At 67.4% G+C, this 54,994-nt stretch carries 55 protein-coding genes and 3 tRNA genes (1 of these 58 cut by a window edge); 34 read left to right on the top strand and 24 right to left on the bottom strand.

Annotated features, from left to right (window positions below; translation table 11 throughout):
* Together RKE40_RS04325 and RKE40_RS04320 are read right to left on the bottom strand one after the other, a co-directional pair.
* Positions 1-209 carry the beginning of a DMT family transporter gene (locus RKE40_RS04325; RefSeq protein WP_316017006.1) on the bottom strand. The gene continues 700 nt to the left of window position 1, outside the view, so the window shows 209 of its 909 coding nt (coding positions 1-209); it begins with the start codon at positions 207-209; the stop codon falls past the left edge of the window.
* Positions 210-512: 303 nt separating this feature from the next.
* Complete coding sequence (locus RKE40_RS04320; protein ID WP_316017005.1) at positions 513-1,571, bottom strand: serine hydrolase domain-containing protein; 1,059 nt, start codon at positions 1,569-1,571, stop codon at positions 513-515.
* Between the two features lie 317 nt (positions 1,572-1,888).
* On the opposite strand from RKE40_RS04320, the gene RKE40_RS04315 reads away from it, so the two are divergent.
* On the top strand, positions 1,889-3,388 hold the full coding sequence (locus tag RKE40_RS04315) for an AAA family ATPase (RefSeq protein WP_316017004.1): 1,500 nt from the start codon (positions 1,889-1,891) through the stop codon (positions 3,386-3,388).
* Positions 3,389-3,486: 98 nt separating this feature from the next.
* Here RKE40_RS04315 and RKE40_RS04310 read toward each other — a convergent pair whose 3' ends face one another.
* Together RKE40_RS04310 and RKE40_RS04305 are read right to left on the bottom strand one after the other, a co-directional pair.
* On the bottom strand, positions 3,487-4,248 hold the full coding sequence (locus RKE40_RS04310; protein ID WP_316017003.1) for an AAA family ATPase: 762 nt from the start codon (positions 4,246-4,248) through the stop codon (positions 3,487-3,489).
* A gap of 119 nt (positions 4,249-4,367) precedes the next feature.
* On the bottom strand, positions 4,368-5,018 hold the full coding sequence (locus RKE40_RS04305; protein WP_316017002.1) for a GDSL-type esterase/lipase family protein: 651 nt from the start codon (positions 5,016-5,018) through the stop codon (positions 4,368-4,370).
* 1,083 nt (positions 5,019-6,101) lie between these two features.
* Between RKE40_RS04305 and RKE40_RS04300 the strand changes: the two genes are divergently transcribed.
* On the top strand, positions 6,102-8,777 hold the full coding sequence (locus tag RKE40_RS04300; protein WP_316017117.1) for a phosphoenolpyruvate carboxylase: 2,676 nt from the start codon (positions 6,102-6,104) through the stop codon (positions 8,775-8,777).
* 137 nt (positions 8,778-8,914) lie between these two features.
* On the opposite strand, the gene RKE40_RS04295 is transcribed toward RKE40_RS04300, so the two are convergent.
* Positions 8,915-9,826, bottom strand: coding sequence for a cell wall hydrolase (locus tag RKE40_RS04295; RefSeq protein ID WP_316017001.1), 912 nt, complete (start codon positions 9,824-9,826; stop codon positions 8,915-8,917).
* 245 nt (positions 9,827-10,071) lie between these two features.
* Here RKE40_RS04295 and RKE40_RS04290 point away from each other — a divergent pair, with 245 nt between their 5' ends.
* Positions 10,072-10,722 carry a glutathione S-transferase family protein gene (locus tag RKE40_RS04290; RefSeq protein ID WP_316017000.1) on the top strand — a complete coding sequence of 217 codons (651 nt, stop codon included), beginning with the start codon at positions 10,072-10,074 and terminating at the stop codon, positions 10,720-10,722.
* 107 nt (positions 10,723-10,829) lie between these two features.
* Positions 10,830-11,363 (top strand): dihydrofolate reductase family protein, encoded by a 534-nt coding sequence (locus RKE40_RS04285; protein WP_316016999.1) that lies wholly within the window; start codon positions 10,830-10,832, stop codon positions 11,361-11,363.
* Between the two features lie 55 nt (positions 11,364-11,418).
* Here RKE40_RS04285 and RKE40_RS04280 read toward each other — a convergent pair whose 3' ends face one another.
* Together RKE40_RS04280 and RKE40_RS04275 are read right to left on the bottom strand one after the other, a co-directional pair.
* Entirely contained in the window at positions 11,419-12,282 is an 864-nt protein-coding gene (locus RKE40_RS04280; protein ID WP_316016998.1) for an alpha/beta fold hydrolase, read from the bottom strand.
* Positions 12,279-12,701: a helix-turn-helix domain-containing protein gene (locus RKE40_RS04275; RefSeq protein WP_316016997.1), complete on the bottom strand. Its 423-nt coding sequence runs from the start codon at positions 12,699-12,701 to the stop codon at positions 12,279-12,281. Before RKE40_RS04275 ends, RKE40_RS04280 begins: the two co-directional genes overlap by 4 nt.
* 90 nt (positions 12,702-12,791) lie before the next feature.
* On the opposite strand from RKE40_RS04275, the gene RKE40_RS04270 reads away from it, so the two are divergent.
* Positions 12,792-13,142 carry a hypothetical protein gene (locus RKE40_RS04270; protein ID WP_316016996.1) on the top strand — a complete coding sequence of 117 codons (351 nt, stop codon included), beginning with the start codon at positions 12,792-12,794 and terminating at the stop codon, positions 13,140-13,142.
* Positions 13,143-13,222: 80 nt separating this feature from the next.
* On the opposite strand, the gene RKE40_RS04265 is transcribed toward RKE40_RS04270, so the two are convergent.
* A complete protein-coding gene (locus tag RKE40_RS04265; RefSeq protein WP_316016995.1) occupies positions 13,223-13,747 on the bottom strand; it encodes a hypothetical protein in 525 nt (174 codons plus the stop codon).
* 423 nt (positions 13,748-14,170) lie between these two features.
* Here RKE40_RS04265 and RKE40_RS04260 point away from each other — a divergent pair, with 423 nt between their 5' ends.
* The 8 genes from RKE40_RS04260 (at position 14,171) to RKE40_RS04225 (ending at position 21,305) form a co-directional block, all read left to right on the top strand.
* On the top strand, positions 14,171-14,656 hold the full coding sequence (locus RKE40_RS04260) for a hypothetical protein (RefSeq protein ID WP_316016994.1): 486 nt from the start codon (positions 14,171-14,173) through the stop codon (positions 14,654-14,656).
* 22 nt (positions 14,657-14,678) lie between these two features.
* Positions 14,679-15,314 (top strand): L,D-transpeptidase, encoded by a 636-nt coding sequence (locus RKE40_RS04255; RefSeq protein WP_316016993.1) that lies wholly within the window; start codon positions 14,679-14,681, stop codon positions 15,312-15,314.
* Positions 15,315-15,362: 48 nt separating this feature from the next.
* Positions 15,363-16,394, top strand: a complete 1,032-nt coding sequence (locus tag RKE40_RS04250) for an amino acid ABC transporter substrate-binding protein (RefSeq protein WP_316016992.1) — start codon at positions 15,363-15,365, stop codon at positions 16,392-16,394.
* An 82-nt stretch (positions 16,395-16,476) separates the two neighbouring features.
* A complete protein-coding gene (locus tag RKE40_RS04245; RefSeq protein ID WP_316016991.1) occupies positions 16,477-18,057 on the top strand; it encodes an AMP-binding protein in 1,581 nt (526 codons plus the stop codon).
* A gap of 29 nt (positions 18,058-18,086) precedes the next feature.
* On the top strand, positions 18,087-18,734 hold the full coding sequence (locus RKE40_RS04240) for a DUF1190 domain-containing protein (protein ID WP_316016990.1): 648 nt from the start codon (positions 18,087-18,089) through the stop codon (positions 18,732-18,734).
* A 220-nt stretch (positions 18,735-18,954) separates the two neighbouring features.
* Positions 18,955-19,041: transfer RNA gene (locus RKE40_RS04235), tRNA-Leu, on the top strand.
* Positions 19,042-19,311: 270 nt separating this feature from the next.
* The gene (locus RKE40_RS04230; protein ID WP_316016989.1) at positions 19,312-20,217 is read left to right on the top strand and encodes an ABC transporter substrate-binding protein; all 906 of its coding nucleotides are present in this window, start codon (positions 19,312-19,314) and stop codon (positions 20,215-20,217) included.
* 314 nt (positions 20,218-20,531) lie between these two features.
* Positions 20,532-21,305 carry an HpcH/HpaI aldolase family protein gene (locus RKE40_RS04225; RefSeq protein ID WP_316016988.1) on the top strand — a complete coding sequence of 258 codons (774 nt, stop codon included), beginning with the start codon at positions 20,532-20,534 and terminating at the stop codon, positions 21,303-21,305.
* Between the two features lie 199 nt (positions 21,306-21,504).
* Here the strand turns inward: RKE40_RS04225 and RKE40_RS04220 are convergent, their stop codons facing one another.
* Positions 21,505-21,789 carry a hypothetical protein gene (locus RKE40_RS04220; protein ID WP_316016987.1) on the bottom strand — a complete coding sequence of 95 codons (285 nt, stop codon included), beginning with the start codon at positions 21,787-21,789 and terminating at the stop codon, positions 21,505-21,507.
* A gap of 423 nt (positions 21,790-22,212) precedes the next feature.
* Positions 22,213-22,287, bottom strand: a tRNA-Asn gene (locus tag RKE40_RS04215).
* A 190-nt stretch (positions 22,288-22,477) separates the two neighbouring features.
* Between RKE40_RS04215 and RKE40_RS04210 the strand changes: the two genes are divergently transcribed.
* The 5 genes from RKE40_RS04210 (at position 22,478) to RKE40_RS04190 (ending at position 26,330) form a co-directional block, all read left to right on the top strand.
* A tRNA-Cys gene (locus tag RKE40_RS04210) sits at positions 22,478-22,551 on the top strand.
* Positions 22,552-22,872: 321 nt separating this feature from the next.
* A complete protein-coding gene (locus tag RKE40_RS04205) occupies positions 22,873-23,010 on the top strand; it encodes a hypothetical protein (protein WP_316016986.1) in 138 nt (45 codons plus the stop codon).
* 198 nt (positions 23,011-23,208) lie between these two features.
* On the top strand, positions 23,209-23,850 hold the full coding sequence (locus tag RKE40_RS04200; protein ID WP_316016985.1) for a protein-L-isoaspartate O-methyltransferase family protein: 642 nt from the start codon (positions 23,209-23,211) through the stop codon (positions 23,848-23,850).
* A gap of 241 nt (positions 23,851-24,091) precedes the next feature.
* The gene (locus RKE40_RS04195; RefSeq protein WP_316016984.1) at positions 24,092-25,507 is read left to right on the top strand and encodes a TolC family outer membrane protein; all 1,416 of its coding nucleotides are present in this window, start codon (positions 24,092-24,094) and stop codon (positions 25,505-25,507) included.
* 256 nt (positions 25,508-25,763) lie between these two features.
* On the top strand, positions 25,764-26,330 hold the full coding sequence (locus RKE40_RS04190; RefSeq protein WP_316016983.1) for a PopZ family protein: 567 nt from the start codon (positions 25,764-25,766) through the stop codon (positions 26,328-26,330).
* A 28-nt stretch (positions 26,331-26,358) separates the two neighbouring features.
* Here RKE40_RS04190 and RKE40_RS04185 read toward each other — a convergent pair whose 3' ends face one another.
* Both RKE40_RS04185 and RKE40_RS04180 read right to left on the bottom strand, forming a co-directional pair.
* The gene (locus RKE40_RS04185; protein WP_316016982.1) at positions 26,359-26,595 is read right to left on the bottom strand and encodes a hypothetical protein; all 237 of its coding nucleotides are present in this window, start codon (positions 26,593-26,595) and stop codon (positions 26,359-26,361) included.
* A gap of 18 nt (positions 26,596-26,613) precedes the next feature.
* Positions 26,614-27,099 (bottom strand): pyridoxamine 5'-phosphate oxidase family protein, encoded by a 486-nt coding sequence (locus RKE40_RS04180; RefSeq protein WP_316016981.1) that lies wholly within the window; start codon positions 27,097-27,099, stop codon positions 26,614-26,616.
* 167 nt (positions 27,100-27,266) lie between these two features.
* Here RKE40_RS04180 and dps point away from each other — a divergent pair, with 167 nt between their 5' ends.
* The 5 genes from dps to RKE40_RS04155 all read left to right on the top strand — a co-directional run bounded on the left by dps (position 27,267) and on the right by RKE40_RS04155 (position 33,276).
* A complete protein-coding gene (gene dps / locus RKE40_RS04175; RefSeq protein WP_066467273.1) occupies positions 27,267-27,746 on the top strand; it encodes a DNA starvation/stationary phase protection protein Dps in 480 nt (159 codons plus the stop codon).
* Positions 27,747-27,894: 148 nt separating this feature from the next.
* Positions 27,895-30,723 carry a valine--tRNA ligase gene (locus RKE40_RS04170; protein WP_316016980.1) on the top strand — a complete coding sequence of 943 codons (2,829 nt, stop codon included), beginning with the start codon at positions 27,895-27,897 and terminating at the stop codon, positions 30,721-30,723.
* A 175-nt stretch (positions 30,724-30,898) separates the two neighbouring features.
* On the top strand, positions 30,899-31,480 hold the full coding sequence (locus RKE40_RS04165; RefSeq protein ID WP_066467276.1) for a YqaA family protein: 582 nt from the start codon (positions 30,899-30,901) through the stop codon (positions 31,478-31,480).
* A gap of 154 nt (positions 31,481-31,634) precedes the next feature.
* Entirely contained in the window at positions 31,635-32,585 is a 951-nt protein-coding gene (locus tag RKE40_RS04160; protein WP_066467277.1) for a hypothetical protein, read from the top strand.
* Entirely contained in the window at positions 32,572-33,276 is a 705-nt protein-coding gene (locus tag RKE40_RS04155; RefSeq protein WP_316016979.1) for an SH3 domain-containing protein, read from the top strand. The genes RKE40_RS04160 and RKE40_RS04155 overlap by 14 nt, the downstream gene beginning before the upstream one ends.
* Positions 33,277-33,287: 11 nt before the next feature.
* On the opposite strand, the gene RKE40_RS04150 is transcribed toward RKE40_RS04155, so the two are convergent.
* Positions 33,288-33,896: a DUF938 domain-containing protein gene (locus tag RKE40_RS04150; protein ID WP_316016978.1), complete on the bottom strand. Its 609-nt coding sequence runs from the start codon at positions 33,894-33,896 to the stop codon at positions 33,288-33,290.
* A 226-nt stretch (positions 33,897-34,122) separates the two neighbouring features.
* Between RKE40_RS04150 and RKE40_RS04145 the strand changes: the two genes are divergently transcribed.
* The 4 genes from RKE40_RS04145 (at position 34,123) to RKE40_RS04130 (ending at position 38,645) form a co-directional block, all read left to right on the top strand.
* Entirely contained in the window at positions 34,123-35,388 is a 1,266-nt protein-coding gene (locus RKE40_RS04145; protein WP_316017116.1) for a hemolysin family protein, read from the top strand.
* 307 nt (positions 35,389-35,695) lie between these two features.
* Complete coding sequence (locus RKE40_RS04140; RefSeq protein ID WP_316016977.1) at positions 35,696-36,526, top strand: sulfurtransferase/chromate resistance protein; 831 nt, start codon at positions 35,696-35,698, stop codon at positions 36,524-36,526.
* A complete protein-coding gene (gene chrA / locus RKE40_RS04135; protein ID WP_316016976.1) occupies positions 36,523-37,917 on the top strand; it encodes a chromate efflux transporter in 1,395 nt (464 codons plus the stop codon). The genes RKE40_RS04140 and chrA overlap by 4 nt, the downstream gene beginning before the upstream one ends.
* A 95-nt stretch (positions 37,918-38,012) precedes the next feature.
* Positions 38,013-38,645: a pyridoxamine 5'-phosphate oxidase family protein gene (locus RKE40_RS04130; protein ID WP_316016975.1), complete on the top strand. Its 633-nt coding sequence runs from the start codon at positions 38,013-38,015 to the stop codon at positions 38,643-38,645.
* Positions 38,646-38,648: 3 nt separating this feature from the next.
* Here RKE40_RS04130 and RKE40_RS04125 read toward each other — a convergent pair whose 3' ends face one another.
* The 4 genes from RKE40_RS04125 to RKE40_RS04110 form a co-directional block, all read right to left on the bottom strand.
* Positions 38,649-38,960 (bottom strand): hypothetical protein, encoded by a 312-nt coding sequence (locus tag RKE40_RS04125; RefSeq protein WP_316016974.1) that lies wholly within the window; start codon positions 38,958-38,960, stop codon positions 38,649-38,651.
* Between the two features lie 72 nt (positions 38,961-39,032).
* On the bottom strand, positions 39,033-40,223 hold the full coding sequence (locus tag RKE40_RS04120; RefSeq protein ID WP_316016973.1) for an FAD-dependent monooxygenase: 1,191 nt from the start codon (positions 40,221-40,223) through the stop codon (positions 39,033-39,035).
* 45 nt (positions 40,224-40,268) lie between these two features.
* Positions 40,269-40,520 (bottom strand): zinc-finger domain-containing protein, encoded by a 252-nt coding sequence (locus tag RKE40_RS04115; protein WP_066467298.1) that lies wholly within the window; start codon positions 40,518-40,520, stop codon positions 40,269-40,271.
* A 110-nt stretch (positions 40,521-40,630) separates the two neighbouring features.
* Positions 40,631-41,629 (bottom strand): acetyltransferase domain-containing protein, encoded by a 999-nt coding sequence (locus RKE40_RS04110; RefSeq protein WP_316016972.1) that lies wholly within the window; start codon positions 41,627-41,629, stop codon positions 40,631-40,633.
* 451 nt (positions 41,630-42,080) lie between these two features.
* Between RKE40_RS04110 and RKE40_RS04105 the strand changes: the two genes are divergently transcribed.
* Both RKE40_RS04105 and cysE read left to right on the top strand, forming a co-directional pair.
* Positions 42,081-42,851 carry an alpha/beta fold hydrolase gene (locus RKE40_RS04105; RefSeq protein WP_316016971.1) on the top strand — a complete coding sequence of 257 codons (771 nt, stop codon included), beginning with the start codon at positions 42,081-42,083 and terminating at the stop codon, positions 42,849-42,851.
* Positions 42,852-43,042: 191 nt separating this feature from the next.
* The gene (cysE, locus tag RKE40_RS04100) at positions 43,043-43,891 is read left to right on the top strand and encodes a serine O-acetyltransferase (protein ID WP_316016970.1); all 849 of its coding nucleotides are present in this window, start codon (positions 43,043-43,045) and stop codon (positions 43,889-43,891) included.
* A gap of 7 nt (positions 43,892-43,898) precedes the next feature.
* Here the strand turns inward: cysE and RKE40_RS04095 are convergent, their stop codons facing one another.
* Positions 43,899-44,780: a LysR substrate-binding domain-containing protein gene (locus tag RKE40_RS04095; protein ID WP_316016969.1), complete on the bottom strand. Its 882-nt coding sequence runs from the start codon at positions 44,778-44,780 to the stop codon at positions 43,899-43,901.
* A 267-nt stretch (positions 44,781-45,047) separates the two neighbouring features.
* On the opposite strand from RKE40_RS04095, the gene RKE40_RS04090 reads away from it, so the two are divergent.
* Positions 45,048-46,373, top strand: a complete 1,326-nt coding sequence (locus tag RKE40_RS04090) for a serine hydroxymethyltransferase (protein WP_316016968.1) — start codon at positions 45,048-45,050, stop codon at positions 46,371-46,373.
* A 185-nt stretch (positions 46,374-46,558) separates the two neighbouring features.
* On the opposite strand, the gene RKE40_RS04085 is transcribed toward RKE40_RS04090, so the two are convergent.
* The 4 genes from RKE40_RS04085 to dctP form a co-directional block, all read right to left on the bottom strand.
* The gene (locus RKE40_RS04085) at positions 46,559-46,993 is read right to left on the bottom strand and encodes a type II 3-dehydroquinate dehydratase (protein ID WP_066469784.1); all 435 of its coding nucleotides are present in this window, start codon (positions 46,991-46,993) and stop codon (positions 46,559-46,561) included.
* Between the two features lie 35 nt (positions 46,994-47,028).
* Entirely contained in the window at positions 47,029-48,321 is a 1,293-nt protein-coding gene (locus RKE40_RS04080) for a TRAP transporter large permease (RefSeq protein ID WP_184231754.1), read from the bottom strand.
* On the bottom strand, positions 48,318-48,836 hold the full coding sequence (locus RKE40_RS04075) for a TRAP transporter small permease (RefSeq protein WP_316016967.1): 519 nt from the start codon (positions 48,834-48,836) through the stop codon (positions 48,318-48,320). The genes RKE40_RS04080 and RKE40_RS04075 overlap by 4 nt, the downstream gene beginning before the upstream one ends.
* A 226-nt stretch (positions 48,837-49,062) precedes the next feature.
* On the bottom strand, positions 49,063-50,052 hold the full coding sequence (gene dctP / locus RKE40_RS04070; RefSeq protein ID WP_316016966.1) for a TRAP transporter substrate-binding protein DctP: 990 nt from the start codon (positions 50,050-50,052) through the stop codon (positions 49,063-49,065).
* A 219-nt stretch (positions 50,053-50,271) separates the two neighbouring features.
* On the opposite strand from dctP, the gene RKE40_RS04065 reads away from it, so the two are divergent.
* A complete protein-coding gene (locus RKE40_RS04065; RefSeq protein WP_316016965.1) occupies positions 50,272-50,943 on the top strand; it encodes a GntR family transcriptional regulator in 672 nt (223 codons plus the stop codon).
* Positions 50,944-51,130: 187 nt separating this feature from the next.
* Here RKE40_RS04065 and RKE40_RS04060 read toward each other — a convergent pair whose 3' ends face one another.
* Positions 51,131-52,504, bottom strand: a complete 1,374-nt coding sequence (locus tag RKE40_RS04060) for a serine hydrolase domain-containing protein (protein ID WP_316016964.1) — start codon at positions 52,502-52,504, stop codon at positions 51,131-51,133.
* A gap of 177 nt (positions 52,505-52,681) precedes the next feature.
* On the opposite strand from RKE40_RS04060, the gene RKE40_RS04055 reads away from it, so the two are divergent.
* Complete coding sequence (locus RKE40_RS04055; RefSeq protein WP_066469761.1) at positions 52,682-52,894, top strand: DUF3126 family protein; 213 nt, start codon at positions 52,682-52,684, stop codon at positions 52,892-52,894.
* A 175-nt stretch (positions 52,895-53,069) separates the two neighbouring features.
* On the opposite strand, the gene RKE40_RS04050 is transcribed toward RKE40_RS04055, so the two are convergent.
* Positions 53,070-53,795: a hypothetical protein gene (locus tag RKE40_RS04050; RefSeq protein ID WP_316016963.1), complete on the bottom strand. Its 726-nt coding sequence runs from the start codon at positions 53,793-53,795 to the stop codon at positions 53,070-53,072.
* A gap of 203 nt (positions 53,796-53,998) precedes the next feature.
* Between RKE40_RS04050 and RKE40_RS04045 the strand changes: the two genes are divergently transcribed.
* Both RKE40_RS04045 and RKE40_RS04040 read left to right on the top strand, forming a co-directional pair.
* Positions 53,999-54,328 (top strand): DUF6949 family protein, encoded by a 330-nt coding sequence (locus tag RKE40_RS04045; RefSeq protein WP_316016962.1) that lies wholly within the window; start codon positions 53,999-54,001, stop codon positions 54,326-54,328.
* Between the two features lie 54 nt (positions 54,329-54,382).
* Positions 54,383-54,913: a gamma carbonic anhydrase family protein gene (locus RKE40_RS04040; RefSeq protein WP_316016961.1), complete on the top strand. Its 531-nt coding sequence runs from the start codon at positions 54,383-54,385 to the stop codon at positions 54,911-54,913.
* Positions 54,914-54,994 lie beyond the last annotated feature (81 nt).

The following is a 54,994-nucleotide window of genomic DNA, read 5'->3' as shown; positions in this document are numbered from 1 at the left end:
ACCGGGAAGGGCTTCAGCCGCTTCAGCGCGAAGGGCAGCATCACCAGCGAGGCCGCGAGGAAGCGCAGGATGGTGACGTCCCCGGCCGAGAGCCCGTCGGCGACCGACTGGCGCGAGACCACCGATTGCACGCCCCAGATCACGGCGCAGAGCAGGCCGCAGGCGAGGCCGAAGGCGGGCCGCGAGGCGAGGGGGATGGTCTTGGTCACGCGGCGGCTTTCGGGCGAAGAATGCCGGCTCTATGCGCGGGGGCGGGGCGAGCGGCAAGGGCGGGCAGGCGAGGGCGCTGCTCGCTGAATGCATGGACGCAACGTCATGCTCCGCCGGCGGATCACGGGCGCGGGGAACCCTCTCCTGGAAGGAGAGGGCAGGGTGAGGTGTAGGCCATTGGACCAGTGATGCGAGCGCCGCCAGCGCGGTCGGGTTCAGGCCAACAATTCAGCTTCCGAACACCTCACCCCTGCCCCTCTCCTTGCGGGAGAGGGGTTCTGCGTCGAGGCTCCGCGGCCGTCTCACTCCACGGCCGCGACGAGCCGCTCCAGGAAGCCGTCGATCGCCGCCTTGTCGATCCAGCGCAGCACGGCGACGAGGTCGTGCTCGGGGTCGATCCAGATCAGGTTGTTGCCGGCGCCCTGCGCGCTGAAACTGCCCGCCGGCAGCTTCGGGTTGGCGTTGAGCCACCAGAGGAAGCCGTAATTCGCCAGGGTCGGCGAGGGCACGAGCGACTGTTCGAGCCAGGCGGAGGGGATCAGCTCGCGGCCGTCCCAGACGCCCTTCTGTGCGACGAGCTGGCCGAAGCGGGCATGGTCGCGAGCGCTGATGAACAGGCCGCCGCCCCAATGGCCGCCGCCGGGAACCGACTGCATGCGCTCACCGTCGATCTCGACCCAGGAGGTCTCATAGCCCTCCCAGCGCCAGCCCGTCGATGCGCCGATCGGGTCCATGATGCGCTCGCGCAGCACCTCAGGCAGCGGCCGGCCGAAGCGACGCAGCAGCGCATAGCCGAGCGCGTTCACCCGGACGTCGTTGTACTCGTAGAGGCTGCCGGGCGCGCCGAGTTCGCGGCGCTGGCCTTTCCGGCTGTTGTCGGCGCCGACGCCGATCTGCCGGAAATGGTCGACCTGGTCGGACTTGCCAAAAATCTCGCCCTGCCATTCGCTGTTCATGTTGAGCAGATGGCGCCAGGTGATTTTTGCATTGTGCGGGCTGGCGAAATGCGGCCCGTCGACGCTCTTGCCGACGGGCTCGTCGATATCGGCGATCAGCCCGTCGGCGACGGCGAGGCCGGCCAGCACCGAAAGATAGCTCTTGGCGATCGAGAAGGTCATGTCGGCGCGCTCGACATCGCCCCATTCGGCGGCGACCCTGCCGCCCTTCAGCACGATGCCGGCCGGCCCGCCGCGCGGCTCGACCGGGCCGACGATCTCGGTCCAGGGACCCTTCTCGTCCCATTCGCGATTCCCGACATAGGCGCCGTCCGGATAGAACATGCTGCGCGGCCAGGGCGAGTCATGCGCCTGCGCAAAGGCGACGGCGTCCTGAAGGCGGGCGGAGGAGAGGGAGCTGGGCAAGGCGGGGACTCGCGGGAGGTGGAGGCTGGTGAGGCGGTTTTAGCATTGCCGCGCGGGGGAGTCTGCGGTTGCAGGCGCTTGCTGTGTAGCACTTGAGAGAATGGAAAAAAGCCAAAGAATACTCCCGCGAACGGGCTGCGACGCGCGATCTGACCGCAAGAGGTCGCGGCAGTGCTGTTTCTTTTGTTGAACAATATGCGCTAGGCAAGCGAGCCGCGCCGGCAGTGTAGGAGCGAATCTGGCGGGTTGGACCGGTGCCCGGAAGAGGCACTGTACTCAATATATAACGGCATTGAAAAATCGGGGGAAGTCGCCAAATGCCTGGTATTATTAGAATTAATGATCTACGAAACATCAAAAAGTTGCATTTCGTGATACCGGATCGTGGCGTTTGGCTACTCACTGCAGGGAATGGGGCGGGCAAGACATCACTGCTAGCGTGCCTTCGCAGGATTGGGCACCCAAATGCGTTTCCGGTGCATTTTGCGTCGTCTCTTCGTTCGAGCCGTTTGGATAATCATTCTGAAGGTTCTGTAACCTACGAAATTAATGGCGCGGCAGTGGAATATGCCTATCGTGGGGAACGCTGGACGCCACGTCCGCGTAGCAATGCTAATCTTTTTGAAAGATTCGGTTATGCCTCTGTAATCTACATTGGTGCGAGCGCCGAAAGAATTACTCCTAGGCCCGAGGATTTTGATACTCGACATATTCGTTCTGCAAGCTCAGTTATTATTGATGCTGCGAATGATATATTTGATACAGAAAAATTTTCGATGCTTCGGACTATAAATCTTGCGCGTGGCACTGGAAATGAGGCTTTTGTGCTCTCTCTTGGTGGTTCTCCAATTGCGTATCATTCAGAGAAGCATTTTAGTCTTGGAGAATTGTGTGTATTAAAGCTGTTGCGTATTCTTTCTCAGGTTAGTAATAATAGTATGATTATTGTGGATGAATTGGAGATGGCTCTTCATCCTAGAGCGCAAGTGAAGTTGCTTCGGTATCTTGAGGCTCAAGCTCGATTGAAATCTCTTACAGTTATATTTTCAACGCATTCTGTTACTCTTCTAAAGACAATCAATCGTAGACAGATTATATATTTGGATAAGCAAGACGATGGAGAGACGAAGCCTATCGTAGGGTGCTACCCAACTTATGCAATTGGAAATATCGCTGCGGACGAAGAAACTCTTCCTGATATCATGTTGTATGTGGAAGATGTCTTTGCTCGTGACGTCCTGACCGCTTTTTTTGAAATGTTTGCCAACGAGCGCTTCCAAGATCCGACAGAGCGTCCAACAACCAAGATTATTCCAGTCGGTGGGTTTAAAGAAGTCGTTGCATTCCTCGACCGTAACCGGTCCGTTCTGCCCGATCGTGTCGTCCAAAAAGCTATCCTGGACGAGGATGTCTCAAGTGAAACCCTGCTGACTTGGCGGCAAGGAAACAATCACTCGCAATTAGCAAAATTCCAACGCCTAGAACATGATATCGCATTTCTCCCATTTACACCGGAAGTAGGGCTGATGAACTATATCTCCGGAAATCAAGCGGTCTTCGAGCAGAGGCTGCGCGAGCGATGCGCCGACAATCAGCTTCGAATTGGAAGCATCGCACGCCGGTACGATAGGACGCTACAAGGAAGCCGCCTGAGAGATGCCGCGAAGAATAGCAAGGATGAATTGCTCAGGTATATTGAACAGCGAACGCAGCGCAGTGAGGATGTAGCGAGAGAGATTTTGAGCGGAATATTTGCTCAGTTGGCTTGGCTTCAATATCGTTCTGATTTTATGCCACTCTTTGGCGCCATGGTGTAATCGAATGGTGGTTCTGATGTACATGGCCGACGGATGCAGTCGAGCAGCGGGCGTGGGGCCTCTGAAAGCGATCAGTCCAACTCACACGCGTTCGGCCCTCACTCCTCCATCATCGTCTCCACGAACGTCGCCGGGTCCGTGCAGAACTCGCGCATGATCCGGAAATGCTGGGTCTGTTCGATCGTCACGGGATCGAGCCCGTATTTGGTCAGGCCGAGCAGGCGGGCGCCGGGATAGGCCATCAGGATCGGGGCGTGCGTCGCCATGATCACCTGGCATTGGCCGAGCCGGTCCATGCGATCAAGCAGTTTCAGGAACTCGATCTGGCGGGCCGGGGAGAGCGCCGATTCCGGCTCGTCGAAGATGAAGATGCCGCGGCGCTGGCAGCGCTCCTCGAAGAAGCGCAGAAAGCCCTCGCCATGCGAATGGGAGAGGAAATCGGGCGGGGCATGGCCGGAACTGCGGGCGGCGCTGTCGAGATAGCGCGCCACCGAGAAGAAGCTCTCGGCCCGGAAGAACCAGCCATCGGTGACCTTCGGCAGCCAGCTCGCCTTCAGTGCGCCCGCGAGCCGGCCGCCCATCGCCTCGACGGCTTCGGCATGGTCGACCGGGCGATAGCCCTTGCCGCCGCCGGCCTCGTCATAGCCGGCAAGCGCCGCGATGCCTTCGAGGAGCGTCGATTTTCCGGTGCCGTTCTCGCCGACGATAATGGTGATCGCCCGGTCGAAGGACAGCTCGAAGTCCTCTCGCAAGAAGGGCAGGCACCAGGGATAGGCCTCAGGCTCCGGCACCGCTTCGCGGTCGAGCCAGATGCGCCGGAGATAGGGCGCGGGCAGGCGGGGCGGGCTGCTTCGTCTCATGGGGGCTCGGGCGTGGGCAGTCGGTGGGTTGTCCTTCCTGATGCAACCCGGGGGCATCCTGGACAAGCCGCGAAGCGGCGCCGATCCGGGATCCATGCCTGAGCCTTTCCGCAGGAGGTTCAGGCATGGGGCCCGGGTCTGCCTGCGGTCGCCCGGGACGACCGGCGGTCCTTGCTCAATCGTGCCTTGGTCAAACGTGTCTTGCGCAAGCGTGAGCCTGGCCGGTGCGCGATGCGTCCGGCCGGCTCCCGCTCGTCGCAGCCGTCAGGAGCAGGCTCCGGCCGCCACCACCTTCGGCAGCAGGAAGCTGGCGAAGGCGGTGTGGCCCTCGGCGCTGAAATGCAGGCCGTCCGCAATTGATAGGCGCGGGCGAGCTGGCCGGGGCGATCGAGCATCACCAGGGCGATCTTGCGGTCGGACAGAGTGCGCTCGATCTGCGCGATCGCATTGGCCCGGTCCGGGCCGCTGTCGTTGCCGCCCGGCTGCAGGATCACGACCCTGGTCTGCCTGGTCAGCAGCTTCGGCAGGCGAGCCGCCATGCCGGAGGGCGTGTCGCCGGCGACACCGGCATTGACGACGCGGACCTTGCAGCCCTGCTGGCTCAGCATCGACTGGAGCTGCGCCGGATAGGCCTGGGAGCGTTCGACGCCGCCATGGCCCGCTCCCTTGCCGCGCCCCAGCGTATTGCTGGCGCCGAGCGCGACGATGTCGGAAGCGAGCGTCGATGTGGGGAGGAGAGCCAAGAACAGGCAGAGGGCATAGGCGCGCAAGTTGCGATCCTTTACTGTAATTCCGCGATGTTCGCACCAAATTCCGGGGCCTGCAATAGGCATTCACAAGCATTCGCATGTCGTTGTGCCGCGTTCTGCATGATGCCGTGCCGCATGGTGGCTGGGATGCGAGATCTCTTTCGCATCCGGGCGAGGTCGCTTTCCGACGGCTTTCGTCCTGAGGGAGGAAGCGGACGAAGCTGCGCCTGCCTCGCCGGCTTCCACCGCGGGGGTCTGAGGGGAACGCCATCCGAGGGAGGGCGCGGGCCGGGCGGCGTCGCAGTCGACGGCTGCGTGCCGAATGTCGATGTCTTCTGTCGAAGCAGCGCCATTGGCCGCCTCCCGGTCCCGCGCCGCGGTTCTCTATGGTGTCTTCGTCGTCTGGTTACGTCCGGCAGGACTGGGAGGGCCTCTCCCATCGACGAAAACCCCTCCGCGGTGGAACGGGCAGGCCGGCCGCAAAGGTGGATCACACCTTTGCGGAGCGCGCTCGCTCGGGCTCGCAAGGCCCTTTCGCCACGAAGACCGCTCTCCCGCCCGGCCTCATGATGCCTCGCGAAGCCCCCTCGGTTCGGGCGGGACGGGGAGAAGCATAAGCGCGGTTTTCGGGGCGGGGATTGTTTGGCGGGTTGTCCCCGGTGGCGACCGCTGCGCGCGAGGGAGAGGCGCGGGGAACCCTCTCCTGGAAGGAGAGGGCGGGTGAGGTGTGCGAGGTTTGACCAGCCCGCGCTGCGCCCACCGCCTAGTCGGGGGCAGGCTCACGATATCCCTCCCGGACACCTCACCCCTGCCCCTCTCCTTCCAGGAGAGGGGTTTTGCGTCGAGGTTCCTGCGCCTCGCGGCAGCCGCTGCTGCGGTGCCGCAACGCTTTTCGCGGTTGCGGTAGAATTGGAATCCTGCTCACCTGCGAGCCGCCTCATCAAACGATTTAAAAAGACGGAGAGCGGCGTGGCTGCGGAGGAATTGTCGCCATCGGTACTGGCGAGCGAATTGTCGGCTGCGATCGTGCAGGCGCGCTCGGATGCGCGCGAGGACCCGTTCGGCAATCCGGTCTTACGCGTCACGCTCTGGCTGACCCGCAAGATGGATCGCGGCGAGGTGACGCTCGCCGACACCGCGGCGCTGATCCGCCAGCTCGGCCGCGCCGCGCTCGCCGACCGGGCGGCGCGCGTCGCCTCCTATGTCGGGCTGGAGCGTGAAGAGGCGGAAGCCTATGCGGCGCTGGCGCGGCGCGTCGGCGAGGAAGCGAGCGCTTCGGCCCAGCCCTTCGAGGCCTATGGCGCGGCGCTGGCCCGCGTGCGCTTCGCGGCCGTCTTTACCGCGCATCCGACCTTCGGCATGAGCCGGGCGGTGGCGCATGCGCTGGCCGAACTGGCCTCGAACGAAGGCGAGGCGGCTGTGCTGAGGTCGGCCGATCTCTCCTTCCGGCCGGATGCGGCGATCACCCTGCAGGACGAGTTCGAGCAGGCGCGCTTTGCGGTGCGCAACGCCCGCGACGCGATCGACCGGCTGAACGCCGCCTTCCTCGCCGAGGCCCGGGCGCGCTGGCCGCAGCGCTGGCGCGAGCTCAGGCCGCGCGCCCTGCAGCTCGCCTCCTGGGTCGGCTCAGACACCGACGGGCGCACCGATATCGGCTGGTGGGACACGCTGCGCTACCGGCTGGAATCGAAGCGCGGCCAGTTCTTCCGCCTGCTGGAGAAGCTGCCGGAAGCGCCGGCGGCCACCGAGGTGAGGGCGCTGGTCGAGGCTGCGCTCGCGGCGGTCGAGCGGCAGCTCGCGCTATGCCCGCCCCTGAATAGCAAGCCCGAGATCGCGGCCTTGCAGGCCTTCTCGCTGTCGCTGGTCGGCGAGCGCGAGGCGGCTTTGCCGGAATCATCAAAGCTGCTGGCGGCGCTCGACAAGGCGATCGTGCTGGCCGAGGACGAGCCGACGGCGGAAGCGCTGGTGCTGGCGCGGGCCGGCGTCATCGCCCATGGCGTCTCGATCGCGCTGCCGCATTTCCGGCTCAACGCCTCGCAGCTTCACAATGCGATGCGCGGCGTGATCCCGCTCGACGAGGACCCGGCCCAGCCGGCGCAAAGGCGCGCCTTCCTCGCCGCCGCGAACCAGGCGCTCGCCAGGGCGACGCCGACGCCGGTCGACTTCGGCGCGCTCGCGGTCGAGCGCGCCTCGGCGGCGCGGATGATGATGATGGTGGCGCAGATCGTGAAGCATGTCGACGGCTCGCGGCCGGTGCGCTTCCTGATCGCCGAGACCGAGACCGGCTATACGCTGCTCTCGGCGCTCTACCTGGCGAAGCGCTTCGGCATCGCCGATCTCGTCGAGATCTCGCCGCTGTTCGAGACCTCCGATGCGCTGGAGCAGGGGCCGCGCATCATCGACGAGGCGCTGCGCAGCCCGCATTGGCGCGATTATCTCAAGCGCCATGGCAGGCTCTGCGTCCAGTTCGGCTATTCCGATTCCGGCCGCTATATCGGCCAGGTCGCGGCGACCTTCTGGGTCGAGCGGCTGCGCAGCCGCATCCTCGAATTGCTGCAGCGCTATGGGCTCACCGAGATCAAGCTCGTCATCTTCGACACCCATGGCGAGTCGGCCGGGCGCGGCGCCCATCCCGACAGCCTCAAAGACCGGCTCGCCTATCTCGATCCGGAATGGCCGCGGCGGGCTTTTGCGAAAGCCGGCGTCAAGGTCACTCGCGAGACCAGCTTCCAGGGCAGCGACGGCTACCTGCTGTTCGGCACCACGGGGCTCGCCGGGGCGACGGTCGCGCGTATCGCCGAGGCGGTGTTCGCCGATCCGACGGCGGGCGACGACGATCCGATCTATGCCGAGCCGGATTTCGCCACCGAGTTCTTCCAGACCGTGCGCGAGGAGATGACCCATCTCGTCGACGATCCCGGCTATGCGGCGCTGATCGGCACCTTCGGTCCGTCCTTGCTCGACAAGACCGGCTCGCGCCCGGCGGCACGGCAGAGCGATGCCGGCGGGCCGACGCTGATCCGCCATCCGCGCGAGTTGCGGGCCATCCCGAACAACGCCATCCTGCAGCAACTCGGCTGGCTGGCGAACAGCGTGCACGGCATCGGCCAGGCGGCGGGGCGGGCGCCGGAGCTGTTCGCGAGCATGCGCGAGAGTTCCGAGCGCTTCGGCCGGGCCTATCGCCTTGCGGCCCATGCCATGGCGAACAGCGATCTCGACGTCCTGCGCGCCTATCTCGACACGCTCGATGCCGGTTCCTGGTTCGACCGGGCGCGGCGCACGGAGAGGGAGGGGCGGCGCGACGAGCTGCTCGCCGTCGCCGAGGCGCTGGCGCGGCTCGATCTCGCTCCGGCGCTGCGGCGGCTGTTCTGGCGCTTCGCCTCCGACCGGCTGAAGCTGAAGGAGGCGGCGGGCGAGCCGCCGGCGATGCCGGTGCGGCTGGTCGCGCTGCATACGCTGCGGCTCGCGCTATTGCACCGGATCTGGCTGTCGGCGACGCATATCCCGGATTTCCGGCCGCATGCCGGCGTGACGCGCGAGCTCCTGCTCGAACGCATCCTGCGACTCGACATGGCCGGGGCGCTCGTCCTGCTCGGCGAAATCTTCCCGCTCAATCCCGATCCGGCGCTCGGCCTCGATTTCGGTGAGCCTGCAGGCCCGCGCGAGGGCGGCGCCTATGCGGCGCTGCATCGCGACGTGATCGAGCCGATGCGAGCGTGCTTTGCGCTGCTGCGCGAGATCTCGGGCGCGATCCAGCACGAGATCGGAGCGTTCGGCTGAGATCGCCTACCCGTCATGCTCGCCCCCGTGGCGAGCATCGACCTGTCGACTACCGCGTTTCGCGAAGGACGAGGTGGATGGTCGGGCGAAGCCCGACCATGACGCGAAGGCTCAGCCCGCTAGCGGCTCTGCAGCCGTCAGTCCTGCGCGAGGGTGCCGCGCAGCGGGCGGGAGGGCGGCATCAACGCCGCGATGCGGGCGTCGCCCTTCGGCGGCGTGAGGAAGGCCTGCGCGGGCTTGCGGGACATGCCGAGATCGTAGGGACGGCTCGGCGGCAGCGTCGCATTGGCGACGACATAGGAGGCCGAGCTTGTGGCCAGGGCGATCGCGGGCGCCGGCGCGGCCGGGGCGAAGGCGAGCGGCGCGCTGGCGAAGGAGGTCGAGGCCGAGGAGGCGCTGGTGGCGAGCGGCGCGGGCTCGGAGAGCGCGGCGACCTGCGAGCTCGGCTCCTCGATGCGGCGGCGCTCCGGGCGCTCGCCCTTGACGTAGAAGGCGTTGCCGCCGGCCACCGTGACGTAATGCATGTTGGGGTAGGAGAAGCGCAGCCCCGCCATGTGGAAATGCTTGGCGTTGCCGACGGCCTCGTTGCGCTTGCCGGCAAGGATGGCTTCGGCGGCGGCCTCCGCCTTGGGAAGGTCGCGGGCCACCATCGGGCGGGTCAGAACGCCTGAGGCGAACTGCTTGGGGGCGCCGACGACGCCGCAGATCGTGTCATGATAGCGCGGCGCGCCGACCCGGTTCATCACCACCGTGCCGACGCCGAGCAGGCCGGATTCGCTCGAGCGGTTCGATTCGAAATACATCGCGCGGACGAGGCATTCCTTCTCGCGCGGATCGGCCTTGGCCAGCGCGATGGCGCGCTTGCGGATCTCGTGGCTCTGCTTCGGCCCGGTGCTCGGAGCCGTGGTCGACGCGGTTTCGACCGGCGTCATGCTGCAGGCACCGAGGACCGGAGCTGCCAGTGAAACCAGGAGCGGGATCGCCTTGCGACCGTGGCGGCTTTTGCCGGAGAGACGGGTAGCGTTTGCAGCGATCTCGGTCCGCTTCATGCGGCAACCTCCTGATTACGGGATCGGGGCTGCCTCAAGCGGCGGTCCGTCATCTCCGGCAAGGAATCCCCATCCTCTTACCAGAAGGTTAATTTCGGAAGGAAGAGGCAAAGTTGTGCGGCGCGAGATGACGGTGGCGCACGCTCGAAAAGCTGTGGCGGGTTGTCGGAAGCTGCCCCGGCCGTTCGTCCTGCGGCTGCGGGCGCCTCACCTGAAAGCACGAGGCAACAACCGGGAGCCTGTCGATGACCGCGATCATCACCGCCTTCGAACGTTCGCCCGACCGTGGCAGGGGGCTCGCCCGCGACATGCGCGTGCGCTGGGCACTGGAAGAGGTCGGTCAGCTCTATGAGGTCCGATTCCTGTCGTTCAGGGCGATGCGCGAGCCCCTGCATCTGTCGCTCCAGCCCTTCGGGCAGATCCCGACCTTCGAGGAGGGCGACCTTGCCCTGTTCGAGTCGGGGGCGATCGTGCTGCATATCGCCGAGCGCCATGGCGGGCTTCTGCCGGGCGACGCGAATGCCCGCTCGCGCGCGATCGCCTGGATGTTCGCGGCGCTCAACACGATGGAGCCGCAGATCTTCGACCGCTCTCTCGCGACGATCCTCGAGCGTGATCAGCCCTGGTACGAGCAGCGGCTGCAGGCCCTGGAGAGCATCATCCGCAAGCGGCTCGGCGACCTCTCCAGGCGGCTCGGCGAGGCGGACTGGCTCGACGGCGCCTTCAGCGCCGGCGACCTGCTGATGGTGACGGTGCTGCGCCGGCTGCACGGCTCGGGCCTGCTGGAGGAGCATCCGAACCTTGCCGCCTATGTCGCCCGCGGCGAGGCGAGGCCCGCATATCGGCGCGCCTTCGCGGCGCAGCTCGCGGTCTTCGCCGCCGCGTCGGCGGGCTGATCGTGGTGCTGCCGGGCACAGGCCGATGGCGCGGCAGGCGTTCCTGCGTCACTTTTGCGTGACCACGCCTCGCTCTACTCTGAACGCAACCAAGGGAGGCCAGCACCGTGGCGCAGCTCGTTTTCGGCATGAACCAGTCCCTGGACGGTTATGTCGACCTCCATCCGGAGATGCAGGTGGGCCCGGCGCTGTTTCGCCACTGGACCGAGCATGTGCGCCGCCTGGCCGCCAGCATCTACGGCCGCCGCATGTACGAGACGATGCGGTATTGGGACGAGGACGATCCTGCCTGGGATGCGGCGCGGCGCGACTTCGCAATGGCATGGCGGAAGCAGCCGAAATGGGTGGTCTCGCGCTCGCTGAAATCCGTGGGCCCGAATGCGACGCTCGTCGCGGGGGACCTCGCCGCGGTGGTCCGTGACCTGAAGGCGCGGTTTGCCGGGGAGATCGCCGTTTCAGGGCCGGAACTGGCGCAAGGCCTGACCGAGCTCGGCCTGATCGACGAGTACCGGCTCTATTTCCACCCGGCCGTGCTGGGGCGTGGCAAGCCGTTCTTTGCCGGGGCGCGGCCGCCGCTCCGTCTCGTGGCCAGCGAGCCGATGGGCGAGGACGTGGTCAGGCTGAGCTACGTTCCGGCCTGAGTGCGGTCCGCACGGTTCAGCGCGCGCTTTCGAGGCCTCGACGGTCCGCACATCCTCAGGAGGGCGAAAGAGCCCGCTCCAGAAATCCCATGACGCGTTCCGTCTGGTCGGGAAGGAAGTGATAGCCGTCCTCGATGAAGCAGATCTCGGCCTGCGCGGCGTTGCGCTGCAGCCGCTGCCGCGTGTCGCCGGAATCGAGCAGGGCATCCCGGCCGCCGATGATCGCCAGCACCGGCACACCGAGCCCGGCGAGTTCGGCGTCGCTCAGGCGGGGGATGGCGACGATGCGCGGCCGGACGACCCTGCCGATATGCTCCATGAACTCCGCGAGCGGCCGCACCGCTTCGGGCAGGACCTTCGGAAAAGGCCCGAGCACCAGCTCGCGCGCCTTGCGCTTGCCCCACCGACCCAGCAGCAGGAGCGGCAGCGCCTTCAGGAGGAAGTTCTTCTGACGGCCGATGCCGGCGGGGCAGATCAGCGCCAGCGCCTGCGCAAATCCCGGCCTCCTGCTGGCGTAGTCGAGCGCCAGCCAGCCGCCCAGCGACATGCCGACGAGCGCGGCCTGCGACAATCCCAGCTCCGCGAAGACATCGTCGAGCCAGAGAGCATGGGCATCCCCGGCCAGTTCCGGCCTGACCGGCGCGCTGAGGCCGGGCTCGCCGATCATGTCCACTGCGAAGAGCCGGAACTTCGTCGACCAGAGCGGGACGTCGAGCATCCAGGTCGCCGAATTGGCCTGGGAGCCATGGAGCAGCACGACCGGAGGCGCATCCTCCGGCCCGCAGGCGAGGACGAAGGTCGAGCCCTGGCGCGTCGCGACGTGCAGCTCGGTGACCGGCACGGGCCATTGGTCGAGAACCTGCCGGTAATGCGCCTGCACGGCCGCGGCGGTGTCGGCGTTCCGGTAGACGCCGCTCACGGCCGGCTCCCCATCTGCAGTTGCAGCATCTCCAGGATTCGGCCGACATCCGACGGATCGCCGATCAGCACCACCTTCAGCTTCGCGGTCTGCGGGTCGAACACGGTTTCGAGATGCAGGGGCGGCGTCTCGGCGTCTCCGGTCAGCGCCACGGCCTGCAGGAAGGTGGCGATTCGCTCCGCCCGCTCGAGGGCGATGTCGGGGATGTCGACGATGCAGGTCGCCCGCGCTTCGGCCGCGGCGCCCGGCCGGCCGTCGGCGATGCCGGCAAAGGCATCGAGCCTCGAGCGCGCGATTCGATAGGACTTGCCGACCCGGGTCGCGGGCAGGCGGCCTTCGCGGATGTAGCGAAGCACGGTCTTGGGATGGAGGTTCAGCTCCACCGCCGCCTGCTCGACGGTCACGAGACTTTCGGACATTGAATATTCCCTATTGGTCCCATAAAGCTATGCGTCAAGGAATCATATGGATCAATAGGGTGTGTTATGGCAACGGAAATTGAGCCTTTGGTGGATGCCGCACAGGCGATGAAGACCCGGCTGCTCGCCGATCTGCGCGCGGCCCTGAAGGAGCGCCGGGCTTGCGAGGCGAGAGTTGTCAGGACGCTCGTTGCCGCGATCGACAATGCCGAAGCGCCGCCTGCCCATGCGGGTCCCGGGCCGATGGCGTGGCATGAGTTCCGCAGCGGCGCGGCCGAGGTCGAGCGGCTCTTCCTGAGCTACGCGGATGTGCGCCGGACGCTGCAGGCCGAGATCGACGAGCGCGAAAGTGCGGCGGCGGAACTGGAGCGCCTGGGGCGGGCGGGCGAGGCGACAGCGCTGCGCAGCGAGGCCGACCTGGCCAGGCGCTATCTGGCGTGACGATCTCCACGCGCCGGGAACGGCGAGCGCATGATTCCGGGGCGTTGGCCGATAGCTCTCTATCGGCAGAAGGTTGCCGCTCAGCGCGCGCTTTCGGAGACCTCGACGGTCGTCATCGCGCCGTTGCTCTTCATGATTTCGGCCGGTTCCCAGATCGTGTGGTTGTCGATCGGGGTCGAGACCATGAGCTTGAGCTGCTTCTTGGAGCGTTCGGAGAGCAGCCGGCTCTCCTTGATCGAGAGGAAGCTGCTGTAGCTGCGCTCGCCGCCGTTGAAGACAACGACGCGGCCGTCGAGCACGATGATGTCGCCCTTCTTCAGCGTCGGGTCCTTGAGATACCAGTATGGGTCGCTGGCATATTCCATCGGCGCGACGCGCGGCGTCGGCGGCGCATCCTTGGCCGCGATGCCGGGCTTGCCGTCCCTCGGAGCCCGCGGGCGCACGGTCATGTGCAGCGGCTCGCGTTCGGGCACCGGCGCCACGACCTGCCGCGGCGCGATGCCGAACAAGGTTTCGAGGAAGTTCGCCTGCGCCGGAGCGGCACTGGTCAGGGAAGCCGCGGCGAGGACGATGAGGGCGGTGAGGCGGTTGCGATCGGCGGACAAGACGGCGTTTCCCAGCTCTGAGCATCAGGAGATAGCGAGCGGGCAGGGCGATCTCAACGTGCAAATCGGCAAGTGCTGAATCGCTTGTTGGCAATCTTCGCGGCGAGGTCCGCTTCAGTTCCCGAAAGAATTGGTTTTATTCGGGTTTTTGACGCTTTCTCGGTTAATTTTCCGGGGGCGGCGGACGGTGCATCGCGGCCATGCGCCGTTCGCCGGGCCGGGCCTGGAAAGGGACCATGCGACCGGGGCGCCGACGTCCTCATTCGGCCCGGCGAAAGCTTCGGAGCCGAACCGACCGTTGACCTCGGCGGAAAGCCGAGACCATGATAGGGCGCAGCGGGGGGCGAAGGCATGCGCAGAGCGTCGGCATATCCAGTGGCGGAGGCGTGCCTGTCGACAGACGGGGATTGCGCTGCAACTCATGTGAGGGCGCTCAGACGCAAGGCCGCGGCGGGCGCCTGCCTGTTCGGTGCTGCGCTGCTGCTCGCGGGCTGCGGCTCGACGAGCGAAGGGCCGGGCAGCGGCATTGCCGCTGCAGGCGCCGCGGGACCTGCCACCATTCCGCGCGAGCGGCTGATCGGCCGCTGGGGCATCGCCTCCTTCCATACCGAGAAGGACCGCAAGCGTACCGAGGCACAGGCCAAGGCCGGCTGCTCCCAGCCCTACACCATCTCCAAGGGGCCGACCGACGGCGTGATGATGCATGTCGCCGACGACCCGAAGCCCTATGAACTGCGGCTGAAGGGCGGGCCGGGCGGCCGGAACTTCCTCGGCTTCGAGGCGCCGGCCGGCGATCCGCAGGACCGCGAGATCCTCTCGGCGACCGATACGATGCTGACGATGCGCTTCGTCGATCCCGATGCGAACCGCCGCTACGGCACCTTCATCTACGTCCGCTGCGGCGCCTGAAACCAGCGAGGCTAGGCCCTGTATGAAAAAGCCCGGTACGACACGGATTCTCGGCGGCCTCAGCGCCGCGGCACTGCTGCTGGCGCTGGCCTTTCCGGCTGCCGTCCAGGCGCAGGGCAAGGGGATGACCCCGCCGGCCGAGACGATGGACATCGGCGACGAGCCGGGCCGGGTCTCGACCGAGGAGGTCACCATCACCGAAGGGCCCTATGCCCGGCAGATGGTGTTCTTCCGCTCTAACGAGGCGCCGGGCACGGTGGTGATCCACAGCGCCGAGCGCTTCCTCTATGTCGTGCAGCCCAACAACCGGGCGCTGCGCTACGGCATCGGTGTCGGCCGCGAGGGCTTCCAGTGGTCGGGCCTCGTCCAGGTCAGCCGCAAGGCGGAGTGGCCGGACTGGCGCCCGCCGCCGGAGATGCTGCAGCGCCAGCCCTATCTGCCGCGCTTCATGGCCGGCGGTCCGGGTAATCCGATGGGCGCGCGCGCGCTCTATCTCGGCTCGACGGTGTTCCGCGTCCACGGCACCAACCAGCCGGAGACCATCGGCCAGTCGATCTCGTCGGGCTGCTTCCGGCTCGCCAATGGCGACATCATCGACCTTTATTCGCGCGTTCCGCTCGGGACCAAGGTCGTGGTTCGGCACAAGGCGACGATCTGACCGGTCCTTAGGGCCGGACGCCATTCATCAATCAGGAGAGCGGTTCCCATGCCAGGCGCGTTCCGAATTCGTCTCCAGCCATCGGCGCTCGCCGTGCTCGCCGCGAGCCTCGTCACGCTGCCGGCCGCTGCCGGCACGCTCGACAAGGTGAAGCAGCGTGGCACGCTGGAATGCGGCGTCAGCGAGGGGCTGCGCGGCTTCTCCGAGAAGGATGCGCAGGGGCGCTGGGCCGGGTTCGACGTCGATTTCTGCCGGGCGGTCGCCGCGGCCGTGCTCGGCGATGCCGGCAAGGTCAACTTCACGCCGCTCTCGGCCGGCGAGCGCTTCGAGGCGCTGAAAGCCGGCAAGGTCGACCTGCTCTCGCGCAATTCGACCTGGACGCTCGGCCGCGAGGCCGAACTCGGCCTCGCCTTCGCCGGCGTGACCTATCATGACGGGCAGGGCTTCCTGGTGGCACGCTCGCTCGGCGTCGACGGCGCGCTTTCGCTCGACAAGGCCAAGGTCTGCGTCGAGGCGGGGACGACGACGCAGCTCAATCTCGGCGACTTCTTCCGCGCCAACTCGATGGATATCGAGGAGAAGGCCTTCCCGAGCGCCGCCGAGGCGCTCGCCGCCTTCCAGTCCGGCCAGTGCAATGTGCTGACCCGCGACCAGTCGGCGCTCTATGCCGAACGGCTCAAGCTGTCGAAGCCGGGCGATGCGGTGATCCTGCCCGACGTGATCTCGAAGGAGCCGCTCGGCCCGGTGACGCGCTCCGACGATTTCCCATGGTTCACCATCGTCAAATGGGTGAACTTCGCGCTGGTCAATGCCGAGGAACTCGGCGTCTCCTCGGCCAATGCCGACCAGGCGACCGCCTCGACCAAGCCCGATGTGCGCCGCCTCACCGGGGCGGAGGGCGGCTTCGGCAAGTCGCTCGGCCTCGACGATGCCTGGGCGATCCGCGCGGTGAAGGCGACCGGCAACTATTCCGAGATCTACGAGCGCAATCTCGGGGTCAACTCGCCGCTCGGCATTCCGCGCGGACTGAACCAGCTCTGGAACATGGGCGGCGTGCTCTACGCCCCGCCGATGCGCTGACCGGCGCCTGCGCCGTTCCCTCGCAAGCCATCCCGCCCTAGGGTGGCGGCCACGGGAAACGGAGCCTGGAGCAGGACGAGGCATGGCGGCTACGGAATTCGGGGCGCAGCCCTTCGACGTTGAAGGGGCGCGGACCACGCTGTTCTCGGCCCTGCTCGCCGCCGTCGCACGCCATGGCAGGGCAAAGATCGCGCTCGAAGATCCCGAGCGCCAGCCGATCAGCTTTGGCCGCCTGGTGCTCGGCGCCTTCGTGCTCGGCCGCAAGCTCGCGGCGCAGACGCAACCCGGCGAGAAGGTCGGCCTCCTCCTGCCGAACATGCAGGGCATGGCCGTCACCCTGTTCGGCCTGTCGGCCTATGGCCGGGTCCCGGCGCTGCTGAACTTTACCGCCGGCACCAAGAACCTGAAGGCAGCCTGCGAGGTCGCGCCGCTCTCGACCATCGTCACCTCGCGGCGCTTCATCGACCAGGCCAAGCTCGACGAGGCGATCGAGGCGATCGGCCAGGGCCGGCGGGTGATCTACCTCGAGGATGTCCGCAAGGAGCTGACCAGCCTCGACAAGGCGCTCGGCGCGCTCGCCTCGCTGGTGCCCGGCCTGATCCACCGGCGCTACGCCGCCGCCCCGGACGATCCAGCGGTCGTGCTGTTCACCTCCGGCACCGAGGGCAAGCCCAAGGGCGTGGTGCTGAGCCATGCCAATCTGGTCTCCAATGCGCGGCAGGTCTTCCAGCACGCGCAGGGCGCGATCTCCGAACGCGACATCTTCATGAACCCGCTGCCGGCCTTCCATTCCTTCGGGCTGACCGCCGGGATGCTGGTGCCGCTGCTGCACGGGATGAAGGTCGTGCTCTATCCGAGCCCGCTGCACTACAAGCAGGTGCCGCGGCTGATCGCCGAGACCGGAGCGACCTTCCTGCTCGCGACCGACACTTTCCTGCAAGGCTATGCCCGTGCCGCCGGCGAGGGGGATCTCAAGAGCGTGCGCTATGTCGTCGCCGGCGCGGAGCGTGTGAAGCCGGAGACGCGGGCGCTGTGGCAGCCCTATGGCACCACCATCCTCGAAGGCTATGGCTGCACCGAATGCGCGCCGGTGCTGGCGGTCAACACGCCGAGCGCGATGCGCGAAGGCACGGTCGGGCGGCTCCTGCCCGGCATCACCGCGCGGCTGGAGCCGGTAGAAGGCATCCAGGAGGGCGGGCGATTGATGGTGAAGGGGCCCAATGTGATGCTGGGCTATCTCAACGCCGACAGCCCCGGCACGCTCGCCCCGCCCGAGGGCGGCTGGCACGATACCGGCGACATCGTCGCGATCGGGGACGGCTTCGTCAGCATCCGGGGCAGGGCCCGCCGCTTCGCCAAGCTCGGCGGCGAGATGGTCTCGCTGGCGGCGGTCGAATCGATGATTTCGGGCTTGTGGCCGGGCTTCAACCACGTCGTCGTCGCCTTGCCGGATCTGCGCAAGGGCGAGCAGCTCGTGCTCGTCACCGAAAAGCCGGACGGCGACAAGAAGGCGCTGCAGGACGAGGCGAAGCTCCAGGGCTTCCCGGAATTGTGGATGCCGAAGGCGCTGCTCGTCACCCGCGCCATCCCGGTGCTCGGCAACGGCAAGATCGATTATGGCGCGACGCGCGAGCTCGCGATCACGATGCGGCCGCTGCTGTAACGCCACAATCGCATGATCTCAGAGGGGCCATGCTGCTGTTCCTTCCCGTCGCCATGATCAGGATGGCCTCGCTGTTCGCGTTCGGGCTGGCGCTTTCGCCGGCCGATCTCGCGGCGCAGGCTGTCGGGCAGACCTATGTGCGCCGCGACGAGTGCATCGAGGCCGGCAAGCTCTCGGCCGAGCAATGCGAGTTCGCCTATCGCAACGCCCGCGCCGAGTTCGAGCAGAAGGCGCCGCGCTACGCCTCGCGGGCGCTGTGCGAGCGCGCGCATAAGCGCTGCGGCGCCCAGGTCTCGACCACCGGCGGCTGGGACGCGCTGGCGCGCGGCGGCGGCGGGGCGACCTATGTGCCGCGCTTCGTCGGCATCCGCGTCAGCGGCGAAGGGGCGGCCAGCAAGGCGCTGCCGATCGTCGAGGGCTCGGCGAAGATCGCCTTCTCGGCCCGGCAGGTCGCGGCGCTCGACGACAAGGTCGCCGGGCGGCGCAGTGTCATCGGCGGCGGGGGCGATGGCTCGCGCGGCCACGCGCAGGCGAGCGGCCCTTATATCCGCCGCGGCGACCGCGACGACACGGTGCGCGTGCCGATGGAGGAGAAGAAGATCGGCTCCGATGTCGCACCCGGGCTCTATGTCGATCCCGACGGGGTCGAATGGTACAAGCCGAGCCGCCGGCGCTGACGCCGGTGATGTTCGCCAACGACACCCACAAGTGCTGTCATCCCGGGCGACCGCAGGGAGACCCGGGATCCATTCCGGAACCTCTTTCGGCAAGGCTCCGGAATGGATCCCGGATCGGCGCGGCTTCGCCGCTTGTCCGGGATGACGAAGCAGTTCCAAGCGTAAGCATGTAGCGCTCGCCCTTGTGGCCGCGCGCGCGGAAGGCTAACCGTGTCCCGGCGCGGACGTGGCGAAACTGGTAGACGCAAGGCACTTAAAATGCCTCGCCAGAGATGGTGTGCGGGTTCGACCCCCGCCGTCCGCACCAAGCTTGTATTCGAGTGCTTTGGCCGGAACGGGTTGCCCGGTCGTGACGATTGCCGCGCCTTCGCTGCGAAAAGCCCCGCGAGATGACCATCGCGATATCATCCGCAGCCCTAGACTGGACGAAGTCGTCTCTGGAGCCGCTGACCCGAGGAGAGTAGGGTCTTGGCCGGGCTGACCTGACCGCGGTGATCGCATGAGAAGGCGGGACGTCCTTGCTCTGCTCGCCGGTTTTCCGGCGATCCCAAGCAGCCTGGCGCAGACGAGGGGCAGGGTGCCCGTCGTCTGCTTTCTCGGCCTTGCCTCGGAGCCGGCCGACCGCCCCCTGCTCGCAGCCCTCAAGCAAGGTCTGGTAGAGCGAGGCCATGTCGTGGGGCAGACGATCGCGCTGGAAGCCCGCCATGCAGCAGGCGATCTGCATCTGGCGGCCCGGTTCATCGACGAAATGGTTCAGCGCCCGGTCGATGTCTTCGTCGCGCCCGGTCCGGCGGCGGCCCGGACCATACACCGCGCCACGAACATCCCGATCGTGGCCCTCGGCCTGCCGCCCGTCGCCGACGATCAGCGCCTGTTCGCGAGCCTCGCAAAGCCCGGAGGCAGCGTGACGGGGTTCTCGTATTTCGGGGAGGCGTTGTCGGCAAAGCGGATCGAGGTGCTGCGCGAGCTCCTGCCACGATCCGTCGTGCTCGGCATCCTGCACAATGTCGCCGATCCGGTGTTCCGCGCATGGGGGGAGCAGACGGAGACGGCGGCGCGGAAGCAGGGCTTTGAAACGGTGCGGCTTGGCCTCGGAACCAATACGCCGGGCGAGGTCGCCGAACATTTGCAAGCCTTGCGGAGTCGCGGCGGCGACGCGGTCATTGTGATCACCGACTTCCTGACGGTGAGCCTCAAGGACCAGATTCTCCGCACTGCGGCCGCTCTGAGGATCGCAGTGATCTCGGAATGGCCGACATTCGTCGAGGCCGGGGCTCTGATGTTCTATGGGGCGGACATTCCCGAGCTCTTCCGCCAGGCCGCTGGCTATGTCGACCGGATTATCCGTGGCGAGCGTGCCGGCGACCTGCCGATCCAGCTTGCGACCAAGTTTCGAATGAGCATCAACCTCAAGACGGCAAGGGCGCTCGATATCTCCGTCCCCCTGAGCCTGCTTGTCAGCACCGACGAGGTTCTCGAGTAGCCCCGCTGGGCGATCTTCCCGGATCGAGCCCGGTTTCAACGGCGCTCCTCCGCCCTACCGAGGGGCTGCACGCGCTGAAACAGGCCCCGGCCACCGCCCTGTGCAGAAGTGCCGCCTCTTGCTCGTGGAAGCGGCCACCGCCGATCGGATTTCCCGCGTTGGCGGTGGTGGTGTTCTGATAGCCGTGAGCCAGTCGCCGCGCGGCGAATCGCACCTTGCGCCCACGGCAGGCGTCCCCTGTCCGCCATGGCATTGCGAAGCCGGGCGCCGGATGCGCACAGATGGGCGCGTTCCATTGCAAGGGGAGGAATCGGATGAGCGGAGCAAGCGGGCTGAAGGCGCGTATCCAGTCGGGGGAACTGGTTGCGGGAACTATGGCCCTCGAATTCTTCGTGCCGGGTCTGCCGGCGATCGCGACGGCCGCAGGGGCGGAGTTCATCCTGCTCGACATGGAGCACGCCGCCACCAGCTTCGAGACGATGCGCGTGCTCTGCGCCGCCTGCCGGGGGCTCTCGATCGCGCCGATCATCCGGGTGCCGACCACCGAATACAGCCTGATCGCCCGGGCGCTCGATGTCGGCGCACATGGCGTCATGGTCCCGATGGTCAACACGGAGGAGCAGGCGCGGCTGATCGCCTCCTGCGCGCATTACCCGCCGAACGGGCATCGCGGCGCCGCTTTCGGGGTGGCGCATGACGACTATCTGCCAGGCTCGCCGATCGACAAGATCGCGAGGGCTGCCGCCCGCACGGTGATCATCGCGCAGATCGAGAGCCCGCAGGGTGTCGGGAATGCCGAGGCGATCGCGGCGGTGCCGGGAATCGACGTGCTCTGGGTCGGCCATTTCGATCTTTCGAACTTCATGGGCATTCCCGGCCAGTTCGACCATCCCGATTTCGAGGCGGCGCTCCGCCATGTCGGGCGCAGCGCCCGGGCCCATGGCAAGGCGGCCGGGCTGATGGCCGGCGATCTCGGCTGGTCGAAAAGGGTGCGCGAGCTCGGCTATTCGGTGATCGCGCAGGGCGTCGACGTCGCGCATTACCAGAACAGCGTCGCGGCCTCCCTGAAGACGCTGCGCACGCTCTAGCGTTGGTTGGATTCGCGCGGAATCACCGCGTCATCCGGGACAAGCCGTGAAGCGGCGCAGCTCCGGGATCCATCGTAAGGCTCGGTTCCCTTCGATGGATCCCGGCGCTCCGCTTCGCTGCGGCCGGGATGATGATGGACTTCTTGACCTGTAACAGCCCGGCTCCGGCTGAGAGCCGTCGCCGCGGGCGGGCGCGGCGTCAGGACAGCCGGCGATCGCGGATGTCGAGGATTCGCTCGAAGATCGCCTGATGGTCGGCGAGCAGCGCCTGGAGCGGACCGATCGGCCGGAAGGCGCGCATGTCCTGCTCGTCCTCGCCTGCTTCGACCCAGGCGGCGATGGCCTCGTCCGCGGCCGCCAGCTCGTCCTCGGTGGGCGAGGGGCGTGCCGGCGCGCCGTTCTCCGCCGCGATCTGCAGGGCGATTCTCCGTCGCAGATCCTGCTCGAGCGCGATGAGCGGCTCGAGTTCATCGGTATAGGCCATGAGCAGGCCCTCCCATTCGTGCCCGGCTCAGCCTCTGTCGGCGAGCGCTGGGCAGTGATTCCTTCGTCGCCAAGCAGCAGACTGCTCCACCGGCGCAGATTGCTTCCTTGGCGATGCATTCCGGGCTGATAGCGCATGGTCCCGCACAGCCCAAGCCGCAGGGCGCGATTCCCGTTCGCCGGAGCCTTCAGCTATTCGGATTCGCATCGCGGGTTCCGGCCCGGATCGGGGAAACGAGATTCGGCTGGCATGCGCCTGCGGCGGCTTGTCACGCCGGTTCCCGATGCACCCTGCCGAAGCGTCCGCGAGGTGGCGCCGAACGGACCGAGCGTAGCCAAAATGCGGGGTTTGGAGCGCCGAAAGGCGCTCCTGCGCCAAACAGAAAGGGCTTAGCTGATCTCTCAGCTAAGCCCTTGAAACTGCTGGCTCCCGGAGCAGGATTCGAACCTGCGACCAATCGATTAACAGTCGATTGCTCTACCGCTGAGCTATCCGGGACCGATGGGGGGCGTATAGCGACGACGCTCGCCGGGTGCAAGCCCTTTGCGACGCAACATGCCGGCAAATCGTCATCATCGCCTCGCGCCGCATTTTCGCTGTGGTTGCCGTGTCGGTTTCGGTTGCGGAGGCGCGCGCCATGTGGTTATAGGCGGCGTCATGGAGATCACGCGAGCGTGATCTCCCGGAAGGCCTCGTGGCGGAGTGGTTACGCAGAGGACTGCAAATCCTTGCACCCCGGTTCGATTCCGGGCGAGGCCTCCAATAATTCTCTTCAAGCACTGATCAACCTGCGGTTCCGGGACAGATTGTCCCGGCCGGCCTCGTGCTGCTCCGATGGCGGGACCGCTCGCGGTCGGCCAGCGTCGAGCTGGCGCGGGTTCGCCATGGTGACCTGCTTGTTCGCGGTCGCCGCCGCCCGGCTTCAGGATGGCTGCGTCGCGCGGCGTCTGAAATCAAAGTGCCAGCGCGGGGCTCGGAGCGAACTCTTCTCCGGCGTCATCGAGATACCGCGCGTGAAACCTCCCAAATGGGGGCTGAAATCGCCTCTCATCTCCGCAAGTCTCGGGCAGGGGAGAGCTGGGTATGGCAATCGCAGTGTTCAGCGTCGCTGTGGCGGCGTTCAGTGGTTTTGCGTTGGCGGCGCCGGAGGCGGGGGTAGCCCTCGGACTCTTTTCGTTTCTCGGTCTGTGGTTCGGCAAGCGCGCGTTTTCTGGCGCCTGATCGGCCGCCGGCCTTGACTGGTAGCCTTGAGCGTTGCGCCAACTGCGGGCGAACCCTGACAGGGGAGCGTAGCGCTGCCCGGCGCGCCCTTGCCGGCAGCGTACCCACAATGCGCCTGCCCGGACGGCCTTGCCTTTTGCGGCGGCCTCGCCCAAAACCCGGCTGCCGGCTGCGTGCCGTCATTCGGAGATTTTGAGCATGTCGAGCTTCGCGGATCTGCGTCGCATGATGGTGGACTGCCAGCTGCGCACCTATGACGTGACCGACCGTGCCGTGCTCGCCGCAGCCGACAGCGTGCCGCGCGAGCTGTTCTTTCCGGGCGATCTCGCCCATCTCGCCTATCTCGATCAGGCCGTCGCCCTGCCGGGCACGACGCGCGCGCTGCCGGCGCCGATGGTCGTTGCCCGCATGATCCAGGCGCTCGAGCTGAAGGCCGGCGAGCGCGCGCTCGAATATGCCGGCGGCTCGGGCTATGGCGCGGCGCTGATGGCGGCGATGGGCGCGCAGGCGAGCCTTTGTGAGCCCGACGCGGCTGCGCTGGCTCTGGCACGCGTCGCCTTCGGCCAGGCCGGCGTGCCCGCGGTCACCGTGATGGCCGAGCTTCCGGCCAAGGCGCAGTTCGACGTCGTTCTCGTCGGCGGTGCCTGCGAGACGCAGCCGAGCAGCCTGTTCGGCCATGTCGCCCCCGGGGGGCGGCTGATCGCGATCGAGGGCCTTGGCCGCGCGGCGCGCGTCGTCCTGTACCGGCATGCCGGCGATACGCTCACCGGACGTCCGGTGTTCGACGCGGCGGCGCCGGCCCTGCGCGAGTTCCGCAAGGCCGAAGAATTCGTGTTCTGAGCCGAGCATGCACTTCGAAGCTGCCGGCTCCGGAGCGCATGAAGCGAATTTTGTGCCGCCCTCCCGGCGCCACATCCAGGAACGTAAGGGGTGTCTCATTTTTGCGGCACTCGGGAACTGAAAGGCGTCGAACTCCCCCATGGCGTTGGCGATATCGCTCAGCGCGCATATAAATTTGAAACGAGTGCCGAGGCTGGGGCGATGCCTGGGCGTGACAAGAGTCCGCTACAAGAGGCGTCCGGTGACTGAAACGATAGTACTCCTGAAAAAGTCCGCGAGCCGCCTGGCGCTGGTCTGCGTCCTCGGCACCGGCTTGGCAGCACCGGCTGTCGCACAGACCATGGAATCGGCGCTGTCCCGCGCCTACTCGGGCAACCCGACCCTGAACTCCCAGCGCGCCGCGGTCCGCGCCACCAACGAGAACGTTCCGCAGGCGCTCTCGGGCTATCGCCCGCGAATCAACGCATCCGCCGATATCGGCGCCAGCATCACCGAGAGCAGCATTCCGTCCGTCCCGCGGAACGGAACCTTTCACAACAACAACACCGCGCGGCTCAATCCGCGCGGCGTCGGGCTCCAGATCGACCAGAACATCTTCGACGGCGGCAAGACCCGCAGCTCGGTGAGCCAGGCCGAATCGCAGGTGCTCGGTGCCCGCGCGACCCTGCTCAACACCGAGCAGAACGTGCTGCTCGACGCTGCGACGTCCTATATGAACGTGCTGCGCGATACCGCGATCCTCAACCTCAACCGCAACAACGTCGAGGTTCTGGAAGAGCAGCTGCGCCAGACGCGCGATCGCTTCCAGGTCGGCGAGGTGACGCGAACCGACGTCGCCCAGGCCGAGGCGCGCCTTTCGCAGGCGCAGTCGCAGGCGATCCTGGCCGAATCGAACCTCAAGACCTCGATCGCTCGCTTCCGCCAGAACATCGGCGTCGAGCCGAAGCAGCTTTCGCCCGGTCGCCCGGTCGAGAACCTCTTGCCGAAATCGCTGCCGGCGGCGCTCAACACGGCGCTGACGGGGCATCCGGCGATCATCGCCGCGCTGCACGGCGTCGATGCCGCCGAGCTGCAGGTGAAGGTCACCGAGGCCGATCTCTATCCGGTGCTCGGCGTGCGCGGCATCGTGCAGCAGCGCTACGACAACACGTTGTTCGGCGACAACCGCTCTTCGGCCACCGCCGTGGCGACGCTGACGATCCCGATCTACGAGGGCGGGCAGGTCTATTCGCGTACCCGTCAGGCCAAGGAAACGGCCGGGCAGCGGCGCATCGACGTCGACACCTCGCGCGACACTGTCCGCGCGGCGGTCGTCTCGGCCTGGGGCGCGCTCGATGCGGCCAAGGCGCAGATCACCGCGGCGCAGGCCCAGGTGCAGGCAGCCGAGACCGCGCTCGCCGGCGTGCGCGAAGAGGCCAAGGTCGGCCAGCGCACCACGCTCGACGTGCTGAACGCGCAGCAGGAACTGGTCATCGCCCGCTCGACGCTGGTGACGGCGCAGCGCGACCGTGTCGTCGCGTCCTATGCGGTGCTTTCTGCTACCGGCAAGCTCTCGGCCGACACGCTGAGGCTGAAGGCCGAGCGCTATGACGCTCGCAAGCACTACGACCAGGTCAAGGGCCTGCTCTGGGGCACGCAGGTGCCGGACGGCCGCTGAGCAGAGCATTCCCGGCGCCTGGTGCGCCGGGGCTGCCTCCGGGCAAATCTCCAAAACCGGGCTCGTAGGTTGCGGCGCTCGCCCATGCGCCGCGGCAACACTTCCGATTTCTCCTGTGGGCCGGCGTGCCGGCGCCTTGCCTGCCGGTTCGGCGGTGAAATACTCATGAAGCGGGGCCGCACTGATTCCTTGGGCGTCCCCGGTCGAGCGGTCCGGATCCAGCATGAGCGCGCAGCCCAAGCAAAATGAACCTTCGATGGAGGAGATTCTCGCCTCCATCCGGCGGATCATCGCGGATGACGACAAGCCGGCCGCGCCTGCCGAGGCCGATGCTGAGGTCGCGGCCGAGCCTGTGGCGCTTGCCCCTGTTCCCGAGCCGGAGCCCGAGCCCGTCGCAGAGCCCGAGGACGACGTTCTCGATCTCGGCACCGAGGCGAGCCGCGTCGAAGACCCTGCGCCCGTGGCCGCCAGCGACGATGTCGATTTTGCCGAGCCGGTGGTCGCGCATCCGGTGCCAGCGCCCGAGCCGGAGCCCGTGCAGCCCGCCCCGCAGCCGATCTCCTTCGTGCCGCCGCCGCTGCAGCCGGCACCGCAGCTCGACATGGCGTCGCTGATTTCGGATCAGGCCGGCGCTGCCGTGCACAATGCCTTCGGCGCCCTCGCCAATACCGTGCTGAGCAACAATGCCCGGACCCTCGAGGACCTGGTCAAGGATATGCTCAAGCCGATGCTGAAGACCTGGCTCGACGACAATCTGCCGGGCATGGTCGAGCGGCTGGTGCGCGCCGAGATCGAGCGCGTCGCCCGCGGCGGGCGCCACTGAGGCAGCCTGCCGGACGGGCTTGGCGAGGCTAGCGTCGCCTCGGCGCTCGTGCCCTGGCGCGCGGCGCGGGGCGAAGGCGGTAGGCGTCGAAGACGCCGCCTTCATAGAGCCGCTGGATCGTGTAGCCGGCGAGGGCCATCAGCGCCGTCGGCGGGCCGAGTCGCGAAACCAGCGCCCCGAGTGCCAGCGAGAGCGGACGGGGATAGCGGCCGGAGGCCGCTTCGGCAGCGACCCAGGCCCCGACGAGATGTACGAATAGTCGCATCAGCTTCCTCCCCCTTTCTCAGAGAACGACCTTGCGGTTCGTGCCGAGATCCGGCCGCGAGCCGGTGACCGCAGCGGCCACCATCTTGACGCTGGTGACGATCTTGCCCGGGCTGTCCCAGAATTCGGCAGTTGCCGGGCGCACCCGCAGGATCCGGATGTTTGGATCGTCCTTGCTTTCCCAGAAGGCGCGGGCGGCGGTCGACCAGAGCTCCTCGACGCGCGGCCGGTCGTCGAGCACGTTCGCGGTGCCGCTGACCGAGACGTATTTGTAGGCCGCGTTGTCGGCGAAGGTCAGGCAGACGTTCTCGTTGATCTCGACCTCGTCGTCCTTGTGGGAGCGCTTGTCGGTGAGGAAGTAGATCGCGTCCTCGTCGCGCCTGGCATGAGCGCTCATCGGGCGGGCGTGGAAACGGTCGCCGGTCCCGTCATGGCTGACGAGCATGCACAGGCCGATCTCCTCGATCAGCTCCCAGACATGATCCTGGTCGGTGTGGCGGGGCATTTTCGGGTCCTCCTTGATCTGCCTTTCCCAACGGGCGGATGGCGTGCGGGTTCCTTTCGCCATGTCGATCGCCGCTGCCAATGTCTGTCGCTTGCCGCGATCACGGAACGGGGCCGGCGCTCATGCGTTTGGAGAGCGTTGTCGCTCTCCCCTCCGAGGAACCCGCCATGAAGAAGCCCGCTTCGCGCATCGACCTGCCTTCCAACGCCAAGAACGAGGTGATGGGCCTCCTGAACGAGCGGTTGCAGGACGGTATCGATCTCGCCCTCGCGACGAAGCAGGCCCACTGGAATCTCAAAGGGCCTGGCTTCATCGGCGTGCATCTGATGCTCGACGGCTTCCGCAAGGAGCTCGACGGCCATGTCGACACGGTGGCCGAGCGGGTTGCCCAGCTCGGCGGTATCGCGCTTGGAACGACGCAGGCGGTCGCTGCGGGCAGCGATCTCAAACCCTACCCGACGGAGATCGTCGCGGTTGCCGATCATCTCGCCGCGCTGATCGAGCGCTATGCGGCGACGGCCAACAGCGTCCGCGAAGCGATCGACAAGAGCGACGAGGCTGGCGACACCGGCACCGCCGACCTCCTGACCGCCTATTCGCGGATGCTCGACAAGGCGCTCTGGTTCCTGCAATCGCAGGCCGCCTGAGACTCACCGGAGCCCGATGCAGGGCTGCACCGCGTCGAAAACGTTGACGCGCCGCCCCTGCATGCGCTCTTAAGGCGGCAGACCTTTTGGCTTTCGTTATTCAACGGCCGGGGCAGGTTCCCCGGCCTTTCGGCGTTCGAGCAAAGCGATGATGGACAAGACATTCGAGCCGGCCAGCGTCGAGGCGCGCATCAGCGAAGCCTGGGAGAAGGCCGACGCCTTCAGGGCAGGGCGGGGCGCTGCGCCCGGCGCCGAGCCCTATTGCATCGTGATCCCGCCGCCGAACGTCACCGGCTCACTGCATATGGGCCACGCGCTCAACAACACGCTGCAGGACGTGCTCTGCCGCTTCGAGCGCCTGCGCGGCAAGGACGTGCTCTGGCAGCCGGGTACCGACCATGCCGGCATCGCGACGCAGATGGTGGTCGAGCGCAAGCTCGCGGCCGAGAACAAGACCGATCGCCGAACCATGGGCCGCGAGGCCTTCGTCGCCGAGGTCTGGAAGTGGAAGGAAGAATCGGGCGGCACGATCGTCAACCAGCTGAAGCGCCTCGGCGCCTCCTGTGACTGGTCGCGCGAGCGCTTCACCATGGACGAGGGCCTGTCGGCCGCCGTCCTCAAGGTCTTCGTCGCCCTGCACAAGCAGGGGCTGATCTACCGCGCCAAGCGGCTGGTGAACTGGGACCCGAAATTCCAGACCGCGATCTCCGATCTCGAGGTGCTGCAGGTCGAGAAGACCGGCTCGTTCAAATGGCAGCGCGGCGGCGAGGAGGCGTTCGATGCCGCCAAGCTCGACAAGGCGCTGGCCAAGGACCCGAACGGCCATCTCTACTATTTCGACTACCCGATCGAGGGCGCAGTCTACGATCCGGAGAACCCCGCAACCTACATCACCGTCGCGACGACCCGGCCGGAGACGATGCTGGGCGATACCGGCGTCGCCGTGCATCCCGAGAACGAGAAGCTCAAGGGGCTGACCGGCAAGAATGCCGTGCTGCCGCTGGTCGGCCGCGTCATCCCGATCTTCGGCGACGACTACGCCGATCCGGAGAAGGGCACCGGCGCGGTCAAGATCACCCCGGCGCACGACTTCAACGACTTCGATGTCGGCAAGCGCAATTCGCTGAGGATCGTCAATATCCTGGACGGTGAAGCTCGCATCCTGATTCAGGACAATGCCGACTTCCTGGAGGGCGCTGCGCCCGAGGCCGAGACGCTCGCCCTGCACGGCTTCGATCGGTTCGCGGCCCGCAAGGCGGTGGTCGGCCTGATGGCTGCGCGCGGCCTGCTGCGCAAGGTCGAGCCCAACACCCACACCGTGCCGCATGGCGACCGCTCGGACGTGGTGATCGAGCCCTGGCTGACCGACCAGTGGTATGTCGACGTCAAGCCGCTGGCCAATCGCGCGCTAAAGGCGGTCAAGGACGGGCGGACCAAGATCACGCCGGAGAGCTGGACCAAGACCTACAACGACTGGCTCGAGAACATCGAGCCGTGGTGCGTCTCGCGCCAGCTCTGGTGGGGCCACCAGATCCCGGCCTGGTACGGGCCGGATGGCGAGTGCTTCGTCGCGGAGTCGGAAGCCGCCGCGCAGGCGCAGGCGCTCGGCCATTATGGCGGCCCGGTCGCGCTGACGCGCGATGCGGACGTGCTCGACACCTGGTTCTCCTCGGCGCTCTGGCCGTTCTCGACGCTTGGCTGGCCGGAGGAGACGGCCGAGCTCAAGCGCTACTACCCGACGGCGACGCTGGTCACCGCCTTCGACATCATCTTCTTCTGGGTCGCCCGGATGATGATGATGGGCCTCAACTTCATGGACGAGGTGCCGTTCAAGGACGTCTACATCCACGCCATCGTTCGCGACGAGAAGGGCGCGAAGATGTCGAAGTCCAAGGGCAACGTCATCGACCCGCTGGTCCTGGTCGACAAATACGGCGCGGATGCGCTGCGCTTCACGCTCTCGGCGATGGCGGCGCAGGGGCGCGACATCAAGCTTTCGACCGCGCGCGTCGAAGGCTACCGCAACTTCGCGACCAAGATCTGGAACGCCGCCCGCTTCGCCGAGCTGAACGGCTGCGTGCGGGCCGCGGGCTTCGACCCCGCCAAGGTCACGCTGCCGCTCAACCGCTGGATCGTCTCCGAGGCGGCACGCACCGCGGACGCGATCGCCGCCGGCATCGAGAGCTTCAAGTTCAACGAGGCGGCCGACGCGGCCTATCGCTTCGTCTGGGGCCAGTTCTGCGACTGGTATCTCGAACTGTCGAAGCCGGTGCTGCAGGGCGAGGGCACGGACGCGGCCTCGCTTGCCGCCAAGGCCGAGACGCAGGCGACGGTCGCCCATGTCATCGACCTGATCTGCCAGCTGCTGCATCCGTTCATGCCGTTCCTGACCGAGGAACTGTGGGCGCAGAAGGCGGGTGACGGCGCGCCGCGGCCGGTTCCGGCCGGGGAAGATGCGCTGGTTTGCCTGACGCGCTGGCCACAGCTCGGCGCGCTGGTCAACGAGGCCGCCGAGGCCGAGATCGGCTTCGTCGTCGACCTGATCTCCGATATCCGCTCGGTCCGTTCGGAGACCAATGTCCCCGGCGGGGCGCAGGTGCCGCTGGTGCTGGTCAAGCCGAGCGCCGCGACCCGCGCCGCCGTCGAGGCCTGGGCGCCGATGATCGAGCGTCTGGCGCGGCTCTCGGTGATCCAGTTCGCCGATGCGGCGCCCGGCCAGTCGGCTCAGATCATCGTGCGCGGCGAGATCGCGGCCCTGCCGCTCGCCGGGATCATCGATCTCGGTGCCGAGCGGACGCGGCTGGAGAAGGAGCTCGCCAAGCTCGACCAGGACATCGCCACGGTCGAGCGCAAGCTCGGCAATGCCGATTTCATGGCGCGCGCGCCCGAGGAGATCGTCGAGGAGAACCGCGAGCGCAAGGCAGCCGCCGAAGCCCGCAAGCTCAAGATCGGCGAGGCGCTCGAGCGCCTGTCCTGAGACGAATGTCGGGGTGGTTCTTTCAGGGCCGCCCCGACCATTTGTCGTCACGAAACGGTCGCGCTGCTGACATTCGCCTAAGAGAATTCTGGCGTCCGGCCGCAGGATCGCGTAGATGCATGCGGCGCACAGCATCCATGCGCCAGGGGCGAGTCCGGGAGCGGTCGAACACTACATGCTGAAGCGTGCTTACGACTGGTGCGTCTCCTATGCGTCGCACCCCGCAGCGCCCTGGCTGCTCTTCGCCATCACCTTCGTCGAAAGTTCGGTCAGCCCGCTGCCGCCGATCCCGCTCCTGATCCCGATGTGCATCGCGCGTCCGGACCGCGCCTGGTTCTATGCCGGCGTCTGCTCGCTGGGCGCCGTGACCGGCGGCTATCTCGGCTATGCGATCGGCGCGCTGCTCTATGAATCGGTCGGCGCCTGGCTGATCGGCATTTACGGCCTGCAGGAAAAGGCCGCGCACCTGATCCACACCTCGCAGGACTACTGGTTCTGGGTGCTGCTGACCAAGGGCCTGACGCCGATCCCGTTCAAGATCGTCACGATCATGTCCGGCTTCCTGCATTTCGATCTCTGGAAGTTCACCGTCGGCATGGTGATCTCGCGCGTCACCTTCTTCGCGATGATCGCGGTGGCACTGCGCTATTACGGCGACGACATCCGGATCTTCATCGAGAAGCACCTGCCGATGACGGCGCTGGCGCTGGTCGTGGTGGTCGTCGGCGGCTTCTTCGTCCTGCCCATGGTGCTGTGACGCCGGCGCCGCCGCGAAAGCGCCGCACTAGCCGACAATCCTCCTGAGAAGCTACGCTGGCCGTGCTATCGGCAGCCGGCGTGGCCGACACCGGCCTGCCGTGCGCGGAAGGCGGGCTGCAGTCTTGGCAGCGGAGGCAAGGAGGCGGCGGGCGATGAGCATGCGGCGCCCCGACCTGACCGGTCGTCTCGATTTCGCGACCTTCGCGCGCGAGTTCAACCGTTGCCTCGAACAGGACCGCACGATCGCCGTGCCCTATTGGCAGAGCATCGTCGCGGCGGTTCCGCCAACCCTGCAGGACTTCCTCTGGCGCGTCGTAGAGACGCGGCTCAGCCCGCGCGCCGAGGCCCGGCTACGTGCTCTGCCGGCGGCGCGCGACCTCTACTCCGAGATCCTGAACGTGCGCTTCCGGCGCCCGGCGGGCCTGCGCCCGCAGTTTCGGACTCCGAAGCAGGAGTTCGATTCCTACGCGGCGATCTATTGGCGCTTCGCCTCGCCGGCCGCGCGGTTCGACCTCAATTTCGGGCGGCTGGTGATGCTGTCGCTGCGCACCGAGAGCAGCACGCTCGCCCATCGCGGCAAGGGCTCCTATGACGACACGCTGGTGATCATGCGCCGCTGTGGCCGCTTCCGGCATCTCGCTATCTTCCCGATCTGCACCGAGCCCGGCGCGCAATATTCCCAGCGGGCGAGCACCACCACGGACAAGCGCTACCGGGGCGTGAAGTTCAGCAAGACCGAAGGCAACGACATCGACAAGGACGGGATCCGGGATGCCGGGCGCCTGACCGAAGGCACCTACCAGTATTTCGAGAAGAGGGGCGGCCATCTCGGCAACCGCGCGTTCATCGTCGGGATCGACCAGGTCGTCGAGCGCGACACGGATGGCGATGGCCGCTTCACAGAGCAGGACAGGAAGCGGATCGATCCCAAGGGGGCCGGCAAGACGATGTATATCCATCAGGGCGGTGCCGACACCGTGCTGGAGCCTAACACATGGTCGGCCGGCTGCCAGACCATCCCGAAGAACCGCTATGCCAACTTCCTGAAGGCGGTCGGCAAGCCGAACTCCTTCTACTATGTGCTCGTCAATGCCGCGGCCTGAGCACCGCCCCACGGCCAGGAGGCGCCGGGGCATCGCCATTGTCACGCTGGCCCTGGCTGTGGGCGCCGCCGCGCCGGTGCTCGCGCAGTCCGGCGCCCTGTCGCCCCCGGCCGGGCAGGCGCGCTGCTCTTTCGGCGCCTTCGTCAACGAGACCGACCCAGAGGGCCTGAACGTTCGCGCCGGCCCCGGCGTCGGACACAAGATCGTCGGGCGGCTGCCGCCGGTGACCCAGAGCAAGTCCGATCCACCGATCCGGGCGATGGTCGAGGTCGAGGTCACGGCCGGCAGCGATGGCTGGTTCCAGATCCGCAAGGCACGCGACAACGAGGCGCTGACCGAAGCCGCCGCGCGGCCGATGTTCAAGGGCAGCGGCTGGGTGAGCGGCCGCAAGCTCACCGTGAAGTCACAGGCCGATACCGGCCGCGAGCGGCCAGATGCCAAGGCCCCGGCGATCATCGCGGGGCGGGACGGTATGGCCTTCGACAGCGACGCCTTCATCCAGAACGGCCGCCTGCTCGGCTGCAGCGGCAAATGGGTGCTGGTCGAATACGGGCCGCTGCCGGCCGGCGGCGACGTGCTGGAGGCACTGGAGGTCAAGCCGCCGGCGCGCGCCGGGCTGGAGGCCGGCCGCTTCCGCGCTTGGCTCGACCGGATCTGCGCGGTGCAGGAGACCAGCTGCGACGGCGGCTGAGGCCTGTCCGGTCAGCGCTTGCGGAACACCACGCTGAGATTGTTCGCGGGCATCGTCGTGACCTCTGGCGGCCCGAAGCCCGCTGCGGCCGCGAGGGCTGCGACCTCGTCGAGCTCGCGCAGGCCCCAGCGCGGATCACGGCTGCGGAGGCTTTCGTCGAAGGCGACATTGCTCGGCACGAGCGGCACGTCGCTCTGGCGATAGGGGCCGTAGAGATAGAGCGGGCCGCCCGGCGGCAGCAGCCGCGCCGACTCAGAGATCAAACCTTGCGTCGCCGCCCAGGGCGAGATGTGGATCATGTTGATGCAGATCACCGCATCGGCGCGGGCGAGCGGCCAGCCCGGCGTCGAGGCATCGAGGGGCAGGGCAGGCAGCAGATTCGGCAGCGCGGCTTCCTTCGCCCAGGCGTCGATGCTGGCGCGTGCCCCGGCATTCGGATCCGACGGCTGGAAGGACAGGCCGGGCAGGGCGGCGGCGAAGTGCACGGCGTGCTCGCCGGAGCCGCTGGCGATCTCGAGCACCAGTCCGCTCGCCGGCAGGGCCTCGCGGAGAACGGCAAGGATCGGATCGCGATTGCGCTGGGCGGAGGGGGCGAACTGGCGGGTTTCGGCTTCGGGCAAGTTGCGGTTCTCCCATCGCGTGCGCCGGAGAATGCTTCAAATCATGCCGCATTGGGGCAGAAGCAATCGAGCGCGAGAAACTGTGATCGACTCGCCAAGCTTAGCGCATCGCCCGTGCGAAAAACCGATACATACATTCTCGCGCGATGCTCTATAAGCGCTGGCGAAGCAGGCCGATAACGAGTGCGGCCCTGCAGCCTTCGAGCTGGTGTTGTTAACCGAGATTTTGATCGTCGTCGTCCTCACCGTCATCAACGGTGTGCTCGCCATGTCGGAACTCGCGGTCGTCTCGTCCAGACCAGCAAGGCTCAAGGTTCTCAGCGATCAGGGTAGCCGCGGCGCGGCGACAGCCCAGCGCCTCGCCGACAATCCCGGCCGCTTTCTCTCCACGGTCCAGATCGGCATCACACTGGTCGGCGTGCTGTCCGGTGCCTTCTCGGGCGCGACGCTCGGCACGCGACTGTCCGACTGGCTGCGCGACGAGCAGGGCTTTTCCAACGCGGTCGCGGATGGCGTCGGCGTCGGCACGGTCGTCGTCGCGATCACCTATCTCTCGCTGATCATCGGCGAATTGGTGCCGAAGCAGATCGCGCTGCGCGACCCCGAGCGCGTCGCCGCCCGCGTCGCTCCGGCGATGGCGCTGCTCGCAAAGATCGGCTCGCCGCTGGTATGGCTGCTCGACATCTCCGGCAAGACCGTTCTCGCTCTGCTCGGCCAGAAGGGCGAGTCGGAGGAGAAGGTCACCGAGGAGGAGGTCCGCACCATCATCGCCGAAGCCGAGACGGCCGGCGTGCTGGAGCGCGACGAGCGCGAGATGATCTCGGGCGTGATGCGTCTCGCCGACCGTTCGGCGCGGGCCTTGATGACGCCGCGGCGCGAGGTCGAGCATCTCGACCTCGCCGACAGCCCGGCAGAGATCAGGGCGCAGTTGCGCGCGACGCGGCGCTCGCGCCTGCCGGTGCAGGATGGCGAGGCCGACTCGATCATCGGCGTCGTCACGGTCAAGGACATGTTCGACGCATTCTCCGACGGAGACGGGCGCGAGCTGCGCAGCATGGTCCAGCAGACCCCGGTGGTGCTCGATACGACCGGCGCGCTCGACGTGCTGCGCGCGATCCGCGCCTCGCCGGTGCACATGGCGCTGGTCTTCGACGAGTACGGCCATTTCGAGGGGATCATCACCTCCAGCGACGTGCTGGAGGCGATCACCGGCGCCTTCCAGGAAGAGGACGACAGCGAGCCGGCCGTGGTGACGCGCTCCGACGGCTCCTATCTGGTCGCCGGCTGGATGCAGGTCGACGAGTTCTCGCACGAGCTCGGCATCCATGTGCCGCGCGATGCCGACTACCAGACGGTGGCGGGCTTCATCCTCGCCGAGATGAACCGCCTGCCGAATGTCGGCGAGAGCTTCGAGAAGGGCCATTGGCGCTTCGAGGTGGTCGATCTCGACGGCCGCCGGATCGACAAGATCCTGGTCACCCGCGTCGACTGAGCGGCGGGCAGGGATTTTTCTTCTGGAGTCCCCTCATCCTGAGGAGCGCGAAGCGGCGTCTCGAAGGATGTTCCAGGAGGCTCCGGAAGCACTTGGTGCATCCTTCGAGACGCCATTCCCGAGGGAATGGCTCCTCAGGATGAGAGTTGAGACGCAGCGTCCCTAAGCACTGCGAAGCTGCGTTCCGGGGGCCGTTGACGCCCCCCGGTCGCCATGGTCTAAATTCCGAAGGGGTTCATTCGCGACGACCCCGTGAGGCGTCAGCCCAAGGATCGCGTCCAGTCTCCTAGTTTCAGGGAGGGACGCCATGTCTTCCAATATCCAGATCAGCGCTGCCCAATTGTCTCGGCTCGTCGGACTGCCCGATGCGCCGGTCCTGATCGATGTCCGCAACGATGAGGACTTTGCCGCCGATGCGCGGCTGCTTCCGGCCTCGCAGCGCCGCCGGCATGACGATGTCGCCGGCTGGGCCGGTGCCTATGCCGGCAGCAAGGTCGTGGTCTCGTGCCAGCGCGGGCTGAAGCTCAGCGAAGGCGTCGCGGCCTGGCTGCGGCATGAAGGGATTCCGGCGGAAGTTCTTGTCGGCGGCTTCGAGGCCTGGCGGGAAGCCAGCCTGCCGCTGGTCGACGCCCGCAAGCTCCCGGCCCGCGACGACGCCGGCCGGACCGTCTGGGTGACGCGGGCGCGGCCGAAGGTCGACCGCATCGCCTGTCCCTGGCTGATCCGCCGCTTCGTCGATCCTGCGGCCGTCTTCCTGTTCGTGACGGCCTCGGAGGTCGAGGCCGTGGCCGAGCGTTTCGGCGCGACCCCCTTCGACATAGACGGCGTGTTCTGGAGTCATCGCGGCGAGCGCTGCAGCTTCGACACGATGATCGAGGAGTTCGACCTCTCGCTGCCGGCGCTCGACCGGCTCGCGGCCATCGTCAGGGCGGCGGACACCGCCCAGCTCGACGACGTGCCGCAGGCGGCCGGATTCCTGGCGGCGTCGCTGGGATTGTCGCGGATGTTTCGCGATGATCTGGCACAGCTCGAGGCCGGCATACTGCTCTACGACGCGTTCTATCGCTGGTGCCGCGATGCCACCGAGGAAACCCATAACTGGCCTTCCGTGCCGGCAGGAGCAGGGGGACGGCCATGACGATCGCGACCGATGAGGCAAGCAGGCCCGCTGCTGCCGAAATCCCCTCGCTCGGCGAGGCGACGCGGGTCTGGGCGAAGATCGGGCTGCTCTCCTTCGGTGGCCCGGCCGGCCAGATCGCGCTGATGCACAAGGAGCTGGTCGAGGAGCGCCGCTGGATCGGCGAGCGGCGGTTCCTGCATGCGCTCAACTACTGCATGCTGCTGCCCGGTCCCGAGGCGCAGCAGCTCGCCATCTATGTCGGCTGGCTGCTGCACCGCACGCTCGGCGGCCTGATCGCCGGGCTGCTCTTCGTCCTGCCCGGCGCGCTGGTGATGCTGGGCCTGTCCATGCTCTACGTGCTCTATCGCAGCGTGCCGGTGGTCGATGCCCTGTTCTTCGGCGTCAAGGCCGCGGTGCTCGCCGTGGTGATCGAGGCCGGGCTCAGGATCAGCCGCCGGGCCTTGAAGAACCGGGCGATGATCGCGATCGCGGTCGCCGCCTTCCTCGCGCTTTTCCTTTTCAAGCTGCCGTTCCCGCTGGTGATCCTCTGTGCCGGGCTGACCGGCTGGCTCGGGAGCCTCTACGCGCCGGCGCTGTTCGAGGCCGGCGGTCATGCCGGCAAGGGTGGCGCGCCCGAGTTCAAGGGTGTCGTCGACCTGATGTTCGAGCGCGGCGAACTGGAGCACGCCAAGCCCTCGACCGGCCGGGCGCTGCGGACGCTGGCACTCTGGCTGCCGCTCTGGCTCGGCCCGGTGGCGCTGCTCTGGCTGCTGGCAGGCGGCAACAATGTCTTCACGCAGATCGGCAGCTTCTTCAGCGCCATGGCGGTCGTCACCTTCGGCGGGGCCTATGCCGTGCTGGCCTATGTCGCGCAGGCGGCGGTCGAGGGCTATGGCTGGCTCGTCGCTGGCGAGATGGTCGACGGGCTCGGCCTCGCCGAAACCACGCCGGGGCCGCTGATCCTGGTGCTGCAGTTCGTCGGCTTCCTCGCCGCCTGGCGGGTGCCGGGCGGGCTCGATCCGCTCGTCGCCGGCAGCCTCGGCGCCCTGCTGACGCTCTGGGTCACCTTCGCGCCCTGCTTCCTCTGGATCTTCCTGGGCGCGCCCTATGTCGAGGCCCTGCGCGGCAACCGGGTGCTCTCGGCCTCGCTGACCGCGATCACGGCGGCGGTGGTCGGCGTGATCATGAATCTCGCGCTCTGGTTCGGGCTTCATGTGCTGTTCGGTACCGTCCGGCCGGTCAGCTTCGGTCCGCTCGCGCCGGACCTGCCGGTGCTCTCGAGCCTGGACTGGCGGGCGGCGCTGCTCGCCGCCGGCGCGATGCTGGCCATGCTGCGCTTCAAGCAGGGGATGATGACGGTGCTTGCCGGCTGCGCGCTCGCAGGCGTCGCCCTGCGCCTGCTGGGATAGCGACTGTTTCATTCTGCGGAATTCTGAACTGCCCGGCACGGAAATTGTGCTCGGGCGAGGGAATGATCATTTCGGTGGGTCTGGAGGCTTGCGCCATGACCCATCGTTTTCTCGAGATCGCGACGACGCCTGCCGTCAAGGCGGCGCAGGAGGCGCAAGGCAGCCGCCGCGCCTATGCCAGGCAGGAGGAGGGCGCGCCGCATCACGACCGGCTCGGCGGCAGCGAGGCCGCGTTCATCGGCGCCCGCGACTCCTTCTACATGGCGAGCGTCTCCGAGACCGGCTGGCCCTATCTGCAGCATCGCGGTGGTCCGCAGGGCTTCCTGCGCGTGCTCGACGAGACGACGCTCGGCTTCGCCGACTTGCGCGGCAACCGGCAATATCTCAGCCTGGGCAATCTCAGCACCGATGACCGGCTCTGCCTGTTCCTGATGGACTATGGCAACCAGGCGCGGCTGAAGATCTTCGGGCGCGCCCGCTTCCACGATCTCGCGGCGGAACCGGAGCTGGCGCGCCGCCTGATCGTGCCGGGCTACCGCGCCGTGCCGGAGCGCGGCATGACGATCAAGGTCGAGGCCTTCGACTGGAACTGCCCGCAGCACATCACCCCGCGCTTCAGCGAGGCGGAGCTGGCGCCGGCGCTCGCGCCGGTGCGGCAGCGGTTGGAGGAGCTTGAAGCCGAGAATGCCCGGCTGCGGGCCGAGCTGGCCGCGCGCGTCCAGAGCTAGAGGTCAGCGCCGCTCGTTCGTCTCGATGACGCGATACTCGGCGTCGACGATCTCGCCCTGCGCGGCGCCTTGCTGCGGCTGGCCGAAGGGGTTCTGCGGATCGATGCCGGCGGCGCGCATGCGCCGGCGCATCTGCCAGGCGGCGACGGCGCCGCCGATCAGCACGACCGGGATCAGGATCAAGGCGAGGCTGGCCGCCACCAGGAAAAGCAGCACGCCGAGGGCAAAAGCCCCGGCCATGATGAGATAGCTCGCCCAGCGCGGCAGGCGGCCCGTACTCTGGTTGAGGCGGCTGTTCAGGTCGATGCGGATCATGGCTCGTCGTTCGTTCGGTTGGCGCTAATCTAGGAAGCCAATGCGGCGTTGACGAGGGCGGCGGGCGTAATTTCAGCCGGGCAGGGGCCAGTCATAGACCCAGGCATAGCGCTGGCGCAGGCCTTCCGGGCCGAGCCGGCGCAGCACGATGTCGCGGGCATAGCTCCAGGGTCGGCCGAGATGGTAGGAGCGGGCATTGTCGCGGCTCGCCTGCTGGACGCGAGTCGCCCGGCCCTGCCGTGCCGCGGCATAGGCGGCGAAGGCGGCGGGAACCGAGGCGGTGCCGTCGGCCTGCAAGGCGCTCGCGAGTTCATGTGCCAGCACGGCCGCATCCTCGATGGCGAGCGCTGCACCCTGGGCCAGGAAGGGCAGGACCGGGTGGGCGGCGTCGCCGAGCAGCGCGATGCGGCCCTTCGCCATCGCCGCCGGCTCGCGGTCATAGAGCGACCAGACCTGCCAGGCGGGCGCAGCCTCGACCAGATGGCGCAGCGAAATCGGGGCGCCATTGGCGATGCCGGCGATGTCGCTTGCATTACCCTCGCGCGACCAGCCCGGGCGGGCCTCGCGCGCGGCGCGGATCAGGACGAGATTGATCTCCTTGCCGCCGGCCACCGGGTAGTGGACGGCATGGCGGGCGCTGCCGAGGCGCAGCGAAACCGTGGGCTGGCGCAGTTCCGACGGCACTTCCGCCGAGGGAATCAGCGTCCGCCAGGCCTCCCAGCCGGTGAAGCGCGGCTCGCGGGTGTCGCCGGTGAGCTGGCGGGCCTGCGACCAGAGCCCGTCGGCGCCGATCAGACCCATGGCCTCGACCGTCTCGGTCTGGCCGTTCTCGGCGACGAGCGTCGCGGTGATGCCGGCTTCGGTCTCGGCGCAGGCGAGCAGGCCGCGGCCGATCAACCAGCGGATGTTCGGCAAGGTGCGGGCGGCATCGAGCAGGATCTGGTGGAGATCGGCCCGCTTCAGCGCCCGGGAGGGCGTCGCGCCCGGCGCAGGCGGCGCATAGGGCATGCTGAGCAGCGGCGTCTCGCTCCGCCAGCGGCTGATCGCGAGCGATTCTGGCCGGACGGCGGCACGGCGCAGAGCGATGCCGAGGTCGAGCGCCTCGAGCACGCGGCCGGCATTGGGCGAGACCTGGATACCGGCACCGGCCTCGGCGAAGCGGGTGCGCTTCTCGGCGATGACGACGGGGATGCCGCGGCGCGCCAGCGCAATGGCCGCGGTGAGGCCGCCAATGCCGGCGCCGGCGATCAGGATCGGAGACATCGCTTCAGCCGTTCACGTCCCGCCGCGCCCCCGGCGGGAAGCGCCTCAAGCCGCCTTGGGGGCGTCGTGGTACTCGCATTCGGCCGGCTTGCCGTGACCGGCGCCGAGCGAAGGCTCGTATTTGAACAGCGTCGAGCAATAGGGGCAGATGATCTCGTCATCCGAGCCCATGTCGAGGAAGACATGCGGATGGTCGAAGGGCGGCTTGGCGCCGATGCACATCAGCTCGCGCGCGCCGACATGGATGACGGCGACGCCGGGATCGTTGTGGAAATGCGGTGTGCCGTGGTCGGCCATGGTCGCTCTCTGTCGTCTCGATTTGCGGCGCACGATAATCGTTCGCCCGCGGGCGCGCCAGTGCGCGGGGGCGAAATCACGGGCCCGCCGCTTGCGGCGTCCTGTCCCGGTCAGCGGGCCCGGGCGCAGGCGAGGCCGATCTCTCGGGCGCGCTCGGTCTGCTCCGGGGTGAGGGCGTCGGCGAGCACGCGGCTCCAGAGCTCATCACGCTTCAGCCCCTCCATCGAGCAGGAGCAGACGCGCTCGCAGGCCTCCTTCGGCGTACCCGTCGCGACGCAGCTGCGCTGGCAGGCGGCGAGGAAGGGCACGGCGTCGGCATCCGGCAGCTTCGGGCCGGAGAGCTGCATGAAGAGCATGAGCGCGCCGATGAAGAGCGGCTGGTGGACGAGATAGACGAACAGGCTGTTGCGGCCGCCGAGCGCGACGAGGCGGGCCGGGGCGGACCTCGCGCGCCAGAGCGTCCAGACGCCTTCGGGCGCCTTCGCCAGGGCGACCTTGCCCAGCGCCATGCCGGCGAGGACACAGGCGAACCAGGGGAAGAGCGGCACGAAATCGGCGGTGTAGGGCCAGGGGCCGAAGCCGAGCCAGGACAGCCATTCGGTTTCGAAGACCTCGCCGCTGAGGATGAAGGGCAGGGCGAACCAGACCGCCGCGATCAGCGCCAGAGCGACGGCTGGCAGCCGCAGGAAGGGCAGGGCGAGCAGGCTCGCCAGCGCGATGTGGTGCAGGATGCCGAAGAAGATGAAGTTCTGCGGGATCGCGAACCAGGTGCCGACGGTGACCAGCAGCGCGGCGCCGGCGACCATGGCGAAGCGCTTCGCATAGGCCTGCCGGTTCAGGCCGTTCCGTGTCGCCAGGATCAGGCTGAAGCCGACGATCGCCAGGAAGGAGCCGGCGATCAGGCGGGCGAAGAGGCGCCAGCCGGGATCGGAGACGACGTCGACGCGGATCAGCCGGAAGAAGGAGAGGTCGTAGGCGAAATGGTAGACGAACATGGCGAGCAGGGCGATGCCGCGCGCCAGGTCGAGCAGTTCGATGCGGCCTCGGGCCGGGGTGGAGGTTTTTGCCGGGGTGGGGATCTTGGCCGAGGCCGTGGCTTGCTCGCTCATGGGGTGAACTCTTAGGCGGTGAGCGGGGGCTGGGGAAGGGGCGTGCACCTGCGGCGCCTAGCTTGTTCAGGTCATCCCGGCCGGAGCGAAGCGCAGAGCCGGGACCCATGCCGGGACGGTTCAGGCATGGGTCCCGGGTCTCCCTCCGGTCGCCCGGGACGACCGGAGCTTTTCCAGCAAGCAAGAGTCCTTCGAGCCCTCATCCTGAGGAGCCGCGTCAGCGGCGTCTCGAAGGATGTTCCAGGAGGCTCCGGACCAAGCTGGACCATCCTTCGAGACGCAGCCTTCGGCTGCTCCTCAGGATGAGGGCTGAAGATGAGGGCTGGAGCTGGGTGGTCGGCGCGCAGCAGGGACGCCGCTGCATGCTGCCATGCCGACGGGCGCGGCTACCAAAACCCGCCCCGCCATGGCACAGCAGACGCGACAATTTTCGAAAGAACGGCGCGACGACATGCAGCGATTCGATTCCGACGGCGTCAGCCTCGCCTATCTCGACCTCGCCCCGACCATCGAGGGCGGCTCCGGCGATCCGATCGTGCTCGTCCACGGCTTCGGCTCGAGCCATATGGTCAACTGGGTGAACACCCAGTGGAGCAAGACGCTGACCCATGCCGGCTACCGGGTGGCGCTGCTCGACAATCGCGGCCATGGCCAGAGCCAGAAGCTCTACGACCCCGAAGCCTACAACTCGAACATCATGGCCGAGGATGTCCGCCGGCTGATGGACCATCTCGGCATCGAGCGCGCCGATGTGATGGGCTACTCGATGGGCGCCCGCATCTCGGCGCATCTGGCGCTGGCGCATCCGGAGCGGGTTCGCGCGCTGCTGCTCGGCGGGCTCGGCATCCATCTCGTAGAAGGCGTCGGCCTGCCGCTCGGCATCGCGGATGCGATGGAGGCGCCCTCGCTCGCCGATCTGACCGACCCGATGCAGCGCATGTTCCGCGCCTTCGCCGAGAACACCGGCAGCGACCTGCGCGCGCTCGCCGCCTGCATCCGCGGCACCCGGCAGACGCTCACGGCCGAACAGGTCGGCCAGATCGCGGTGCCGACCCTGATCAGCGTCGGCACGAAGGACGATGTCTCCGGTTCCGGGCCGGAACTCGCGGCGCTGATCCCGGGCGCGGAGAGCTTCGACATCGTCGGCCGGGACCATAATCTTGCGGTCGGCGACAAGACCCACAAGCAGGCGGTGCTGGAGTTCCTCTCGCGCCGGGCATGACCCATGGTCCGGAGAATAACGTTCTCCTGCAGGAGAATATTATTCTCCATCAATGACTTGCATGCGACCCTTCGCATTTCGAGTCTTGTCCTTCACGGCTTGATTCAGCTAGAAGGCAGGCCCATCTCCTTCTGCGCGACGCCGTCGTGCCGGAATAATTGCTCGCCGAGCGCACCGTAGCGGAGAACGCCATGCCATCGGGACGCCCGAACGTCGAAGCCCGTGATCCCGCAACCGGGCTCGATCGGGTCGATCCCGTCTGGTCGCGGCTGCGCCGCGAGGCCGAGCAGGCGATCGCCGCCGAGCCGGCCATGACCAGTTTCATCCTCTCGACCGTTTTGAACCAGCGCAGCTTTGAGGAGGCGGTCTCGCATCGCGTCTCGGCGCGTCTCGCGCATGGGGCGGTTCCGGCCGAGCTGATCGACCAGGCCTTCGAGGAGGCGCTCGCCGCCGATCCCGAGATCAGCCAGGGTTTTCGCGCCGACGTCGTCGCCGTGCTCGACCGTGACCCGGCCTGCTACCGGCTGCTGGAGCCGGTGCTCTATTTCAAGGGCTTCCACGCGCTGCAGACCCACCGCCTGGCGCATTGGCTGCACCAGCAGGGCCGGCGCGATTTCGCGCTCTATCTGCAGAGCCGCTCCTCGGAAGTCTTCCAGACCGACATCAACCCGGCCGCGAAGATCGGCAAGGGCGTCTTCCTCGATCACGCCACCGGCCTCGTCGTCGGCGAGACCACGGTGATCGAGGACAATGTCTCGATGCTGCAGGACGTCACGCTCGGCGGCACCGGCAAGCAGGGCGGCGACCGCCATCCGAAGATCCGCAAGGGCGTGCTGATCGGCGCCGGCGCCAAGATCCTCGGGAATATCGAGGTGGGACAATGCGCCCGCGTCGCGGCCGGCTCGGTCGTGCTGGCGGCGGTGCCGCGCAACACCACGGTCGCGGGCGTGCCGGCCAAGGTCGTCGGCGAGGCCGGCTGCGCCGAGCCCGCCCGCTCGATGGACCAGATCCTGACCAGCGATTGCGGCGGCGGGATCTGACGCGCCGCTAGAGGCTGTCCGCCAACCATTCCATGACTCGTGCCCGCAGCGGGTGCGGCCTGCTGGCCGGCGCTGGCAGGATCGTCAGCCGGTCGCCGCTCGGCATCGCAACAGCGAAGGGCGTGGCCAGCCGGCCCTGGGCCAGGAGCGGCGCGATCAGGCTCGCGCGACCGATCAGGATGCCGGAGCCGCCGAGCGCGGCATCGAGCGCCAGCGCATAGAGCGAATAGGACGGGCCGCGGCCGGCATCGACGCCGGCGACGCCGGCATATCTCAGCCAGCGTGCCCAGTCGCTGCGCCAGACCGCATCGTGCAGCAGGGTCCTGCCCAGGAGATCGGAGGGCGTGCGCAATTGCTGCGCCAGATGCGGCGAGCAGATCGGAACGAGGCTGTCTTCGGCAAGGGCGAGGGCGTCCGGCGGCGGTTCCGCCAGATAGAACAGAGCGAGGTCGAAGGCCTCGCGCGGCCCGCTCGGTGGCGCCTCCATCGCCGAGATCGAAATCTGCAGCTCCGGGAATTCCTGCTGCAAGGCCGGCAGGCGCGGTGAGAGCCAGAGCTGGGCGATGCAGGGCAGGGCGGCGATGGCGAGCGCCCGGCCGGCATGGGTCGCGCGCAGATCGTGCACCGCGAGCGAGAGCGCCTCGAAGGCCGCGCTGAGGCGCGGCTGCGCCTGCCTGCCGGCGTCCGCCAGCGCGACACCCTGGGGCAGGCGCCGGAACAGGGGAAAGCCGAGGAACGCCTCGAGCTGTCGCACCTGCTGGGCGATGGCGCCAGGCGTGACGCCGAGTTCCTCGGCGGCGCGGGCGAAGCTGCCGAGCCGGCCGGCCGCCTCGAAGGCGCGCAGCGCGTTGAGCGGCGGCATGGGCGGGCGCGGCGGTGCGACAGGCATGGGAGGAGGCTGCTCCGGCAGATGTCTATCGTCAGTCTCGCGGTCGTCCCGGGCGACCGGAGGGAGACCCGGGACCCATGCCTGAACGCTGATCGGAAAGGCTCAGGCATGGGTCCCGGATCGGCGCCGCTTCGCGGCTTGTCCGGGACGACACTGGTAAGAGTGAGGCCTAGAATTCCTAGGCCTCACGGCGACGATAACTGGTTTGCGCTACGCCTGCCAAGCCGTTCCAATGGCTGTGGGAAGCATGGACCGGCGAGGCGGACGATGAGCGCGAAACTGGCGAGGCGGGACTGGGTGCCGGCGGCGAGCGAGGACTATGTCCTGCGTGTCGCGGGAGAGATCGCCGGGCAGGGCCGGGCGGCAACCGAGGCGCGACTTGCCGGGCTCATTGCCGAGAACCGGGCGATCCATGAGCGCGACTGCGTCAATCTCAACCCGGCGACCAATGTGATGAACCCGCGCGCCGAGGCCGTGTTGGGCCAGGGCATGGGTGCGCGGCCCTCGCTCGGCTATCCCGGCGACAAATACGAGATGGGGCTGGAGGCGATCGAGCAGATCGAGATCGTCACCGCCGAGCTCGCCGCCGAGGTCTTCGGCGCGGGCCATGCCGAGATCCGGGTGCCATCCGGCGCCATCGCCAATCTCTATGTCTTCATGGCCGCAGCGAAGGCGGGCGACTGCATCATCGCGCCGCCGCCTTCGATCGGCGGACACGTCACCCACCATGGCGCCGGGGCGGCCGGGCTCTATGGCATCACCACCCATCCGGCGCCGGTCGACGCGCAGAACTACACGGTCGATCTCGACAGGCTGCGGGCGGATGCGCTGCGGCTGAGGCCGAAGCTGCTCAGCATCGGCGGCAGCCTCAACCTGTTTGCGCACCCGATCCGCGAAATCCGCGCCATTGCCGACGAGGTCGGCGCCATCGTGCTGTTCGACGCGGCGCATCTCTCCGGCATGATCGCCGGCCACGCCTGGCAGCAGCCGCTGGCCGAGGGCGCCCATGTCATGACAATGAGCACCTATAAGAGCCTGGGCGGGCCGCCCTCGGGGCTGATCGTCACCAATGACGCGGCGATCGCCAAGAAGCTCGATGCCATCGCCTATCCCGGGCTGACCGCCAATTTCGACGTGGCGAAATCGGCCTCGCTCGCGATCACGCTGATGGACTGGCAGGAATTCGGGCGCGACTACGCGCAGATGATGGCGGCGACGGCCAAGGCGCTGGCAGAGGCGCTGGTCGAGCGGCAGGTGCCGGTTTTCGCCCGTGAGCGCGGCATGACGCAGTCGCACCAGTTCGCGATCGAGGCAGCCCCCTATGGCGGCGGCCAGGCGGCGGCGAAGCGGCTGCGCGCCGCCAACATCCTGAGCTGCGGCATCGGCCTGCCGATTGCCGAGGTGGCGGGAGACGTCAACGGGCTCAGGCTCGGCACGCCGGAGATCGTCCGCTTCGGCATGAAGCCGGAGCACATGCCGGAACTCGCCGGCTACATCGCCGACGGTCTGTCCGGCGCGCGTCCGGTGGAGGCGGTGGCGCAGGAGGTCACTGCCTTCCGCAAGCGATTCTCGAGCCTGCACTACATGCGCTGAAGCCGGAGCCTTCTGGGGCTCGGCTGACTCGCTGGGTCATTCCGGACGAGCCGCGTCAGCGGCGCTGATCCGGGATCCATGCCTGAGCCTTGCCGATCCGGGCTCCGGCGTGGATCCCGGGTCTTCGCTTCGCTGCGCCCGGGATGACTTCGCAAGAACGGTTCGGGCCAGATCCAGCGGTCTTGCTAGCCCTCTACCAATTCGATCGCCGAGCGGATGGCGGTGGCGTAGCCGCGGGCGCCGAGGCCGGCGATGATCGCGGTCGCGGCGAGCGAGACATAGGATTTGTGATAGTGCGCCTCGCGGCGGTGGATGTTGGAGATGTGGAGCTCGATGATCGGGCCCGGGAACATCTTCAGCGCGTCGAGGATCGCGATCGAGGTGAAGGAATAGGCGGCGGGGTTGATGATGATCGCGCTGCCTTCGTCGATCGCCTCATGGATCCAGTCGACCAGCTCGTATTCGCGGTTGCTCTGCCGGAACTCGACCGGCCAGTCGCCGGCCGTCTCGCGGCACATGGTCTCGACCTCGGCGAGCGTGGTCTTGCCGTAGATATGCGGCTCGCGCTTGCCGAGGCGATTGAGGTTCGGCCCGTTCAGGACATAGATCGGCTTGTTCACGGCAGCACCTGTTCGTGGTTTCCGTTCATCTGCGCTCAGCCCTGGTAACCCATCAGCCGGGGCAGCCAGAGCACGAGCTCGGGGATGAAGGTGATGAGGGCCAGCGCCACCAGCATCGCCCCGAGGAAGGGCATGCATTCGCGGACGATGTCGCGCAGCGGGACGCCGGTGATGTTGGTCATGACGAAGAGCAGCAGGCCATAGGGCGGGGTGATCAGGCCGAGCATGATGTTGACCACCACGACGACGCCGAAATGCACCATGTCGATGCCGAGTGCCTTGGCGGTCGGGATGAAGACCGGCACGACGATCAGCAGGATCGCGGTGCCTTCGAGCAGGCAGCCCAGGACGAGCAGGATAAGGTTGACCAGGATCAGGAAGCCGATGGGCGAAAGATCCCAGCCGGAGAGGAAGACCTTGAGGCTCTCCGGGATGTTCTCGATGGTGACGACGTAGTTGAAGACCAGCGCGCCGGCGATCAGCATGCCGATCGAGGCGGTGGTGCGCGCGCTGTAGGCGAGCGAAGCGTAGAAGGCGCGCAGCGAGACGCTGCGATAGAGCAGCACCGAAATTGCCAGCGCATAGGCTGCAGCGACCGCTGCGGCCTCGGTCGGCGTGGTCGCCCCGCCATAGATGCCCCCGAGCAGCACGACCGGCATCATCAGCGCCGGGAAGGCCCGCCAGGTGATACCGGGAAGCTCGCGCAACGGCACCGGAGCCTCGACCGGGAAATTGCGGCGGCGGGCGGTGGCGCCGATCAGGCTCATCTGCGCCAGGGCCATCAGCAGGCCGGGGATCACGCCGCCAAGGAAGAGGAAGCCGATCGAGGCATCCGAGACCAGGGCGTAGAGCACCATCGGGATCGAGGGCGGGATGATCGGCCCGATGACGGCGGTAACCGCCGTCAACGCCGCGGCGAAGCTCGGCGGGTACTTGCCGTCCTTGGTCATCATCGCCTGCATCATCCGCCCCGTGCCGGCAGCATCGGCGATGGCGGAGCCGGACATTCCGGCGAAGATCACGCTCTGGACGACGTTGACCTGGGCGAGGCCACCGCGGAAGCGGCCGACCAGCGCATCGCAGAAGCGCAGCAGACGCTCGGTCATGCTGCCGATGTTCATCAGCTCGGCCGCCAGGATGAAGAGCGGCACGGCGAGGATGACGTAGTTGGTGTACATGCCGTTGAGCAATTGCTCGGCGGCGATGGAGAGATCCTGGCCGGCCAGCAGCAGATAGAAGATCGAGCCGGCGATCATGGCGTGGCCGATCGGCAGGCCGAGCAGCGACAGGGCGACGATCGTCGCGATGCAGAGGGCGAAGGGGCTCATACGCCGGAGCCCGCCTTGGTCGGGTCGAAGGCCTCCGGCGCCTTGCCGCGCAGCGCCTGCGTGCAGAGCCAGAGATAGCGCACGATCGCGGCGACCGCGAAGGCGATGTAGATCGAATAGACCCAGTTGAAGGGCAACTTCAGATAGGCGGTGCGCTCGACCTTCATGAAGGAGACGTAGTCGGCCATGGCGGGCAGCGAGATCGTGTAGAGCACGATCAGCGGCACCGCAGTGACGACCGCCATGACCCGCCGGGCCTTGGGGCCGACCGCGCCATAGATGATGTCGAAGCGGATCTCGTCGCTCTCGCGGGTGACGAAGGCCGCGCCGAACAGCACCAGCCAGAGCCAGAGCAGCACGCTGATCTCATGCGTCCAGCCGATCGGCAGGTTGAAGACGTAGCGGAAGACGATCTGCACGAGGAACACGGCGAACATCGCGCCGAGCATCAGCACGAGGACATTCTCGGCGCGGCGTGCAAGCCAGGCTCCGAGCGGTTTCAGCGAGCGCAGCATCGGTCCTCCCTCGAATTTCGGCCCGCCGACCCCTCAATCGGCGGGCCGCGCCGGGCTCAAGGAGCCTAGCGCAGAAACTGGATCGCTCGGCCACTGGCCGGAGGCGGGTGACGACAAAGCCCGCGCCGATCAGCCCGCCGAGCAGGCTGATCGGATCATGCGTTCCCATCAATGGTTCAAAAGGTGGAGCTGCCGGCCGGACCCGTATCGACCCGGCCGGGCCGGCTCAGAGCGCGTTGATCTTGTCGAGCATGCCCGGCGTCCAGCCCTTGGCGAGGTCGGATTCCAGGTACTTCTTCTGGGCGAAGTCGCGGAAGGCCTTGAGATCGGGCGTGTAGACCTCGAGCCCCTGCTTCTTGAAGAAGTCGGCGAGCTCGACCTCCTTGGCGAGGTGCTCCTTGGTGCTCCAGTCGATCGCGGCATCGGCGGCGGCCTGGAAGGCGGCCTGCTTCTTCGCATCCATGCCATCCCAGACGCGCTTGGTGACGCAGAGCAGATCGAAGCCGACGAGATGCGAGGTCAGGACGATCTGCGACGAGACCTCGTAGAACTTCATGTTCTGGACGTTGGGCAGCGGGTTGTCCTGGCCGTCGATCGCGCCGCTCTGCAGGCCGGTATAGACCTCGGCATAGGCCATCGGCGTCGGATTGGCGCCGAGCGACTGGCCGAGGAACTGCCAGGCGTCGCCGCCGGGCATGCGCAGCTTGATGCCGGCCATGTCGGCGGGGGTGTTGATCTTCTTCTTCGGCTTCAGGCCGACCTGGCGGGCGCCGAAATAGGTCGGCCCGAGGATTTTGATGTTGAGCTTGTCCTCGGCCATCTTCTTGAGCTCGGCGCCGACCGGGCTGGCGAAGACCTTCTTGAGATGGTCGGCGTCGCGGAAGAGATAGGCGGAGGTGACGATCGACCAGGCCGGGATCTGGTTCGAGACGTCCTGTGGCGCGATGTTCCCCATTTCGAGGTTGTTGCGCTGCATCGCCACCAGCTCTGTGCCCTGCTTGAACAGGTTGCCGCCGTAATAGGGCTGGAGCGTGAAGTCCTCTTTGATGGCCTCGCCGAACTTCTTCATCATCTCGGCGCGGATGTCCTGCTCGGAGAACACCGCGGAGAAGCGCAGATTGGGCTTGCCCTGGGCCATGGCCGCGCCGGTGAAACCAACCGTCGCCGCGGCGGCGCCGCCCGCGAGCAGAGCGCGCCTGTCGAGCTTGAATGTCATGCCGATCCCTCCTGCATGGCGGCTTATGATGCCGCCTATCGGGGCGCACTATCGCCACAGCTCGGCGCAGGCGCAACCTCGATTTTCAATTTCGTATGATGTTTTTCGTTTTGCCAGACGATTGTGTAATCCGCCGGGGCTGCGCTAGCATTGGCCAGCGGCACGGGGCGGAAGCCTCGGCGCCGGCATGACCCGTTCACCCGCATCGAGGCCGTGAAGATGCTCAACATCGCCCCGCCGGACGCGTCTGTCGGAGAGCTGGCCTATCGCCGCATCCGCGCCGACATCATCTTCGGCAGGCTGGCGCCCGGGCAGAAGCTCAAGCTGGAGGTGCTGCGCGAGGGCTATGGCGCCAGCGTCAGCACCTTGCGCGAATTGCTGAACCGGCTCGCCTCGGAAGGGCTGATCGCGGCCGAGGGCCAGAAGGGCTTCATGGTTGCGCCGGTCTCCGCGACCAATCTGCGCGAGCTCGCGGCGATGCGGCTGCTGCTGGAAGGGCATGCGCTGGCCCAGTCCTTCGAAGCCGGCGACATGGAATGGGAGGGGCGTGTCGTCGCGGCCCATCACAAGCTCGCCCAGATGGAAAAGCGCATGCTCGACAAGGACCGGGCCGATGCCGAGCTCTGGAAGCGCTATGACTGGGAATTCCACCACGCGCTGATCTCGGCCTGCGGCTCGCAGGTGCTGCTCGAGACTCATGCCGCGATCTACGACAAATATCTGCGCTATCAGATGGTCGCGGTGATCTTTCGCGGGCAGATCGCCGCCGAGGAGCACCAGATCCTGCTCGACTGCGCGCTGAAGCGCGATCAGGAGCGCGCCGCGGCCGTGCTCGATGTCCACGTCAATGCCTGCGTCGAGCACACGCTGGCGCTGGGGATGCTGGATTAGGTTTCGACGGCCTGATCGTCGCCTGCGTTGTTCCCCGTCGATCTCTGCCGTCATCCCGGACAAGCGGCTTCAGCCGCGCCGATCCGGGATGCATGCCGGGGCATTTTTCGCGAAGGCTCGGGCATGGGTCCCGGGTCTCCCTCCGGTCGCCCGGGGCGACTTCTGAAATCGGTCTGAGCGCTTCGCTTCAGTTCCCGGCCCGGCCATAGCGCTCAACCATTTCGGCGCGCAGCGCGTCCTCGCCGATCGCCTCGCCGCCGCCGAGCCAGACCGAGGTGACCTTGCCCGCGCCGTCGCGGACGAGCCGGGCCGGCTCGCCGGGGCTGTGGAAGGCCGAGGCCCTGACGATCCGGCCGTGATCGGGAGCCTCGACCGTGATCTCCGGGGCATCGAGGAAGGGCGTGAACAGGGCGGGATTGGCGCAGAGCACCTTGCTCTCGCCCGGCACGAGATCGCCGGCTCCCCAGATCGTCCACCAGCGCCCGGCCCAGTCCCGCGTTACCTCGGAGGGGGCGCCGTGGCCGGAGAAGGTCTTGAGGATGTGGACGACGCCGTCGAGCCAGGGATGGGCGAGGCCGTCGATCGCATTGGTCAGCACCGAGACGGTCAGATCCTGCTCCGGCAGGATGACGGTGCGGGTGATGAAGCCCTGGAAGCCGCCGGAATGGCCGACCCAGTGCCAGTCGCCTTCGCCGCCAGAAATGGTGCCGAGCCCGTAATGCCGGCCGAGGCTGCTTTCGCTGTCCGGCCAGAGCCGGCGGGTCATCTCGCGCCGGCTGAGCGGGGAGAGGATGCTGGCTTCGGCGCGCGGCGAGAGCTGCGCGAAATAGCGGGCGACGTCGGCGGCGGTCGCGACGAAACCGGCGGCCGCTGTCATCGCGTTGCCAGGATTGTCGGCGGGGATCACCACGCGCCGGCCGAGCGGCTGGGTGCCGCTATGGCCCTTGGCCATCGGGCCGGTCCAGAGCCCGATATCGGGCTGCGTCTCGCGCAGGCCGGCGGGGATGACGATCTCGCGGAGAATCCAGTCGGGATAGGCTTCGCCGGTCACGGCCTCGATCACCAATCCGAGCAGGGCGAAGCCGTGATTGGAATATTTCAGGCGCTGGGCAGCCGGGTAGACCGGCGGCTGGGCGAGGTCAGCCAGCAGTTCGTCGCGGCGGCGATAAGGACGACGATCGAAGAACTGGCTGGAATCGGCGCCGTCGCGAACGAGGCCGGCGCTGTTGGAGACGAGCTGGGTGAGAGTGACCTTCGCTACGTCCTCGTGCAGACCCGGCACATAGGCGCCGACCTTGTCGTCGAGGCGCAGGTGGCCGGCCTCGGCGAGGCGCAGCAGGCCGGCGGCGGTGAAGCTCTTCGAATGCGAGGCGATGCGGAAACCGTGGCGCGGCGTCAGAGCTTCGCCGCTGGAAAGATCGGCCTTGCCGAAGGCGGCCTCGAGCACGACCTTGCCGCCGCTGGCGACGGCCACGGCGCAGCCCGGCTGCTCGTGATGGCGACGCTGGAAGGCGAGCCAGCTTCCGATATAGTCGAGGGCGGCGGGCAACCAGGGTTTCATCGCAAGACCTATCCTTCGAGCCGGTTCAGCGGGAACATGTCACGCGCGGCGCCGTTGCGTCAGGTGCTCCGGCGGATGGGCCCATGCAGGTCGCGCTCGTCCGGGGGAGATGCCGTTTCGCTTGCTCTCGCCGGCCTCGCATGGCATCCGTCCGCCCAACGCAAAAGGATCGCCCACGTGGACAAGACCGAACTCGCCAAGCTCGAAGCCTATCTTCGCCGCACCTTCTCGAACCATCAGATCAGCGTGCGGGCGCGGATGAAGAAGACCGATTCCGCCGAGGTCTACCTCGCCGACGAGTTCATCGGCATCATCCATGTCGATGACGAGGACGGCGACCGTTCCTTCAACTTCACCATGGCGATCCTCGACGTCGATCTCGACGACTGAGGCTCCTAAGGCTCTGTGGAAACGTGCTTTTCCACTAAGCCAAGCTCGTCATTCCGGAGACGCGGCGAAGCCGTGCAGCGCCGGAATCCATCTTCGAACGCCGGAGTCCTGCGACGGATTCCGGCGTTTCGCTTTGTCCCAGCCAGAGCGACGGTGCTGGGAGCGTGCGGCGGTCCTAGCGCACCAGCCGGTCGACGGCGCGGCGGACGCCGCCGAGCATCAGTTCCCAATCGGCGATGATGGCGCGCGGGAAGCGGATGTTCACATCCATGCCGCGATGGCGGAAGGTCACGCGGCAAAGCTCGTCGAGCCCCGAGGCCGGCACCGCGATCGGGCAGCGCGCCGCAAAGCCGCGACCGTCGGGCACCGAGACGAACAGCTCGTCGCCCTGATAGGGAGAGCCCTTGCGGAAGCCGCGGACCACGAGCCCGCCCGGATTGGACCACACCGTATTGGTCAGGAAGCGCGCATAGACCGAAAGCTGCGTCGCCGGCTCGTTGACCTTGTCCTGCGGACTTAAGGTCACCAGCAGGCGGCTGCGCGTCTCCGGCGTGACCGGGCCGAGGCTCGGCCAGTCCAGCCGCAGCCGCGCCATGCCGACAAGGCGCCCTTCCTCCGAATCCGCGCCGGTCAGGTTTTCGGGAATCGCCAGCACGGTCTCGCCGACGCGCGTCGCCTGAAGCTCGTGGCCGGTGTCGGCCGGCGTCCGCGTCGCCAGCAGGGCGAGGCCGGTTCCGGCAAGACCGAGGAAGAGCACGGCGGCGGCAAGGCGCAGCAGGGCCCGGTCGCCGCTCGGCAGCACGGGAGCCGGTCGACGCTGCAGACGGTTGCGGATCAGCGTCGCGACATCGGCGGCGCCGTGACCGGGGTAATGGCGTTCCGGGGTGGCGTGCAGGCTCATGATCAAAGCATCCGGGATGGCGGCCGCTGCGGCCTTAGCAAGACTGAATCAGAGCGCGCTTAACGGCGCGTAAACCATGTCGGCCGGCGCGCGTCTGAGCGGGCCGGGCTGTCATGGTTAACCAAAGGTTACGATCCTGCTTTCCGCTTTCGCGCGCTTGCGGCATGGTCGGGCATCGCCAGTAGCGTAAGGTCCGTGTCCCCGTGTCGCTCGAACCCGCAGCCGTCGAGGCGCTGAAATCGCTGTTCATCGGCTTCGCCTTCGCCGGGCTGCTGGCCAGCGCCTTCGAGCTGTTCACGCAGCGCCGTGCCGGCTTCGAGCTTCTCGAGGCAGGCGGGGTGAGGGCGGTGGCGAGCGTGCCGGTCGTGGTCTTCAGCGCGCCCTTCCTGATCCTGCGCAACACGGTGCGTGGCCGCCGCATCGAGGGCCGGCCGTTCTTCTTCGTGATGGCGGCGAGCATGGTCGCCTCGCTCTGGAGCCTGATCAGCGGGCGCGTCGTGCTCGACCTGCTCCTGCTGCTCGGCGCGGCTTGACGGCAGGGTCGCAGGGCCGGCATTCCTCCTCGTCAGTCAACGAGGAACATGCCCATGCCGCTCTACTCGCTCGATGGAACCGTGCCGGAAACCCCGGCGGAGGGGGAATGGTGGCTGGCGCCCGACGCCCATGTCATCGGCCGGGTGCGCCTCGGCCGCGATGTCGGGATCTGGTTCGGCTGCGTGCTGCGCGGCGACAATGAGTGGATCGAGATCGGCGAACGCTCGAACATCCAGGAAGGCTGCATGCTGCACACCGATATGGGCTTCCCGCTCAGCATCGGCGCCGGATGCACCATCGGCCACCGCGCCATCCTGCATGGCTGCACGATCGGCGAGAACAGCCTGGTCGGCATGGGCGCGACCATCCTCAACGGCGCCAAGATCGGCCGCAACTGCCTGGTCGGCGCCAATGCGCTGGTGACCGAGGGCAAGGAGTATCCGGACAATTCGCTGATCGTCGGCTCGCCGGCCCGGGCGCTGCGCTCGCTGGACGATGCTGCCGTAGAGGGCTTGCGCCGGGCCTCTGCGGGCTATGTCAAGAACTGGAGGCGCTTCGCCGCCGGCATGAAGCAGGTCGGCTGAAGGGCAGACACCCGCCAAAAACGAAGCGGGCCGGCCCCCGGGGAAGGGGCCGGCCCTAGACGTCGCCCGGTCGGGGACGGG

Source organism: Allobosea rubneri (assembly GCF_032464875.1).
Classification (GTDB): domain Bacteria; phylum Pseudomonadota; class Alphaproteobacteria; order Rhizobiales; family Beijerinckiaceae; genus Allobosea; species Allobosea rubneri.
This window is presented reverse-complemented; position numbering and strand designations above follow the sequence as displayed.

Bases quoted from the DNA above. Each gene is read 5' to 3' on its own strand.
- RKE40_RS04315 (WP_316017004.1), top strand. From the start codon at position 1,889: ATGCCTGGTATTATTAGAATTAATGATCTACGAAACATCAAAAAGTTG.
- RKE40_RS04310 (WP_316017003.1), bottom strand. From the start codon at position 4,248: ATGAGACGAAGCAGCCCGCCCCGCCTGCCCGCGCCCTATCTCCGGCGC.
- RKE40_RS04300 (WP_316017117.1), top strand. From the start codon at position 6,102: ATGGATCGCGGCGAGGTGACGCTCGCCGACACCGCGGCGCTGATCCGC.
- RKE40_RS04295 (WP_316017001.1), bottom strand. From the start codon at position 9,826: ATGAAGCGGACCGAGATCGCTGCAAACGCTACCCGTCTCTCCGGCAAA.
- RKE40_RS04290 (WP_316017000.1), top strand. From the start codon at position 10,072: ATGACCGCGATCATCACCGCCTTCGAACGTTCGCCCGACCGTGGCAGG.
- RKE40_RS04275 (WP_316016997.1), bottom strand. From the start codon at position 12,701: ATGTCCGAAAGTCTCGTGACCGTCGAGCAGGCGGCGGTGGAGCTGAAC.
- RKE40_RS04255 (WP_316016993.1), top strand. From the start codon at position 14,679: ATGAAAAAGCCCGGTACGACACGGATTCTCGGCGGCCTCAGCGCCGCG.
- RKE40_RS04250 (WP_316016992.1), top strand. From the start codon at position 15,363: ATGCCAGGCGCGTTCCGAATTCGTCTCCAGCCATCGGCGCTCGCCGTG.
- RKE40_RS04245 (WP_316016991.1), top strand. From the start codon at position 16,477: ATGGCGGCTACGGAATTCGGGGCGCAGCCCTTCGACGTTGAAGGGGCG.
- RKE40_RS04240 (WP_316016990.1), top strand. From the start codon at position 18,087: ATGCTGCTGTTCCTTCCCGTCGCCATGATCAGGATGGCCTCGCTGTTC.
- RKE40_RS04225 (WP_316016988.1), top strand. From the start codon at position 20,532: ATGAGCGGAGCAAGCGGGCTGAAGGCGCGTATCCAGTCGGGGGAACTG.
- RKE40_RS04220 (WP_316016987.1), bottom strand. From the start codon at position 21,789: ATGGCCTATACCGATGAACTCGAGCCGCTCATCGCGCTCGAGCAGGAT.
- RKE40_RS04205 (WP_316016986.1), top strand. From the start codon at position 22,873: ATGGCAATCGCAGTGTTCAGCGTCGCTGTGGCGGCGTTCAGTGGTTTT.
- RKE40_RS04200 (WP_316016985.1), top strand. From the start codon at position 23,209: ATGTCGAGCTTCGCGGATCTGCGTCGCATGATGGTGGACTGCCAGCTG.
- RKE40_RS04190 (WP_316016983.1), top strand. From the start codon at position 25,764: ATGGAGGAGATTCTCGCCTCCATCCGGCGGATCATCGCGGATGACGAC.
- RKE40_RS04185 (WP_316016982.1), bottom strand. From the start codon at position 26,595: ATGCGACTATTCGTACATCTCGTCGGGGCCTGGGTCGCTGCCGAAGCG.
- RKE40_RS04180 (WP_316016981.1), bottom strand. From the start codon at position 27,099: ATGCCCCGCCACACCGACCAGGATCATGTCTGGGAGCTGATCGAGGAG.
- dps (WP_066467273.1), top strand. From the start codon at position 27,267: ATGAAGAAGCCCGCTTCGCGCATCGACCTGCCTTCCAACGCCAAGAAC.
- RKE40_RS04170 (WP_316016980.1), top strand. From the start codon at position 27,895: ATGATGGACAAGACATTCGAGCCGGCCAGCGTCGAGGCGCGCATCAGC.
- RKE40_RS04165 (WP_066467276.1), top strand. From the start codon at position 30,899: ATGCTGAAGCGTGCTTACGACTGGTGCGTCTCCTATGCGTCGCACCCC.
- RKE40_RS04160 (WP_066467277.1), top strand. From the start codon at position 31,635: ATGAGCATGCGGCGCCCCGACCTGACCGGTCGTCTCGATTTCGCGACC.
- RKE40_RS04155 (WP_316016979.1), top strand. From the start codon at position 32,572: ATGCCGCGGCCTGAGCACCGCCCCACGGCCAGGAGGCGCCGGGGCATC.
- RKE40_RS04140 (WP_316016977.1), top strand. From the start codon at position 35,696: ATGTCTTCCAATATCCAGATCAGCGCTGCCCAATTGTCTCGGCTCGTC.
- chrA (WP_316016976.1), top strand. From the start codon at position 36,523: ATGACGATCGCGACCGATGAGGCAAGCAGGCCCGCTGCTGCCGAAATC.
- RKE40_RS04130 (WP_316016975.1), top strand. From the start codon at position 38,013: ATGACCCATCGTTTTCTCGAGATCGCGACGACGCCTGCCGTCAAGGCG.
- RKE40_RS04125 (WP_316016974.1), bottom strand. From the start codon at position 38,960: ATGATCCGCATCGACCTGAACAGCCGCCTCAACCAGAGTACGGGCCGC.
- RKE40_RS04120 (WP_316016973.1), bottom strand. From the start codon at position 40,223: ATGTCTCCGATCCTGATCGCCGGCGCCGGCATTGGCGGCCTCACCGCG.
- RKE40_RS04115 (WP_066467298.1), bottom strand. From the start codon at position 40,520: ATGGCCGACCACGGCACACCGCATTTCCACAACGATCCCGGCGTCGCC.
- RKE40_RS04110 (WP_316016972.1), bottom strand. From the start codon at position 41,629: ATGAGCGAGCAAGCCACGGCCTCGGCCAAGATCCCCACCCCGGCAAAA.
- RKE40_RS04105 (WP_316016971.1), top strand. From the start codon at position 42,081: ATGCAGCGATTCGATTCCGACGGCGTCAGCCTCGCCTATCTCGACCTC.
- cysE (WP_316016970.1), top strand. From the start codon at position 43,043: ATGCCATCGGGACGCCCGAACGTCGAAGCCCGTGATCCCGCAACCGGG.
- RKE40_RS04095 (WP_316016969.1), bottom strand. From the start codon at position 44,780: ATGCCTGTCGCACCGCCGCGCCCGCCCATGCCGCCGCTCAACGCGCTG.
- RKE40_RS04090 (WP_316016968.1), top strand. From the start codon at position 45,048: ATGAGCGCGAAACTGGCGAGGCGGGACTGGGTGCCGGCGGCGAGCGAG.
- RKE40_RS04080 (WP_184231754.1), bottom strand. From the start codon at position 48,321: ATGAGCCCCTTCGCCCTCTGCATCGCGACGATCGTCGCCCTGTCGCTG.
- RKE40_RS04075 (WP_316016967.1), bottom strand. From the start codon at position 48,836: ATGCTGCGCTCGCTGAAACCGCTCGGAGCCTGGCTTGCACGCCGCGCC.
- dctP (WP_316016966.1), bottom strand. From the start codon at position 50,052: ATGACATTCAAGCTCGACAGGCGCGCTCTGCTCGCGGGCGGCGCCGCC.
- RKE40_RS04065 (WP_316016965.1), top strand. From the start codon at position 50,272: ATGCTCAACATCGCCCCGCCGGACGCGTCTGTCGGAGAGCTGGCCTAT.
- RKE40_RS04060 (WP_316016964.1), bottom strand. From the start codon at position 52,504: ATGAAACCCTGGTTGCCCGCCGCCCTCGACTATATCGGAAGCTGGCTC.
- RKE40_RS04050 (WP_316016963.1), bottom strand. From the start codon at position 53,795: ATGAGCCTGCACGCCACCCCGGAACGCCATTACCCCGGTCACGGCGCC.
- RKE40_RS04040 (WP_316016961.1), top strand. From the start codon at position 54,383: ATGCCGCTCTACTCGCTCGATGGAACCGTGCCGGAAACCCCGGCGGAG.